The sequence below is a fragment of the Selenomonas sputigena ATCC 35185 genome (assembly GCF_000208405.1).
GTDB lineage: Bacteria > Bacillota > Negativicutes > Selenomonadales > Selenomonadaceae > Selenomonas > Selenomonas sputigena.
The window spans coordinates 1,047,501-1,105,171 of the sequence record NC_015437.1 but is presented as its reverse complement, the minus strand read 5'-3'; the positions used below and the strand labels follow the sequence as shown (position 1 = coordinate 1,105,171).

The 57,671-nt window shown below is 49.5% G+C and carries 48 protein-coding genes, 2 rRNA genes and 5 pseudogenes (2 of these 55 cut by a window edge); 17 read left to right on the top strand and 38 right to left on the bottom strand.

The window, feature by feature from the left end; genetic code table 11:
- The 3 genes and pseudogenes from SELSP_RS04980 to SELSP_RS04970 all read right to left on the bottom strand — a co-directional run.
- On the bottom strand, nucleotides 1-1,490 hold the 5' portion of the coding sequence (locus tag SELSP_RS04980) for a YifB family Mg chelatase-like AAA ATPase (protein ID WP_006190889.1). It extends 40 nt beyond the left edge of the window; 1,490 of the gene's 1,530 nt are visible here — the first part of the coding sequence; the start codon lies at nucleotides 1,488-1,490; the stop codon falls past the left edge of the window.
- A 166-nt stretch (nucleotides 1,491-1,656) separates the two neighbouring features.
- Nucleotides 1,657-1,800 (bottom strand): annotated as a pseudogene (locus SELSP_RS04975) (magnesium chelatase domain-containing protein); the annotation flags it as partial.
- 320 nt (nucleotides 1,801-2,120) lie between these two features.
- The gene (locus tag SELSP_RS04970; protein WP_006190892.1) at nucleotides 2,121-2,675 is read right to left on the bottom strand and encodes an SLATT domain-containing protein; all 555 of its coding nucleotides are present in this window, start codon (nucleotides 2,673-2,675) and stop codon (nucleotides 2,121-2,123) included.
- A 217-nt stretch (nucleotides 2,676-2,892) separates the two neighbouring features.
- Between SELSP_RS04970 and SELSP_RS04965 the strand changes: the two genes are divergently transcribed.
- From SELSP_RS04965 to SELSP_RS04945, 5 genes and pseudogenes are all read left to right on the top strand, one after another.
- The gene (locus SELSP_RS04965) at nucleotides 2,893-3,261 is read left to right on the top strand and encodes a helix-turn-helix domain-containing protein (RefSeq protein WP_006193206.1); all 369 of its coding nucleotides are present in this window, start codon (nucleotides 2,893-2,895) and stop codon (nucleotides 3,259-3,261) included.
- A pseudogene (locus tag SELSP_RS04960) lies at nucleotides 3,243-4,133 on the top strand (IS3 family transposase); the annotation flags it as partial. The gene SELSP_RS04965 and the pseudogene SELSP_RS04960, both read left to right, overlap by 19 nt.
- A 292-nt stretch (nucleotides 4,134-4,425) precedes the next feature.
- The gene (locus tag SELSP_RS04955) at nucleotides 4,426-4,626 is read left to right on the top strand and encodes a hypothetical protein (RefSeq protein ID WP_006190894.1); all 201 of its coding nucleotides are present in this window, start codon (nucleotides 4,426-4,428) and stop codon (nucleotides 4,624-4,626) included.
- A 20-nt stretch (nucleotides 4,627-4,646) separates the two neighbouring features.
- On the top strand, nucleotides 4,647-5,573 hold the full coding sequence (locus SELSP_RS04950; protein ID WP_013740744.1) for a DUF4268 domain-containing protein: 927 nt from the start codon (nucleotides 4,647-4,649) through the stop codon (nucleotides 5,571-5,573).
- A 641-nt stretch (nucleotides 5,574-6,214) separates the two neighbouring features.
- On the top strand, nucleotides 6,215-7,036 hold the full coding sequence (locus SELSP_RS04945; protein ID WP_013740743.1) for a PD-(D/E)XK nuclease family transposase: 822 nt from the start codon (nucleotides 6,215-6,217) through the stop codon (nucleotides 7,034-7,036).
- Nucleotides 7,037-7,172: 136 nt separating this feature from the next.
- Here the strand turns inward: SELSP_RS04945 and SELSP_RS04940 are convergent, their stop codons facing one another.
- Together SELSP_RS04940 and SELSP_RS04935 are read right to left on the bottom strand one after the other, a co-directional pair.
- Entirely contained in the window at nucleotides 7,173-8,081 is a 909-nt protein-coding gene (locus SELSP_RS04940; protein ID WP_006190903.1) for an IS3 family transposase, read from the bottom strand.
- Complete coding sequence (locus SELSP_RS04935) at nucleotides 8,078-8,416, bottom strand: transposase (RefSeq protein ID WP_006190904.1); 339 nt, start codon at nucleotides 8,414-8,416, stop codon at nucleotides 8,078-8,080. The genes SELSP_RS04940 and SELSP_RS04935 overlap by 4 nt, the downstream gene beginning before the upstream one ends.
- A 145-nt stretch (nucleotides 8,417-8,561) precedes the next feature.
- Here SELSP_RS04935 and SELSP_RS12465 point away from each other — a divergent pair, with 145 nt between their 5' ends.
- Together SELSP_RS12465 and SELSP_RS04925 are read left to right on the top strand one after the other, a co-directional pair.
- Nucleotides 8,562-8,795, top strand: a complete 234-nt coding sequence (locus SELSP_RS12465; RefSeq protein WP_267878521.1) for an ATP-binding domain-containing protein — start codon at nucleotides 8,562-8,564, stop codon at nucleotides 8,793-8,795.
- Nucleotides 8,796-8,826: 31 nt separating this feature from the next.
- The gene (locus SELSP_RS04925; RefSeq protein ID WP_013740742.1) at nucleotides 8,827-9,720 is read left to right on the top strand and encodes a hypothetical protein; all 894 of its coding nucleotides are present in this window, start codon (nucleotides 8,827-8,829) and stop codon (nucleotides 9,718-9,720) included.
- Between the two features lie 251 nt (nucleotides 9,721-9,971).
- On the opposite strand, the pseudogene SELSP_RS04920 reads toward SELSP_RS04925, so the two are convergent.
- From SELSP_RS04920 to SELSP_RS04895, 6 genes and pseudogenes are all read right to left on the bottom strand, one after another.
- Nucleotides 9,972-10,862 (bottom strand): annotated as a pseudogene (locus SELSP_RS04920) (IS3 family transposase); the annotation flags it as partial.
- Nucleotides 10,844-11,212, bottom strand: coding sequence for a helix-turn-helix domain-containing protein (locus SELSP_RS04915; protein WP_006193206.1), 369 nt, complete (start codon nucleotides 11,210-11,212; stop codon nucleotides 10,844-10,846). The pseudogene SELSP_RS04920 and the gene SELSP_RS04915, both read right to left, overlap by 19 nt.
- A gap of 107 nt (nucleotides 11,213-11,319) precedes the next feature.
- On the bottom strand, nucleotides 11,320-13,488 hold the full coding sequence (locus SELSP_RS04910; protein WP_006190907.1) for an ADP-ribosylglycohydrolase family protein: 2,169 nt from the start codon (nucleotides 13,486-13,488) through the stop codon (nucleotides 11,320-11,322).
- Between the two features lie 14 nt (nucleotides 13,489-13,502).
- Complete coding sequence (locus SELSP_RS04905) at nucleotides 13,503-14,441, bottom strand: hypothetical protein (RefSeq protein ID WP_006190908.1); 939 nt, start codon at nucleotides 14,439-14,441, stop codon at nucleotides 13,503-13,505.
- On the bottom strand, nucleotides 14,428-15,414 hold the full coding sequence (locus SELSP_RS04900) for a helix-turn-helix transcriptional regulator (protein ID WP_006190909.1): 987 nt from the start codon (nucleotides 15,412-15,414) through the stop codon (nucleotides 14,428-14,430). Before SELSP_RS04900 ends, SELSP_RS04905 begins: the two co-directional genes overlap by 14 nt.
- Before the next feature lie 100 nt (nucleotides 15,415-15,514).
- Nucleotides 15,515-15,766: pseudogene (locus SELSP_RS04895) on the bottom strand (recombinase family protein); the annotation flags it as partial.
- 145 nt (nucleotides 15,767-15,911) lie between these two features.
- Here SELSP_RS04895 and tnpA point away from each other — a divergent pair.
- The 6 genes from tnpA to SELSP_RS04865 all read left to right on the top strand — a co-directional run bounded on the left by tnpA (nucleotide 15,912) and on the right by SELSP_RS04865 (nucleotide 26,536).
- On the top strand, nucleotides 15,912-16,373 hold the full coding sequence (tnpA, locus tag SELSP_RS04890; RefSeq protein ID WP_006193881.1) for an IS200/IS605 family transposase: 462 nt from the start codon (nucleotides 15,912-15,914) through the stop codon (nucleotides 16,371-16,373).
- Nucleotides 16,374-16,507: 134 nt separating this feature from the next.
- Complete coding sequence (locus SELSP_RS12445; RefSeq protein WP_006190916.1) at nucleotides 16,508-22,087, top strand: hemagglutinin repeat-containing protein; 5,580 nt, start codon at nucleotides 16,508-16,510, stop codon at nucleotides 22,085-22,087.
- 265 nt (nucleotides 22,088-22,352) lie between these two features.
- On the top strand, nucleotides 22,353-22,694 hold the full coding sequence (locus tag SELSP_RS12440) for a hypothetical protein (RefSeq protein WP_232362311.1): 342 nt from the start codon (nucleotides 22,353-22,355) through the stop codon (nucleotides 22,692-22,694).
- Between the two features lie 86 nt (nucleotides 22,695-22,780).
- Nucleotides 22,781-23,644 carry a hypothetical protein gene (locus SELSP_RS04875; protein WP_006190918.1) on the top strand — a complete coding sequence of 288 codons (864 nt, stop codon included), beginning with the start codon at nucleotides 22,781-22,783 and terminating at the stop codon, nucleotides 23,642-23,644.
- The gene (locus SELSP_RS04870; protein WP_006190919.1) at nucleotides 23,641-24,756 is read left to right on the top strand and encodes a hypothetical protein; all 1,116 of its coding nucleotides are present in this window, start codon (nucleotides 23,641-23,643) and stop codon (nucleotides 24,754-24,756) included. Before SELSP_RS04875 ends, SELSP_RS04870 begins: the two co-directional genes overlap by 4 nt.
- Before the next feature lie 55 nt (nucleotides 24,757-24,811).
- The gene (locus SELSP_RS04865; RefSeq protein WP_006190920.1) at nucleotides 24,812-26,536 is read left to right on the top strand and encodes a ShlB/FhaC/HecB family hemolysin secretion/activation protein; all 1,725 of its coding nucleotides are present in this window, start codon (nucleotides 24,812-24,814) and stop codon (nucleotides 26,534-26,536) included.
- A gap of 50 nt (nucleotides 26,537-26,586) precedes the next feature.
- Here SELSP_RS04865 and SELSP_RS04860 read toward each other — a convergent pair whose 3' ends face one another.
- The 3 genes and pseudogenes from SELSP_RS04860 to SELSP_RS12175 all read right to left on the bottom strand — a co-directional run.
- Nucleotides 26,587-26,952: a HepT-like ribonuclease domain-containing protein gene (locus tag SELSP_RS04860; RefSeq protein WP_006190921.1), complete on the bottom strand. Its 366-nt coding sequence runs from the start codon at nucleotides 26,950-26,952 to the stop codon at nucleotides 26,587-26,589.
- Entirely contained in the window at nucleotides 26,949-27,254 is a 306-nt protein-coding gene (locus SELSP_RS04855) for a nucleotidyltransferase family protein (RefSeq protein ID WP_006190922.1), read from the bottom strand. The genes SELSP_RS04860 and SELSP_RS04855 overlap by 4 nt, the downstream gene beginning before the upstream one ends.
- Nucleotides 27,255-27,386: 132 nt before the next feature.
- A pseudogene (locus SELSP_RS12175) lies at nucleotides 27,387-27,497 on the bottom strand (ATP-binding protein); the annotation flags it as partial.
- Between the two features lie 25 nt (nucleotides 27,498-27,522).
- Here SELSP_RS12175 and SELSP_RS04850 point away from each other — a divergent pair.
- Nucleotides 27,523-27,954: a transposase gene (locus SELSP_RS04850; RefSeq protein ID WP_081443687.1), complete on the top strand. Its 432-nt coding sequence runs from the start codon at nucleotides 27,523-27,525 to the stop codon at nucleotides 27,952-27,954.
- Nucleotides 27,955-28,143: 189 nt separating this feature from the next.
- On the opposite strand, the gene SELSP_RS04845 is transcribed toward SELSP_RS04850, so the two are convergent.
- Nucleotides 28,144-29,196 carry a restriction endonuclease gene (locus SELSP_RS04845; RefSeq protein WP_006190933.1) on the bottom strand — a complete coding sequence of 351 codons (1,053 nt, stop codon included), beginning with the start codon at nucleotides 29,194-29,196 and terminating at the stop codon, nucleotides 28,144-28,146.
- A gap of 280 nt (nucleotides 29,197-29,476) precedes the next feature.
- On the opposite strand from SELSP_RS04845, the gene lexA reads away from it, so the two are divergent.
- Complete coding sequence (gene lexA / locus SELSP_RS04840; RefSeq protein ID WP_013740739.1) at nucleotides 29,477-30,091, top strand: transcriptional repressor LexA; 615 nt, start codon at nucleotides 29,477-29,479, stop codon at nucleotides 30,089-30,091.
- 77 nt (nucleotides 30,092-30,168) lie between these two features.
- Here lexA and SELSP_RS04835 read toward each other — a convergent pair whose 3' ends face one another.
- From SELSP_RS04835 to SELSP_RS04785, 11 genes are all read right to left on the bottom strand, one after another.
- Nucleotides 30,169-31,416, bottom strand: coding sequence for a methionine gamma-lyase family protein (locus tag SELSP_RS04835; RefSeq protein ID WP_006190942.1), 1,248 nt, complete (start codon nucleotides 31,414-31,416; stop codon nucleotides 30,169-30,171).
- Between the two features lie 24 nt (nucleotides 31,417-31,440).
- Nucleotides 31,441-32,121 (bottom strand): hypothetical protein, encoded by a 681-nt coding sequence (locus tag SELSP_RS04830; RefSeq protein ID WP_013740738.1) that lies wholly within the window; start codon nucleotides 32,119-32,121, stop codon nucleotides 31,441-31,443.
- Between the two features lie 72 nt (nucleotides 32,122-32,193).
- Entirely contained in the window at nucleotides 32,194-32,769 is a 576-nt protein-coding gene (gene pyrE / locus SELSP_RS04825) for an orotate phosphoribosyltransferase (protein ID WP_006190945.1), read from the bottom strand.
- Nucleotides 32,766-33,485 carry an orotidine-5'-phosphate decarboxylase gene (gene pyrF / locus SELSP_RS04820; RefSeq protein ID WP_006190948.1) on the bottom strand — a complete coding sequence of 240 codons (720 nt, stop codon included), beginning with the start codon at nucleotides 33,483-33,485 and terminating at the stop codon, nucleotides 32,766-32,768. Before pyrF ends, pyrE begins: the two co-directional genes overlap by 4 nt.
- 59 nt (nucleotides 33,486-33,544) lie before the next feature.
- A complete protein-coding gene (gene carB, locus SELSP_RS04815; RefSeq protein ID WP_006190950.1) occupies nucleotides 33,545-36,775 on the bottom strand; it encodes a carbamoyl-phosphate synthase large subunit in 3,231 nt (1,076 codons plus the stop codon).
- A gap of 2 nt (nucleotides 36,776-36,777) precedes the next feature.
- Nucleotides 36,778-37,851, bottom strand: a complete 1,074-nt coding sequence (carA, locus tag SELSP_RS04810) for a glutamine-hydrolyzing carbamoyl-phosphate synthase small subunit (protein WP_006190952.1) — start codon at nucleotides 37,849-37,851, stop codon at nucleotides 36,778-36,780.
- Entirely contained in the window at nucleotides 37,848-39,158 is a 1,311-nt protein-coding gene (locus SELSP_RS04805; RefSeq protein WP_006190954.1) for a dihydroorotase, read from the bottom strand. The genes carA and SELSP_RS04805 overlap by 4 nt, the downstream gene beginning before the upstream one ends.
- Nucleotides 39,142-40,101, bottom strand: a complete 960-nt coding sequence (locus tag SELSP_RS04800; RefSeq protein ID WP_013740737.1) for an aspartate carbamoyltransferase catalytic subunit — start codon at nucleotides 40,099-40,101, stop codon at nucleotides 39,142-39,144. The genes SELSP_RS04805 and SELSP_RS04800 overlap by 17 nt, the downstream gene beginning before the upstream one ends.
- A 211-nt stretch (nucleotides 40,102-40,312) precedes the next feature.
- Nucleotides 40,313-41,926: an MBL fold metallo-hydrolase RNA specificity domain-containing protein gene (locus SELSP_RS04795; RefSeq protein WP_013740736.1), complete on the bottom strand. Its 1,614-nt coding sequence runs from the start codon at nucleotides 41,924-41,926 to the stop codon at nucleotides 40,313-40,315.
- Nucleotides 41,927-41,952: 26 nt separating this feature from the next.
- Entirely contained in the window at nucleotides 41,953-42,525 is a 573-nt protein-coding gene (locus tag SELSP_RS04790; RefSeq protein ID WP_013740735.1) for a UbiX family flavin prenyltransferase, read from the bottom strand.
- 76 nt (nucleotides 42,526-42,601) lie between these two features.
- Nucleotides 42,602-43,810, bottom strand: coding sequence for a VanW family protein (locus SELSP_RS04785; RefSeq protein WP_013740734.1), 1,209 nt, complete (start codon nucleotides 43,808-43,810; stop codon nucleotides 42,602-42,604).
- Between the two features lie 198 nt (nucleotides 43,811-44,008).
- Here SELSP_RS04785 and SELSP_RS04780 point away from each other — a divergent pair, with 198 nt between their 5' ends.
- A complete protein-coding gene (locus tag SELSP_RS04780; RefSeq protein ID WP_013740733.1) occupies nucleotides 44,009-45,352 on the top strand; it encodes a hemolysin family protein in 1,344 nt (447 codons plus the stop codon).
- A 59-nt stretch (nucleotides 45,353-45,411) separates the two neighbouring features.
- Here SELSP_RS04780 and SELSP_RS04775 read toward each other — a convergent pair whose 3' ends face one another.
- The 10 genes from SELSP_RS04775 to mnmA all read right to left on the bottom strand — a co-directional run bounded on the left by SELSP_RS04775 (nucleotide 45,412) and on the right by mnmA (nucleotide 53,365).
- Nucleotides 45,412-45,675: a late competence development ComFB family protein gene (locus tag SELSP_RS04775; RefSeq protein WP_006190966.1), complete on the bottom strand. Its 264-nt coding sequence runs from the start codon at nucleotides 45,673-45,675 to the stop codon at nucleotides 45,412-45,414.
- A 143-nt stretch (nucleotides 45,676-45,818) separates the two neighbouring features.
- Complete coding sequence (locus SELSP_RS04770; RefSeq protein WP_006190968.1) at nucleotides 45,819-46,556, bottom strand: ABC transporter permease; 738 nt, start codon at nucleotides 46,554-46,556, stop codon at nucleotides 45,819-45,821.
- Entirely contained in the window at nucleotides 46,553-47,302 is a 750-nt protein-coding gene (locus tag SELSP_RS04765) for an ABC transporter ATP-binding protein (protein ID WP_006190969.1), read from the bottom strand. The genes SELSP_RS04770 and SELSP_RS04765 overlap by 4 nt, the downstream gene beginning before the upstream one ends.
- On the bottom strand, nucleotides 47,299-48,228 hold the full coding sequence (locus tag SELSP_RS04760; protein WP_013740732.1) for an ABC transporter substrate-binding protein: 930 nt from the start codon (nucleotides 48,226-48,228) through the stop codon (nucleotides 47,299-47,301). Before SELSP_RS04760 ends, SELSP_RS04765 begins: the two co-directional genes overlap by 4 nt.
- Nucleotides 48,229-48,260: 32 nt before the next feature.
- Nucleotides 48,261-49,091, bottom strand: a complete 831-nt coding sequence (locus tag SELSP_RS04755) for a hypothetical protein (RefSeq protein WP_006190976.1) — start codon at nucleotides 49,089-49,091, stop codon at nucleotides 48,261-48,263.
- Nucleotides 49,088-49,486, bottom strand: a complete 399-nt coding sequence (locus SELSP_RS04750) for a DUF3783 domain-containing protein (RefSeq protein WP_006190979.1) — start codon at nucleotides 49,484-49,486, stop codon at nucleotides 49,088-49,090. The genes SELSP_RS04755 and SELSP_RS04750 overlap by 4 nt, the downstream gene beginning before the upstream one ends.
- 13 nt (nucleotides 49,487-49,499) lie before the next feature.
- Nucleotides 49,500-50,225 (bottom strand): NYN domain-containing protein, encoded by a 726-nt coding sequence (locus SELSP_RS04745; protein ID WP_006190981.1) that lies wholly within the window; start codon nucleotides 50,223-50,225, stop codon nucleotides 49,500-49,502.
- 161 nt (nucleotides 50,226-50,386) lie between these two features.
- Entirely contained in the window at nucleotides 50,387-50,935 is a 549-nt protein-coding gene (locus SELSP_RS04740; protein ID WP_013740730.1) for a biotin transporter BioY, read from the bottom strand.
- Nucleotides 50,936-51,089: 154 nt separating this feature from the next.
- The gene (locus tag SELSP_RS04735; protein ID WP_006190991.1) at nucleotides 51,090-52,208 is read right to left on the bottom strand and encodes a hypothetical protein; all 1,119 of its coding nucleotides are present in this window, start codon (nucleotides 52,206-52,208) and stop codon (nucleotides 51,090-51,092) included.
- 98 nt (nucleotides 52,209-52,306) lie between these two features.
- The gene (gene mnmA / locus SELSP_RS04730) at nucleotides 52,307-53,365 is read right to left on the bottom strand and encodes a tRNA 2-thiouridine(34) synthase MnmA (protein ID WP_013740729.1); all 1,059 of its coding nucleotides are present in this window, start codon (nucleotides 53,363-53,365) and stop codon (nucleotides 52,307-52,309) included.
- Between the two features lie 78 nt (nucleotides 53,366-53,443).
- Between mnmA and SELSP_RS04725 the strand changes: the two genes are divergently transcribed.
- Entirely contained in the window at nucleotides 53,444-54,703 is a 1,260-nt protein-coding gene (locus SELSP_RS04725) for a nucleotidyltransferase (RefSeq protein ID WP_006190994.1), read from the top strand.
- 18 nt (nucleotides 54,704-54,721) lie between these two features.
- On the opposite strand, the gene rrf is transcribed toward SELSP_RS04725, so the two are convergent.
- Nucleotides 54,722-54,838, bottom strand: a 5S ribosomal RNA gene (gene rrf, locus SELSP_RS04720).
- Between the two features lie 233 nt (nucleotides 54,839-55,071).
- A 23S ribosomal RNA gene (locus tag SELSP_RS04715) occupies nucleotides 55,072-57,671 on the bottom strand (it continues 479 nt past the right edge of the window).

The window sequence follows — 57,671 nt, the reverse complement described above, 5'->3', positions numbered from 1 at the left end:
GCTTCTCCCACATGCTTCGCCTCAATCGTCGCCGCCCCGTCGAGATCGGCAATCGTGCGTGCGACCTTGATGATGCGGTCATACGATCGTGCCGACAGATTCATGACTTGAAACGCCTGTGCCAAGAGATTCTGCGCCTCAGGCTCAAGAAGACACGTCTTTTTCAAAATCGCATGGCTCATCTGTGCGTTGCAGAAAATGCCCCATTCACGCAAGCGCTCCATCTGAATCTCTCGCGCAGCTAGGACGCGCTCCCGAATCACAGCCGAAGATTCCGCCTTCGCCACGGATGTCATATCCTCGTACTTGACGCGCGGCACATGGACATGAATGTCGATGCGGTCGAGCAGCGGCCCCGAAATCTTCCGCGTATAGCGCTTGATCTCATTCGGCGTGCAGTCGCAGCTCTTCTCCTTATCGCCAAAATAGCCGCACGGACAAGGATTCATTGCCACGACCAAAATGATACGAGAGGGAAATGTCAGTGTCGCATTGACCCGTGCGACCGTCACAGCGCCGTCCTCCAACGGCTGGCGCAGAACTTCCAGCGTCGACTTGCCGAACTCCGGCAGCTCGTCGAGAAACAGCACGCCGTGATGCGAGAGCGTCACCTCGCCCGGACGCGGGATGCTACCGCCACCGATCATCGCCACCGTCGACGTCGTATGATGCGGACTGCGAAAAGGACGAGTCTCGACGAGGCCGCTGCCGTCCTTCAAAAGCCCCGCGATGCTGTAGATCTTCGTCACCTCAAGCGCCTCCTGCCGCGTCATCGGCGGCAGAATCGACGGCAGGCGTCGCGCGAGCATCGTCTTGCCCGAGCCTGGAACGCCGACCATCAGAAGATTGTGCCCGCCTGCCGCCGCAATCTCAAGCGCACGCTTGGCGAAGAACTGCCCCTGCACATCGGCAAAGTCATCCGAAGGCACTTCTGTATCACACGCCGCAGCAGGTGTTGCTTCCAACGGAAGCAATTCCGCCTTGCCCAAGAGAAAATCGTACAGCTCGCGCAAGTTTTTCGGCGCATACACGCGGATGCCGTCGACAAGCAACGCTTCACTGCCGTTGCCGGGCGCGACGAAGATTTCACGAAAGCCATGCTCCTTCGCCCCGACCGTCATGGAGAGCACGCCGCGCACACTCCGAAGCTCCCCCTCCAACGAAAGCTCCGCCGCAAACAAGGCACGCTCCATGCGCTCTGGCGGAATCAGTCCATACGCCGCCAACAGCCCGACGGCGATCGGCAGATCGAGTCCCGAGCTGTCCTTTCGTATGTCCGCAGGCGCAAGATTGATCGTCACTCGCGCAGGCTTGAGCTTCACGCCCGTATTCTTGATCGCCGTGCGCACGCGCTCACGCGACTCCTTCACCGCCGTATCAAGAAGCCCGACGATGTCGAACGCAGGAAATCCATAAGAAACATCGACCTCGACATCGATGATCCTCCCATCGACCCCGAACGTCACCGCACCATACGATTTAGCAAACACAAGGCTGCACCTCTTTTTGATTGGAATGGTGTTTCTTTTGTTTACTATTTTTCTCCATTGATAAGATTTAATCCTGCTTGCTGATGGAAAATTGCGGCGAATACCAAAATCCCACTTCTGTATTCTGCACTTCGACCGAGCAACATGGTTAAGCGAGATGGACTGTCACCCGCTCCTTCGACTCCTTCACCGACGTATCGGGAAGCCCCACCAGTTCAAAGCCCGGCAGCCCCGGCGACACATCCACCTCAACGTCGATAATCCGTCCGTCAATCCCGAAGGTCATGGCACCATAAGTCTTTGCAAACAACGGCTTTCCCTCCTACGTTTCAAATATAAGGAAACTATAGCACAGGATAGGGGAAGATGACTAATGATTCTTTGCAAAAGAAAAAGAGATTCCAAACGCTGGGTAGAGCGAATGGAATCTATGTTGTGTTTATCTTTCAATGACAGTTAGGGATGAACTGATAAATTCAATGCCATCATCTTAGCGCATCTTTTTTGCCCGCACAATGCCTGCAAATTCCACACATAGCCTTTTGTTATGGATCTGATTTGCCTCCTCGTTTGGACGAAAAATCTACACCAATCTGACGGACTTCATTTAATTAATCAGAGATTCCTTAATTACCCATCAATACCGTTAGGCAAAATAGAATCAACCTCGTTTTCCTTAAAGGTCTGTTCTTCTTCCTTTTGCAAAGCCCTCTGCGCAGCCCTATAGCTTTCCGCATCGGTTGCTGGGTAGATATTGTTGATTTCAGACACTTTCCCGCAAAGAGCTTCTCTTCTATTCTGTATCTCGCTATCCTCTAATACCTCAAAATCAACCAACAGAGATACATAACCTTCTCTAACGTTCCATAACGCATTTGCAGCACTTCTATGTTGATTTACTTCATTTTGAATCTTATATTCCTTGGCATAAAGATTCAGGCACAATGACAACGTTGCTAAGATTCCACCCGCCCATGTCAATACCACTTCGTTTGTTACAATACTTGCAAAGAATCCACAGGAAGACAGTGCTGTCAATATGATCTGTGTATTTTTTACTAGCTTATTTTCTTTCTCAAGGCGGTCAGCCAATTTATGATGTGCAGTATATGTGTAGATAACTTTTCCACAAGCATCCTTTATTTGATTTTTTAATCGCCCCCTATAGCTTTTATTATTTTCCATTTTTTCACCACCTTATACCATTTTGTTAAGAATCTTGCCAAGGACATCCCACCCCTTTGAAGTATCAATCTGCATTCTGCTTCCGGGGGCAGATTGAAGTGGTAAACTAAAACTGGACACAGAGGGGGTATAAATCAGACACCGTTTGTAGTATTCTGTACACAGGATAACAAGCGGTGGACAATTTAGCTCTCTGATGCGCACAGGAGGTTGCCACATGAAGTACACGAAAGAGCAAAGATTGGACATAGGCCGTCGGATTTACGACGGCGAACTCACAAGGTATGAAGCAGCAGAAGAATATGAGATCAGCGACGAAACGGCGCGAAATTATATGCGGCAGTACCGAAATGCCACCCGACTCCCTCCAAAAAGAGGAACAAAGAGCAACTGCGGTCTTGCCAATATGAAATTCAAGCCGACGCCCGCGGGACTGGAAGACCTCCAATCCATGACGAAAGAAGAGCTGATCGACGCCCTTGTGATGGCTAGGATTACGGAAGCGCGCTTAAAAAAAGCCTATCTGGTGGAAGGAGTTGGTGCGGAAAAGAAGTTCATTCCTATCGGCAAGAAGAGTACCAAGTAATCGTGGAGCTTTCCGGGGAGTTCCCGATCCAGCTGCTCTGCGAAAAGATGGGCATTCCACGCAGCAGTTTCTACAACTGGAAGAAGAGCGTTGAAAATCCATCGGAACAGGAGAAACGGCTTGTACAGAGCATCGAGTTGTTCCAGCAATACCATAGCCGCTTTCCTTCTCACGGGTATCGTTGGTTGAATGCCAAGATCCGGTTGGACAAGGGAATCGTCTTTTCCGATCCCTATGCCCATAAATGCTGCAAGATTGCTGGAATCAAGAGTGTTTCCAAGCATTACAAGTACAAGAAGCCCGGGGATTCGTTCAAAACGTACCCGAATCTGTTGCTCGCAGGAATCAATATTGCCGGTCCGATGGAATGCGTGGTGAGCGACATGACTGCCTTTTATGTGCAGGGCATCTATTATGAACTCACGTTGTATATGGATTTATGGAATGATGAGCTGATTGCACATTCGCTTTCATCCAAGCGCGGCGATCGTATGACCTATCTCAATGGTTTGCGGGATGTCATCGAGTTCAAGAAGCAATATCCGAATCAGGAGCTTGTCCTTCATAGTGACCGAGGCTCTGTATACGCTTCCAAAAGCTACAACGAACTCCTGCCCATGTATAACATCACTAGATCCATGTCCAGAGCCGGCACGCCGACGGACAATGCTGCCATGGAATCCATCAACGGATGGGTAAAGGTCGAGTTGTTTACGGATTTGCACATCACATCTGCAGACGATGTCCCCGGGCAGGTCGCCGAATATATTCGATTCTTCAACGAAGAGCGTCCCGCATACGCCCTTGGATACCTTACTCCAAAGCAGTATCGGGAACGGTTCGCGCCCAAGCGCGGAAGAGCCGACACTTGATAAACGGTCATTGTGAATAGATTCCGTAGACATCCAAACCAGCATAAAAAATCTCGGTCTTCAACGGTTGTCTAACGCTTCGATAAGGTTTGTCTGAGATTCAGGTTTCCATGACTATTTTTGGAATTTTTGTGTCCAGTTTTTGTTGACAAGTGCAATCCTCTCTATATGCCGCTTACGGATGAGTTTCAGGAGTTCGATGTACGTGGGTACTTACGGATAAAAGGTATGTGATGCCGGAGGGCGGAAGCGTTATGTCGGGCAAAGATAAGATAACTGAAAAATAACCCGTATGTTCGGTGAGGAGGGATATTCTGCTTGGTTCGTAAAACATGATAAAGCTCCTATATACAATGAGCAAGAGAAGGATAAAACCATTTATGTCCTCCCCGACACGCCAACCAAGAAAAAGGCACGCGGCTACGGTCGGGTGCTTTTTTCCTTTGGGATTGAAAAAACTCCTCTCCTGTGTCAAAATTGGGAAAGAGAATGACAATGCAGGGGGGTATAGTAATGGCGAATTTGGGCATACTCGAGGAAATCAAAGACTTGCGGACGGTGTGGCCGCACGAGGCGGCGGATTTTACGCCGTGGCTTTCAGAGGACGATAACATCGCGCTTCTTGCTGATGCTGTGGGGATTGATATTACGGTGGATGAAACGGAGTCGTTGGTCGGGGATTTTCATGTGGATCTTTCTGCCTCAGAAACCGGGACGGAGCGGAAAATCATCATCGAGAATCAGCTGGGCGATACGGATCACGATCATCTTGGCAAACTTATCACATATGCATCCGGCAAATCGGCAGATGTCATTATCTGGGTCGTGAAGCGTGCGCGTGAGGAACACAAGGCGGCCATCGAATGGCTGAACTACCATACGGATGAAAAAATCGGATTTTTTCTCTGCGAGATCAAGCTGTACCGAATCGGCGATTCCGCGCCCGCCGTCAAGTTTGAGGTCGTTGAAAAACCGAATGACTGGACGAAAGAGGTCAAGAAGACCGAGATGACCGGCGCGACGCAGCAACAGAGATACGAGTACTGGGTGGCATTTCAGGACTACGCTTTCCAGAATGCACAGTTCGCAAAGAACTTCAAGCGCAGAAAGCCCTCTACAGATCATTGGATGGACTTCAGCATTGGATCGTCTGCCTGCCATTTCGTTGTGTCTCGGATACAGAAAAGAGACGAATTGGACGTGGAACTTTATATTAACGAGGATAAGGATATGTTTCACGCACTGCTGCAGGACAAGGCTACCATCGAGCAGGAATGTGGACTCTCCTTTGATTGGCGAGAACTGCCGGAACGCAAGGCGAGCCGTATCGTTCTTGAGAAAAGCGTGTCCCTCTCAGACCGAAGTCAGTGGTCGGAACAGTTCGACTGGCTGATCGATGTTATGCTCAAAATGAAAGCAGTATTCAAAAAATACATATGACGGGGCGACGAGATGTTCTGGTTCATTGTAAGGTGTGGAAACCTGTACGGTGCGGCCTCAATATGATGACCTGAACGCTCCGAATATAAATCATGAAAAATTCGGGTTCATGAGGCATACGGTACTCATAGATGCTGAAAATACAGAAACTCATATTCCGTAACGATGAACACGGCATCGTTATGAGGGAGGTGCAAATCTGCACACGGTGTGCGTGTGCATCGTTATGTGCGTTTGGGTGCATCGTTAGATTGTATCAAAATTAGTGGTAAGACGGATGTCTAATGCGTGAAAATGATACAAAGGCTATCGTTGCCATATGCCGTGAAACCGCAGTCTGCAAGGGCTTTCAGAGATTTCCCTGTCTGGAAGCTCGTTGATTTTTGACGATGTTCAGAGATTTTTTGCTCGATGGAAATTCGACCAACTGGCAGGGGTGTCAAAGCGTTTGACACCCCTATGGCGCACTCGAAAGGAAAAATGTCAGAGTTTATGAAGCCTTACGGGAACTGGCTTCACGAGCATTTTTACGACTCGGATTTTTGACACCCTTGGATGTTTTGCTGAAATTTTCAGCCTTGACAATCTTTGCCGTAGTGCATACTATGATAGTAGAACAAGGTGAGGAGGATATAGGCGCGGTGAGGATAATCAAGAAGGACATTCCGGCGGAATATGGTATGCTGATTCAAAAGTTCCGCTTGATAGACGATACGTTTTTCAACGTATGTTTTGATAACTATGTCGAGGGAATGCAGCTCCTGCTGCGTATCTTCTTCGGACGCGACGATCTCGTTGTCAAGCATGTCGTCACCCAGCAGAGTGCGGACAATCTCTATGGTCGCGGCGTGCGTTTCGACGTGTTGGCAGAAGACAGCGAGGGGAAGCTCTACGACTGCGAGGTACAGCGTGCCAACGAGGGTGCCGCTCCGCGTCGGGCACGCTACAACAGCAGCATGATGGATTCGCGGGAACTGGCAAAAGGGGCGGAGTTCTCTGAGCTTCCAGAGACATGGGTGATCTTCATTACAGAAAACGACATCTATGGAGCGGGTTGTCCGCTGTACCATGTGGAGCGAATCATCCAAGAGCTTCAGCGACCGTTTGATGATGGGGCGCATATCCTCTACGTCAATGGTGCAAACCGTGATGATACGCCACTCGGACGGTTGATGCAGGATTTCTTCTGTGAGAGTCCGGAGCAGATGAATTATAAGGAGCTGGCTGAAAGAGCTGATTACTTTAAAGCAGAAGCAGAGGGGGTACATGCCATGTGCGAACTGATGGAGAAATTCGGAGAGAAGAAATTGGAAGAGGGGCGTATGGAAGGGCGTGTCGAATCGGCTCGTCGGACGGCGACGGCTTTAATTGCTTTGGGGAAACTCACACTTTCCCAGATTGCTGAAGCAACACAGTTGTCTCAGGAAGAAGTTGAACGATTGGCAGGGTCAACAGGGGCATAAGTAAATGCCCCGTGATGAGGATTGCACTTGTCAACAAAAACTGGATCCTAAAAAATAGCATTGAAAAAGAAGCACTGATGACACAGTTTGATATTGTCAAGATCAGTTGACAAATTCCCCACAAGGAAATGAAATCTTAAGAAGCTACGTCCAAGGAATCATAGAACTGTTGGCGTTTCACCATCGGAGGAAGTCCGCCATTTCTTGAACAAATTCGGCGGTTGTTCCAATAGCTCATGAAATATCGCCAAATTAACACCTTCAATTCTTCCGTCGTCATCTTTTGCGTGTCATAACGACCATAAAGCAGTTCCGACTTCATTCGAGCCCACATGCTCTCACAGCGTGCGTTGTCATGACAGCGACCACCAGCGCTGTTCATGCTTTGCTGAATCCCGTAGTCTTGAACAGCTTTTCGATACAACTGACTCGTATATTGGCTGCCGCGATCGGAATGCAGAATTGCCCCTTTGAATTTCGGATAAGAAAGCATAGCGTTAGCGAGCACCTTGACACACAGGGGGGCTTTTATGTTCGTATCCACGGAAAGACCGAGTACACCAGAGTCAAAGCAATCGAAGAGCGCTGAAATATAGAGTTTTCCATCACACGCCTTGATTTCCGTCACGTCCGTAATGCACTTGGAAAGAGGCGTATCGGCATGAAAATCGCGCCGCAGAAGATCTTCCGACATGTGTGCCGCTCGATCTGCTTTGGTGATACCGTTCAGCTTTCGGTTGGGGCGATGGCTAAGTCCGATTTCTTCCATGACGCGGTAAACCGTTCGCTCGCTCGGGATATGGACGCCTTCCGGCTGCTTGATTTTGAGTGCTTGCCACATGCGGATTCTTCCGTAGGTGTCATTGCATTCATCCTCCGCATGAATCTGCATCATGGCATCGGCTAGCGCCTGATATTTCCACGGACGATCTTTGTTTGACAAGTACTGATAGAATCCCTGCCTCGTGACATCGAGAATCTTGCAATAGAAGCTGATGTTTCCTTTGATTGCGCCATCTGAAGTCTTGAGCGCGATGAATTTCATGCGTTCGTTTTTGTTGACTTCAGACGGCTGGCGGCGAAAAAAGTGCTTGCTTCTTCCAGAAAGTCGTTCTCTTTCTTTAGTCGCCGAATCTCTTTATCCTGCGCTTTGAGTTGTGCACGGAGCTGGGTGATTTCTTCATGCAGGGACATGGCGCTCGTGGGTGTTTGTGTACCGTGCCCAAGATCAAGATATCCCATACGGTGGGCACGGCTCCACGTGTACATGGTGTTTTTTGAAATCCCCAATTCACTAGCAGCCTTCGCCTGACCGATTTCTTGGGCGAGTTTTACTGCTTGAACTTTGAACTCGTGATCATATTGCTTGTTTGTTGCCATTTTGACCGCTCCTTCTCATCGTTCATTATACATCTATTCCTTGCGAAGAAGTTGTCAACTTTATTTATACAACATCAAACGAGAATTGACTGTTGACTTTGACGGCAGAGGCATTATCTACGATGTTACGGAACTCGATGAGTTGGTGTTGGCGTATGCCACGACAATTCATAAGGCACAAGGTTCAGAATACCCGATCGTTGTCATGCCATTCACGATGAGTCATTACGTGATGTTGCAGAGAAATCTGTTATACACTGGGGTGACGAGAGCGAAGAAAATACTGGTGCTGGTTGGAGAGAAGAAAGCTGTCGGTATGGCTATAAAGAATGAAAGGACAAGCGTTCGGAATACGAAGTTGAGTGAACGGTTGGGATGATTAATTTTTGAGTGTCTTTGGAGGAGAAACTATGAATGGGCGCAGAATGATTGTAGGGATTATTGATGGAGATGGAAAATTATGTAAGTCACAAGAATATAGTGAGTTTCATAATAGAGGGAAAAGAAATATAGAAATTTTAAACCTATATACGGGTAAGAAATTGTTCGACATCTTAATGGATGACCTCGGTAAAATTTCCTATAAAGATAATAAGCTAACTTTAAGCATCATTTATAGTCTTAATCCACATGATACAACAATGCAGTTGTTGGGGAAAATAGCTGAGGCCGTTATTGTGCGAAGATGTGAAGAAGATGAGGAACTAAATAGAGAGTGGTTGTCCCTTGCGAGCAGGAAAAAAAAGATAAAAAGAAAGATCGCCGAGAAGTTTAAAGCAATAGGAACAGGACTTGAACGGACAAAACGAGAGTGGTTCAGACAATATAATTTTTCAGATCCGCAGAGAGATGTTATTTGGGTTAATAGGGAAACTGAAGAGATTGCAAACATGAAGAGTGGAAGCGTAATAGCTAGCAAACATGCTGGTTTACAAGTGAAGACAAGTTGCGATGGGAAAACGTATTTTTTGAATGATTTATGGAATTACAGATATGAAGTCCCTGTGGTGTATTTTGATATTAACAACGACTTTGACAAAGTTGCGCAGGAATTGTGGATTCGTAAGTCAGTAAGCAGCGGATATGACTTCGTTATTGGTGAGGATTTTATATCTGCAAGGGCCGTAGATTATGAAGGATTTGATGAGGTGAAATTCTATTTTGACCTTGTATTGGCACTTGTAGAAAATAGGTTAACATTAGAAGACTTACTTAATGAAGGTGAGAGAAATAAAACACTAGGAAATGCTGTCATTGCCACAGGTCTTGAAGCTGTAGGATTTGATACTGAGATAATTAAATGAGTTAAGGGGACGCATCGTTAAACCGTATCACTCATTACGCTCTAATGAACGACGTAACGTCAATAACGATACAATGTAATAGGATCAGATAATAGTGCACTTGTCAACAAAAACTGGACACAAAAATTCCAAAAATAGTCATGGAAACCTGAATCTCAGACAAACCTTATCGAAGCGTTAGACAACCGTTGAAGACCGAGATTTTTATGCTGGTTTGGATGTCTACGGAATCTATTCACAATGACCGTTTATCAAGTGTCGGCTCTTCCGCGCTTGGGCGCGAACCGTTCCCGATACTGCTTTGGAGTAAGGTATCCAAGGGCGTATGCGGGACGCTCTTCGTTGAAGAATCGAATATATTCGGCGACCTGCCCGGGGACATCGTCTGCAGATGTGATGTGCAAATCCGTAAACAACTCGACCTTTACCCATCCGTTGATGGATTCCATGGCAGCATTGTCCGTCGGCGTGCCGGCTCTGGACATGGATCTAGTGATGTTATACATGGGCAGGAGTTCGTTGTAGCTTTTGGAAGCGTATACAGAGCCTCGGTCACTATGAAGGACAAGCTCCTGATTCGGATATTGCTTCTTGAACTCGATGACATCCCGCAAACCATTGAGATAGGTCATACGATCGCCGCGCTTGGATGAAAGCGAATGTGCAATCAGCTCATCATTCCATAAATCCATATACAACGTGAGTTCATAATAGATGCCCTGCACATAAAAGGCAGTCATGTCGCTCACCACGCATTCCATCGGACCGGCAATATTGATTCCTGCGAGCAACAGATTCGGGTACGTTTTGAACGAATCCCCGGGCTTCTTGTACTTGTAATGCTTGGAAACACTCTTGATTTCAGCAATCTTGCAGCATTTATGGGCATAGGGATCGGAAAAGACGATTCCCTTGTCCAACCGGATCTTGGCATTCAACCAACGATACCCGTGAGAAGGAAAGCGGCTATGGTATTGCTGGAACAACTCGATGCTCTGTACAAGCCGTTTCTCCTGTTCCGATGGATTTTCAACGCTCTTCTTCCAGTTGTAGAAACTGCTGCGTGGAATGCCCATCTTTTCGCAGAGCAGCTGGATCGGGAACTCCCCGGAAAGCTCCACGATTACTTGGTACTCTTCTTGCCGATAGGAATGAACTTCTTTTCCGCACCAACTCCTTCCACCAGATAGGCTTTTTTTAAGCGCGCTTCCGTAATCCTAGCCATCACAAGGGCGTCGATCAGCTCTTCTTTCGTCATGGATTGGAGGTCTTCCAGTCCCGCGGGCGTCGGCTTGAATTTCATATTGGCAAGACCGCAGTTGCTCTTTGTTCCTCTTTTTGGAGGGAGTCGGGTGGCATTTCGGTACTGCCGCATATAATTTCGCGCCGTTTCGTCGCTGATCTCATATTCTTCTGCTGCTTCATACCTTGTGAGTTCGCCGTCGTAAATCCGACGGCCTATGTCCAATCTTTGCTCTTTCGTGTACTTCATGTGGCAACCTCCTGTGCGCATCAGAGAGCTAAATTGTCCACCGCTTGTTATCCTGTGTACAGAATACTACAAACGGTGTCTGATTTATACCCCCTCTGTGTCCAGTTTTAGTTTACCACTTCAGATGGTGGGGATTTCCCCCCCTTGGTCAGGTTACCGTAGTTGTACCACTTGACGCAGTCTCCGAGGACTTCATAAACTGCAAATAGCGCACCATACAAAAACCCCTTACCGGTCATATCAATCATATTTCCCCAAGCGCACCATACGGCGTGTGTATGAAACTCTCTCATCACGGCTTTTACAACCATCGGGTTATTTTCGCTCCATATGGGATTATCCTCCATCTCTTCGGGATGGGGTGTTCTCTGCGGGTGAAGATTCATCATAATCCAACCATCATAGCCCTTATTCTCTGCAATCCTGCGTACACTTCTGATCGTAGGGTCGTCGTCGCCCGGCTTGGCTGTGCTGGGGTTTACACCCAAAACGAGGATGTTGCGTTCTCCTGGCTGCCCAAGCACATACCGTTCATAATCGTTGCCCAGGTAAATCCACCCGGAGGGAATTCCTTCACGGTCATGTTGATAATCGCTCATGGTACGGATCGCATCGGCATGAATCGACATAGGTGTAAACACCATATCTTCTTCCTTCAACAATTCCTGTATCGTCATATAGGCATCATCCGGACTCCATGTCAAACAGTCGGTATGTCCCGTACGCATTTTATACGCTTTTTTCACTTCGGCGTGCGCAAAGACCCATGCCCCCAATTCGTAGTAATTCCACTCCCATTCTTCCAGTTTACCGTTTTGACCGCCACTCTCATTAAATTTCTTGAGTGCAGGGAATACCTGACAGATTTTTTTAACATTCTTGTGATCACCGGAAATATCATAACGGTAAATTTTGCCGTTCCGATGATAAAGTTCGCAGTAGTTATTGTAGACATCGTAGGTGCACATGAAGCAAAATCGAACACCGGAGATGAATTTGGGGCTTAGGTCTTTCGGCGAAATGGATATTGTATCCGGCATAGGGAGATATAGCCCCCGCGGATGAGCAACGTTCTCTTCCCCTTTTGCTAAAATTGATTTTGCCATGTCGCGATTCAGATAAAAATTCTTAGCGTAGTTGATGTCAATCCCTGCCTCTGCATCGGTTGCCTTGGCAATAAAGGACAGCAAATCGTAAATTTTTACCTCCGTAATATAATTGGCATTTTCGTCTTCTTCGTCCAGTCCCATGAAAAATTCGCCATCCGAAGTATAGGCTTCGATGCTTATTACACTGTCGTAATCTCCACGTTCGACACACGCATCAAATCGCTGCACTTCACTTGGCGGGAGCAGAAAAGAACCGCCATCTTTCATGCGCATATAAAATGCGTCCAATACAGCCGCCATGTTTTCCTTGGACTCGTCCTTGAGATAACGACGAAGCACCGCTTCGATAATAGGTTCGCCTTGTATTTCCTGCCCTCTCACACGGTCAAAGTGGCGCAGAACGGATTTCATTTTTTCAGGGATGCGCTCAAAGCACTCTTTTTCCAATGTCGGCGTAAGTCCATAGTAAGCCTCGGCAATGCTTCCGGCAATACAAGCCGTGGTATCCGTATCGCCGCCGATGGAGATGGCGTTCCTCACGGCATCTTCAAAATCCGTAGATTCCAAGAAAGCGATCATTGCCTCCGGCACGGAGCCTTGACAAGTCACGTCCATGTTGTAGGCAGGACGAATTTCCTTCAATGTGCGGGAGAGATTATAGCCGAACGCCTCCTCAACATACTGTTTGATAGTCACTTTGGATTCTCCCGTCCGCGCGAGGTAGATGGCGCTTGCCACAGACTCTGCGCCTTTGATACCTTCGGGGTGATTATGTGTAACCTCTGCCGTCCAACGGGCAATCTCTCTCGTGCGCTCGATAGAGTCGTAAATCCAGCCTACAGGAGATACCCTCATCGCCGAACCGTTGCCAAAACTGCCATAAGGTTTCGGCTCTTTTTCCTTGAGCCACTCACGGAATTTGCCGCCGTATCCTGCATTGGGATATTTCCTGCCCCAATGCTGCATGGAGGAAACAACCGCCGTGCAGATTTTCTCCTCCTCGGCATCTTTACCCGCATAGAGCAAGGCATCCGCTACGGCTACGGTCATAACGGTGTCATCGGTAAAACGGGATGTTTCGATGAACAAGGGAAACGCCTTGATTTTTTCGCCCCTGTCAAATTCGTAAGGCGAACCGATCATGTCACCTAAAATCGCTCCATACATTGTTGGTGCTCCTTTCAATCCTCCAATTGGCTGAATGTGGACAATTCAATCCATTTTTGAGTTATCGTGGGTAACAAGGCGCGATTCTTTCTGATAAAATTTTCAATATCCTGTTTTTTTACATAGTGAATATTAGGGCATCCATTTTCTTTGTATTTTTCTGATGTGGTAAATAAATACACTTGATTGGTTTCGTTATCATTTATTGCCGCCATGTAATCTCTTGCATCTAGCGTATCCTCTTTTTTTACTTGAGGGAAAACTCGTATTCCGCTTTTGTTTACCAATGTGCATTCATACAGCGGAGTTGAATTTTTCACCGTAGATGTGAAAACATAGCAGCCTTTTTCCATTTGCAACCACAACAAAACTATTTCTTCCACTTCTTCCGATGAAAGCAATGACCATAACTCAAATGATTTATCTACTTTATAAAATTGTTCTTTGCTATATTCATTCCACAAATACTTAGAAATATTTTCCATGCCTCGAATCGCCTGCGCAGACGATGTGGGACGAAAACAGCTGATGACCTTTCCCGGCACCTTGCCTTCGGTTCCAATCCTGAGCCATATTACATTCACATAATTCGATATATCCAAATCACTATGTTTCTGCTTAGGCTTGCGTTTCGTCCACTCAGAAGTTATCCGACACAGATAATATACTCCGTCCCATCTTGTCCAAATAAGGTCGTTAACCTTCATTTTTCGCATGGTATTGACGGCTTTAAATCCTGCCATATCATACTCGCCATTATCGGTAACAGACTGCTCTTTAATGGATGCTTCGGAATCTTTTTTCGTGGTTATATTCTGCCAACCTACACCAATCAAATTCTCATCCTTGCAGAAATTTATTAAATCAGCTCTCGTATATTTGGCAGAAATATCATTTCTCAGATGGATGCGCCAAACACCAATGTTATCTTGCCACACTTCATTCGCCTCCATATTTCTTCGCCATATCTAGGACAGTCGCTTTGACAGTCTCACGCAAGCTTTGCGGCTCCTTGATTTCAATATGTCCTCCGTATTGCAACGCCCAATATTTCATAGCCCGTTCATTACATCTGAGCGTCACAAGCATTTTATTTTCAGATTCTTTCTTGATGTGAAAATCCCTTCCAAACCAATCAATCAGTTCGTCCATCAAATCCGTATCAGCGATGAATTTCACCGTCACGCTGTCGCCACTGTACATATAGATGTGTTCTGCCATGTGCTTGGGGAGGCTCCAACCTCCGGCAAACTCCCTGACATCCTTTTTCGGCTTGACCTGCTCCGAGAGTATGGTGACAGAAGTTATGCGGTCAATGCGGTAGTGGGACAGATCATCGTATTTGTCGTAATTGCCGATCAGGTAGTAACGCCCGTTGTTGGCTACCATGTGGTAAGGATTCACGATGTACGGCTCGTCGCGTCTTGGATGGAGTTTGAAGTCCGTGCCGTAGCAGTTATAGATGAAGCTGACCTTCTTCTTTTCCTCTATGGCATCGTTTAGCGTATCTAAGGCTACCATGACTTGTTTGTTATCGGAATGGAACAGTTCAGGCAAATTCGACACATGGGCAACCTTGGCGTGAAAGTAACGATTGCCGAAGCCTTTGAGTTTCTCGATGAGTCGTTTGGCCTGCACTCCCGACAAATTCTTGGAGAACAGCACGCTGTCAATCAGCATGCGCAGCTCGGCATTATCGAAGTCCCGTTCCACAAGCCAACATCCGCCATGCGTTGCGATGTCGTAGCCCATGTCCTGCAGGGATTGGATGTTGCTGCGCACCGAGCGACGATCACAGATAATCCCGTACTGTAACTGCAGTAGACGTATAATCTCGCCCTGCATCAGCCGATGCTCTGCATCCGAGTGCTCCTGCAGTACCTTCAGAATCAGCAGGTTCAGCATTTTCTTATTTGCACCATACATCGTTATGTCTCCCTTTCATCTTGCTTACACAGAAAGTATAGCACAGATGATGTACATTTTTTTGCACATTTCTCCAAGTGTTCATAAATAAATGGAGAAATTATCCCTCAAGCGCAATCTCAATCCCGCCCTTGAAAACAACAACCACCTGCCCGTCCTCCTTGACCACAATGTGATCGAGCAGCCCGCCCCATAGCTCCTCATCAAACACAACCAGCTCTCCGTTGATACCATATACCACTTGAATCATGCTCTCCAAGGTATTTCTCTTGCTCTCCCTCTCGGCAATTTGCTCGTCCAGCTTCTCCAAACTCCTCAGCTTTTCCAGATAGCGTGCGCGAATCTCATTATGGGTCGTGACCCAGTGTCGCATGCAAAGCATGCGACACAGTAAACCACCCGCTATGCGGGTGGAAGACAAATGGTTATACCAAAAACACCTTTCCGGGTAGTATACTAAGGTTGTTCAAGCCAGTATACAGAAAGGAAAGGTGCTTATGGCACAGAAAGCTAATAGTTTATCGCATACAAAGTGGCTGTGCAAGTATCACATCGTGTTTACGCCTAAATACCGTAGGAAAATCATCTACAATCAGTATAAAGCGAGCATCCGTGACATTTTAAGGCAACTTTGTGCATATAAAGGTGTAGAGATTTTGGAAGGACACTTGATGCCCGATCATGTGCATATGTTGGTAAGCATTCCGCCGAAACTTAGTGTATCACAATTTATGGGATATCTCAAAGGGAAAAGTGCGTTAATGATATTTGACAAACACGCCAATTTGAAATACAAATTTGGCAATCGGCACTTTTGGGCAGAAGGATACTATGTGAGTACGGTTGGCTTAAATGAAGCAACCATTCGCAAGTATATCCAAGAGCAAGAAAGGCATGATGTTGCGATGGATAAGTTGAGTGTGAAGGAATACGAAGACCCTTTTAAGGGTAGCAAGTAGTACAAACGCCCTTTTAAGGGCGGTGACGAGTCAAGAGCAATCTGGCTTGAACGTAGTGAAAGCCAGCGTCTTTAGACGCTGGCTGGTAACTGCCCCTTATAGGGGCGAGCAAACCACCCGTTTGACGGGTGGTCATGATTCTCCTGTTTCAGATACGCCGTCTGATTCTGTGCCACCCGTGCATTCTCGCGAATCAGTTTTTCAAGCCATGCTGCCAAAACAACAAGCTCCTGCTCTATGCTATCATCCAAGCCGCCGAATCCGCCTACGACACACAGCAAAAGGTTGTAGATGCCGTCAAAGCCGAGCTTGCCGCCCTTCCCTCAGGTGTCATTGCCGCGCATGAAGCTCTCGCTCTTCAAGCAAACTCCATCCAAAACAGCGGGAATGCTCTGCTCTACTCGGGCGGCGATCTGTCGCTTGCGGCAAAAGAAGAAGTCGCCAATCGCGGCGCACGCATCGAGGCGCAGGGAAACATCTCCATCACTGCGCCTTTGACGAAGAACGAAAACGCCGCCTTCTCCGCCAAGCGCGTCATCACAGAGACGAAAGACAATCCCGTGAAGCTTCGCATTGATGAGGGCGGCCATATCGAACAAGGGCAGGCGTTTCCCGCAGAAGAATTTCGCGAGATCAACAGCGGCTACGGCGCATACCACAGTTATGTCGCGCCAAAGGCGATTCTTGAACCTGCGGAGTACAAGCCCATCGAACAAATCTCAGAGGAAGAACGTGCTGCAGGTGAAAAGCCCATTCCGGACGAACTGATCGGCACCCTTGCGCCGACATACGCTTACGACGATCCGATCTTCAAACAATTCGGCATCGCCTCCATGAGCACGGACCGCCCCGCTGCAGACGATCTTGCACGTTCTGCATGGGATGAAGCATACAAAGCGATTCTTGCAAAACTCAACGAAAAGATTACGGCGTATAATGCAGAGGCAAAAGCGTACAATCAAAAGATCGGCACAGCGGCAGGGCAGAAGATCATCCACTTCACCGTGATTCGCAGTCATTCGATCCTCTCGAAGGAACATGTTACCTCCTCTCTCCCCGGCAGTATCCGTGCAGGCGCGAACATCCTTTTGAACAGCGCCGTTGAAAACGAGGACAGCAACATCGTTGCAGGAGGAACGCTCCATGCAACGGGGGCGGTCAAAGAAGACGCCCAAAAACAGCAGGAACTTGCCGTCACCTTCGGAACGACACAGGGCAGCTATACCGAAAGAAGGAACTGGCTTCATAGAGGAAAAGTACGGAAATATCATGACGTCGTCTTTATGACGCCCGAAATCACCAAGAGCAATCCCTCCCCCATCGGCGTGCAGACCTATGAGGGCGGCAATGCTGCGTCCGTCGAAAAGGCGGACATCCAAGATGCACAGAGACAGCGCGTGCAAAACGCGCTTTCCCCTTTCGGACTCTCCCACACGAATGCATCCAAATCCGACGACCGTACGAAGATGGAATCCCTCTTCGTCAGTTCTCTCTACCACGTCCATCCGGAAGCCACGGCAAAGTATCTCGTAGAAACGGATCCCGCCTTTACCAACAAGCGGAAATTCCTCTCCTCGGACTACATGTACCGCCAAATGAAATGGGATCAAGACAAGATTCCCAAGCGCATCGGCGACGGCTTCTACGAGCAACAGCTTCTTGCCGATCAGATTCTAAGGCAGACGGGAAAACGCCATCTGGAAGGCTATACGGACGATGAAACTGCATTCAAAGCATTGATGGATGCGGGCATTTCCTATGCCAAAGAGATGAACCTCGCCCCAGGCGTCGCCCTATCCAAGGAGCAGATCGCATCCCTCACCTCGGATATGATCTGGCTCGAAGAGCGCGAGGTTGAAGTCAACGGACAAAAGGAGCGCGCTATCTATCCCGTCCTTTATACGAAAAACACCGATGGACTCCGACTCACCGAAGGCGGCAGTCTCATCTCGGCGAAGAACATCGTCGTCGAGACCAAGGAAGCCCTCAAGAATGCAGGCACGCTCTACGGGGAGAACATCATTGCCAAAACGGGAGATCTGGAAAGCTCGGGGCTTGTCCTCGGCAAGAACATCGCGTTACAGTCGGAAAAAGACATCCGCATCCAAGGCTCGGTTCTCGGCGAGAAGTCTGTCGTGTTGGAGGCCAAGGGCAATATAGCGGCAAAGAGCACGAGCGAGCATCTGGCGAACCAAGACGTACTGAACACGACGGCAGGCATCGCCGTCAAGGGCGCGGATGGCGTCCTCGTCGCCAGCGCAGGAAAGAACATCGAGCTTGTCGGCGCAACGCTCTCCGCGCTTGGCAAGAATGGCAGCGTCCTCCTCTCAGCGGGAGAAAACATCACGCTTGACACAAAGAAGCTCCAAAGCCAAAAAGACATGACGGAGAATGCAGAGAACTATCTGCGCACCAAGCGCGGCACGGAACTCGGCACGGAGATTCGCGCCGATGGAAACATCTCCATAGCTGCCGGAAACGATCTGAAAGCAAGAGCCGCTACCATCGCCAGCACGGAAGGCACGACTTCCCTCGCCGCCGGAAAGGACATCACCCTCACCGCAGGACGCGAAACTGCCGAAGATCACTACGGTCATCGCCATACGGCAAGCGGCTTCCTGTCGAGCACCCGGACAACCATCCGCATCGACAATGCGACGGACGAGGCGCGCGGCACGCTCGTCACAGGCAGGAACATCAACCTCGCCGCCAAACAAGACGTGACGCTGCAGGCGGCAAACATCCTCGCGGACAATAACACGAATATCGCTGCAGGAAGAACCTTCACTGCGGCATCGGAAGAGAACTACGCCCATACGGACAGCTTCAAGGAAGAAAAGACCTCTGGCATCTTCTCCTCCGGCGGTCTCGGCTTCACCATCGGCACGCAGCAGGTCAAGAGCGAGCGCGACAGCTCCGCGCTTACACAGGCGGGAACGAACATCGCAGGCTTTGCAGGCGATGTTAAGATCACAGCGGGAGATACCGCACATCTGACCTCTGCCAGCGTCCTTGCCGGAGGAAATGCAACCATCACGGCGAAGGAAACGCACATCGACGGCAGGGAAAATATCTACCGCGATGTCTTGACGCAGGAGAGTCGAACGACGGGACTGACCGTCAGCCTCGGGCATGGGCTCTTGAGCCTCGGACAGGAGATCGCCGCACCTTTGCAGCGCATGGGCGAAGTGCAGGACGACCGCTTGAAAGCCGTCTACGCTTGGAAGGCCGGCCGCTTGATAAACGAAAACTTTGGCAAAGGACAAAACCCGCTGCAGGATGCCTCGGGTTTCTCCTTAAATCTCAGCCTCGGCACAAGCAAGTCTTACAGCCGCACGGAGAGCGTCACCAAGGAATATGCGGGCAGCAAAATAGCCGCTGGAGAGAAAGCAACGCTCTCTGCCATCGAACGCGATCTTACCATCCAAGGCTCTAAAGTCGAAGGAAAGGACGTCGCCCTTGCAGCAAAGCAGAACATAGAACTGCTTGCAGGAGAAAACAGCAGCCGCACGACGAGCGAGAACGAAGCAAGCTCCGCCGGCATCGGCGTCTCCTTCAGCCCGCAAGGCCTCTCAGGCCTCAGTCTGCACGCAAGCAAAGCACAGGGAAACAGCAAGGAAAATGCCTCGACCTACACCCCGACGGAGATCGCTGCCAAAGACGCCCTGCAGATCGAAAGCGGCAAGGATACGAACATCCTCGGCAGCACAGTGCAAGGCAACAAGGTCACGGCCAAGATCGGCGGCAATCTCAATATCGAGACCTTGCAGGAAAAGGAAACCTACGAGGAGAAGAACACATCGGCAGGCTTCGATCTCTCGTGGGATATTCGCGCGGGAAAATTCTCCAAGCCCACATTCGGCCTTTCGGCGGGCAGAGGAACGATCGACTCCCACTATAGAAGCGCCAGAGGCCAGTCCGGCATCTTCGCTGGAAAAGGCGGCTTCGACATCTACGTCGAAAAGAACACCGACCTCAAGGGCGCGGTCATTGCAAGCGAAGCGGATGCGGGAAAGAACCGCCTCAGTACGGGAACGTTCTCTTTCAGCGATTTGGAGAACGGTGCGGACTACAGCTCGAAAAGCATAGGCGCCGAGTATCACCACTACGGCAGCTATGACAAGATGAGCCACCAAGAGAAGAACAAGGTCTATAACACCATAGGCCTCTCCCCCAGCCTCTCCATGCCTGCCAAGGGCGATGCGAACAGCACGACCAGTTCTGCCGTAGCACGGGGAACGATTGAGATTCGTGAGAATCCCACGCAGGACATCTCTGCCCTCAGCCGTGATACGGAGCACGCGCTGAACGAGCTTGGCAGGATCTTCGACAAGGAGAAAATCGAGGAGCAGCAAGAACTCGCCCGTGTCTTCGGGGAAGAAGCCTTCCGTCTCGCGCATAACCTCCCCGACGACGGTAGCGGCAGGAAAATCGCCGTCCATGCCATCATCGGCGGCATCATGAGCCAGATCACGGGTGCCGGCTTTGCTTCTGGTGCTGTCGGTGCAGGTCTCAACGAGGCACTGATCAAGAACCTAAAGGGGATAGATCCTGGTACGGCGCAGATTATCAGCACCATCGTCGGAGCTGCTGCGGCGAAAGCCATTGGCGGGAACACCCTAGCGGGAGGATCTGCATCAGCAAACGGGACAAAATGGAACTGGTTAGGAAAAGAACAGTATACATTTGTTGATGAACTGCTTTCATTGGGTGAAGAGGATGAGGACAAGCGTATTGATATTATTGCGAGATATGCAGCATTAAGCAATTTCAATGCTCAACACGGTTTAACAGGAGATGGCGACGATGAGCGAATTACAGCCTCACTATATCCAATATTGAGAGATTTGATTCCCGAAAGGTATCGGGATGAATGGTTAAGCAAGGGATTAAACTATGCACTAAATGCAATTGTTTGTATGGATGAACGAACGTATAAAAAAGCGAATGAATATCGTACGCGTATAGAGACTGGCAAACTTAAGATTGAAGACTACCACTCTTCTTCAAAAGCTCAATATATATTGGATGGTGTAATGGCCAAACAAAAAGCAGACACCGTATTCAATACCAATTCTTCTAATGGTATAAGTGAAATACCCGGCAGACTGTCTGACATTTTTTCTGATGATATAGGTGAAATACCAGGTGAGCTGTCTGACCTTGCCTCCGAGATGCCAGGCAGGTTTTCTAACCTTGCTTCCAATACTGCAGCCAGGATATTAGGCGGGTTTTATGCCCTTGCTTCTAATTCATCCGTAGCACAAGAAGTCACCCCTCTTTCACGGGAACTATACAGGCACGCATACGAAGGAGAGGGAGAACCTCTACACTTTGACGCTGATTCTGAAATGAGTTCATTGATAATAAACGGAAAATCCTTTCAGGAACAAGTAACAGAAATAGGAGGTGCAATTCCGGTAGGGGAAACACAATTCCGTGCGATAAGTATAGGTCCAATGGAGGGCGATCCATATGATTTTCATATGGGCCCCGGTAAAGGTTCTCTAAATCTAAAAATAACCAGAACTAGTGAAAATTCAGTGCATGTAGAAGGACTGTTCCAAGACTACTACAATTTTGACCATTGGGGTGAACTGAATCCTAAAGCTTTAATAAATGATGGTGCTCATGAATTGCAAAAGGCGGGGATATTGACCCCATATGAATGGTATTCTGACATTAACACGGATATAGATTTAAACGGTGAATAAGATGAAAAAATATAATTTTTTTATTTCCTTATGCATCTCTCTATTGTTCGTATGTGGCGCTCTATTTTCCATGTTTTTACGGATTACTCTTGTACTCCTTATGCTCATTATTTATGATCTATTCATCATAGATCAACTTCCTCGGGATTTCGAAATATCGTATTGGAAACAGTTAAGAGATTACAGAGTAAGATCCGTCCATTCAGACTACCACGAGATAGACGACCGGGTTTATTCTTACGAAAAGAACAAGAAGAAATTGTATGTGAGGGGTGCACAGGGCTTTTGGATCATTGATTATGTACATGGCAACATTACTTTATTTGACGAAGATTTAACAAAAGAGGATGTGGATGTTATCAATAGCTATGTTGACACACACAGCGATACAGAACCCATAGATGATAAACGACCATTTCTAGGACTCCGTAACATAGCAGCTAACAAAAAAGTATATAAGGACCAGATGAAAATACTTACCCAACATTCCGATTTAACTTATGAAGAACAGGAAATATGTCAACGATTAAAATCTCGAGATTTTAAAAACACGTCTCCTAGGGTCTATGGATCTTTATTCCAGCCATTTGAGTATCTATTTAGATAATCCATTCGTTATGCACATTCGCCCATAACCTCCCCGACGACGGCAGCGGCAGAAAAGTCGCCGTCCACGCCATCATCGGCGGCATCATGAGCCAGATCACAGGCGCGGGGTTTGCTTCTGGTGCCATCGGCGCAGGCGTCAATGAGGCAATCATCGGCGAGATCAAGAAGATCAAGGATCCCGGCACCGCACAGATCGTCAGCGCAATTGTCGGTGCTGCAGCGGCTAAGGCGACTGGTGGGAATGCAGGTGCTGGTGCAAGTGCTGCACAAAGCGGGACGAAGTGGAACTATCTAGCCGAAGACCATATCCCAGTTCAGATTGGAATCAGCATTAAAGTTGGCTTTTTAGGTCATGTTGGAATTGTTGTAAAAACGGATACAGGATCATATGATTCTGCCGATTACGGACGATATGGCAAAGATATTGAAACGAGCAGCGGTCTTGCCGCTCCTACCGGTCCCGGGACATTCATTACCCGCTGGTTTTATGATCCAAAGGAACGGTACACTTTTATGATTAACTCCGAATATATAGATCCCGTAAAAGCTGTCGCTGCATATAACGATCAGATAAAAAATAACGGCTATACACAAATCCCTTCTGAAGAAACTCATAAGTTTTTTAGCGAAGTATGCCCTGACGTTAATGATGATGATTCAACCATTGATGCAAAAAGAATTATTAACGCAAACACTCAGTATTATAGAAACGGCACTTCTGATTACCATCTCACTGAGCATAACTGCGTAACCACTACAATAATTCCCATCCTCCAAAGCATTTCCTATGATAATCTAAGTTGGGAAGCAAAAATTACGGTGAGGCAACTAAGGGAGAATCTACTTAACCCAACAGCCATCTATACCATCCTTTCAGACGACATTTATTTCTTTCAAGGAAAAGGGCTTCTTACAAATGGGGCCTATGGAAGGGTGCCAAACGAATGAACACAATCTGGATAAAGCATGAGAAATTATGCAAAATACTTATTATCTTGACCTTTATATGCCTGTTTATCGGGATAGGAAGAGTGTTATTTCCATATTACGCGCAACAAACAAGATTTTCCGGCAGTATTATTGGATGGTATGTTAATGTAGAATTGACTCCTTGTTTCGTTATCAAAGATCCGAATCATTTGGAGCATGAAACCATCCTCGACATTTCTGCTGTAGTCCCTGAGAATTATAACATATACGTCTCTGCATTCACAGAGGAAGGTCTGTATTTTTATCTGTGGCAGAAGGATGACTCTCTTCCACGGACTCCTAGAATCATGCGCTTGACCGAAGATGATTTGCTGGAAATTCCCGTTGTATGGCCAGATTCTGTATCCCATTTACGGTCCGGCAAACTATATGTATATCCCGATAAGTTCTATCTTACCTTTTCCCCAGGTTATGGGCTGCCACATAAAGTGTATTCTATCCCTAAAGAAGGCGGAGAACCAAAAGAAATCTATGATGATCTGAGCATGCGTTCTTTCGGAGATGACATTAGTCAAAAGGATGGCGCCCCCCTGCAATACAAGGATGGCCTCATTTGTATCCGACAGGATGATTCTGTCTTGGTATTCGTAAACGATGAAGGCGAAGAGCCTCTATTTCCTTTGCTGGTCGGAACAGCGAATCTCCTGAAAGGCTGGTATGAAGAAGGCAAAAGTATCTTGCTTTGGAGCCGTGACCCGAATTACGCTGTTGTTGTCAATTTGCAGGGAGAAGTCTTGTTTGAACTGTATCGATCGTGGTTCTTGAGTTCAAGCTGTTGGGATGTGCACGGCAATGCGAACAACGGAATCCTGTTCACTGAAGCATCTTTGGTGGATTATGCATATTTTCCTGGATTCTACGCGCTGGATTTTTTCCGTAAAGAGCGGGTTCGGCATTTTGACTCTGGCATCTACGATACACGCACAGGCAATATGATTCCGCTTTATTGGAAAAACCAGATTGGGCCCGTCTGTTGGTCCAAGGTAGATTATAATCCAGATTTCTTTGAACGACTGCTTGCATCGGCAAAAAGAAATCGTGCTGCCTCTAATGTAGTTGATAAGCAATAGAATTGACGCCTCTTGATCATGATCACTTAGTTTTAAAAGAATGTGGTGAATCCATTTGATAACACTCAAACTCCCATCCGCTCTTCTACTCGCAGCAGCCATCCTCCCCTTATCCGTCTCTCCCGCCCAAGCTGCTCCGCTCTCGCAGCAGGAGCAGCTCGACCAGTCGCGGGCGCAGGAGGCTGCACGACAGGAGCGGCTGCATCAAGAACGCACGGAGGTTGATACGCCCGCTCCCCCTTCCTCAACGCTTCCTGCCGATGAAACGGTTCGTTTCCCCATAGCCAAGGTCGTGCTTGAAAATGACTCTGGGAAGTTCTATTTCCTGCGTCATATCGCCCGTGACTACGAAGGACGCGAGCTTGCTCTCAAGGAGATCAATGAAGCCGTCGGCAAGATGAACCACGAGCTTATGCAGCGCGGTTTTTCAACAAGCCGCGTCGTCATCCCCGAGCAGAATCTCTCAGAAGGAACGCTCCGCCTTGTCTTGCAGATCGGACGCATTCATGCCGTACGCTTTACGGAAGGCAGTGATACGCTCTATACATACAACCTCTTCCCGTTTCGCGAAGGCGATGTCTTGAACGTGCGCGATATTGAGCAGGGGCTTGAGCAGGCGAAGCGCCTGCCTTCGCAGGATATTACCGTGAAGCTCTTACCTGCACAGGAGCCGCAAATGACGGATGTCCTGCTCACGGTGATGCGCAGCAAGAATGTCTACGGCACGATCTCCCTCGATGATTCCGGTCTCAAGGATACGGGAAAGCTGCAGCTTTATGGCAATGTCGGCGTCGACCAGATATTTCAGCGGAACGATATACTGCGCGTCGGCATGAATCTCGACGGCGCACAGGACGGCTATGCGAAGGGCACGCGCGGGCATAATGTCAGCTACACGATTCCCTACGGGGCGCATACGTTTACGTTCTCTTACCAGCGCTCGAAATATCATCAGACGGTGGAGAGCCGCCCCTACGATTTCATCAGCGCGGGCGATACGAATATCTCGACATTTTCCTGGGATTATGTATTGCATCGTTCGTCGAGCATGAAAACGAGCATGGATATTCGTCTGAAGAAGCGCAATTCCCATAGCTTCATCAACGATGTGGAGCTTCCCATCCAGGCGATGCACCAGACATCGTTGGAGGTCGGCTATGCGGAGCGGCTTTACATCGACCGGGACACGCTCTATTTCCGCATCGCGCACCGCTTCGGACTCGGTTGGCTGGGCGCACAGGAGGAGAAAACGTATCCTGATGCGCCAAAGACGCGCTATCGCCTGTGGCTTGTCGATGTGGATTATGTCCATCCGTTTACTTTCGATCATCGGCCTGCAACATTCACGAGTTCCTTACACGGACAGTGGACGATGAACGAGCAAAGACTCTATGGCGTGGATATGATCAGCATGGGCGGACGCTACACGGTGCGCGGCTTCGATGGCGAGACCACGCTGATGGGAACGAACGGCTGGTATCTTAGAAATGAATTTGCGACGAAGTTCCCGAAGCAAAAGGCGGAACTCTATCTCGGACTTGATGTCGGCGCCGTCTACGGCTACGGCGCTGATCTCTACAACGGGCATGTGCTTGCAGGCGCAACTCTCGGCATTCGCGGAACAATCCACGATATTTCTTACGATGTTTTCGTTGCTGCGCCCATAGAAAAACCCAAGGGATTCCACACGCCGGACGCGACCTGTGGTTTCTCCCTCGGGTGGAAGGTTTTAAGGGCTGTATTACAGAAAGCAGCAAATCAAGCCACTGAAGTTGCCTAAAGCATTTCTCATCAATCAGGCAGAACTTTCGCGGCAGAAACGGTAGTTTGTCATCTCACATCCTCCGTATTCTCGTTTTCCGTCAAACACGCCCTGAGCTGCTCTATCAAGATTGGCAGTTCTTCAAAAACAACCTCTGAGATAATGTTCCAATTTGTTCCATCATAATCATGTACCAGGCGATGCCGCAAGCCTGCAATCATCGCCCATGGAATTTCCCCATGTTTGACTTTATACTCTGCGGACAGATTATGACAATGCTCACCCATATTATATAGCGGTGTTGTGACAAGCCACTGCAGTGGCAACTGTGTCAACAACACCTCTTTTTCAATGCGGTTTTCTAAAATATACTCCTGTAAGCGAACGGCATAGTCATATATCTTCTGAACCCTTTGTCGGTCTGAATATTTCATGCTACCAAAACCTTTTCTTTCATGATTGTTTTATAAAAGTCACTGTCTGGGTTGACTTCGCCGATTTCAAAAACGTCCACCTTTTTCTTCAGCGTTTCTCGCAAATCCTCTGCCAAAGCAAAAATCATCGTTCTCTTAAACATCTCTCCACCAAAAACCAAAAAATCCAAATCGCTGTTTTCGTCCGCTTCCCCTCTCGCATACGAGCCGAATAAATAAATTTCTTTCACACGATATTTATCAGCGAGCGGTTTTACCATCGCGGCAATATGTTCCATTGTAAATACCGGCTTCTGCATCATAATCCCCCCCCTATTCACTCATTGCAATTATATCATATATTCTATGATTTGAATGCTATCTTCTACCGTCACTCTTATTTCCAACCTAATACCGAGCTATACTCCCCTATGCTGCCAATACCGTAAAATCCTTCGTCGCGCGAGCATCGTCTTGCCCGAGCCAGGCACACCGACCATCAACAGGTTATGCCCTCCCGCCGCCGCGATCTCCAAAGCACGCTTGGCGAAGAACTGCCCCTGCACAATGGAAGCCAAGGAGAACGTCTTGTTGAAGAACTCCAAGTATCTGTGGTTGAAGAATGATGCCAATCTGACGGAAAAACAGCGAGAGAAAAAGGAAACGCTCCAGAAGAAGCATTTAAAGACAGCGCGTGCCTGTGCTATGCGCATCGAATTGCAGGAAATCTACGAGCAGTCCGTCCATCAAGACGAGGCGGAACAGCGTTTGAAAAAGCTCTGCAGCCGGATGATGCACGCAAGGCTGAAACCCATGAAGAAGTTTTGCGCCACGATCCGCAATCATTGGAACGAGATCCTGCACTACTTCAAGCACCCCTATACGAACGCCATTCTGGAAGGGATGAACAGCATCATACAAAACATCAAGCGTCGCGCCCGAGGGTTCAGGAATGATGAATATTTCAAGACCATGATCTATCTAGGATACGGCAAGCTGAATCTCAACATCCAGATCCCATAATTTGTCCATTGGTAGAAGACTGTATGGACATAAAGAACATTCGTTTCTTTCGCCTACCCATATCAAACAGCGAGGAGCCGAATCTCTTTGGGGAGAATTTTTTAGGAGTCATATTTGTTACGCCATATCACTTTCCTTGAATGATCGCTTCCTGCTTACGTCATACTAATTCTCCCCTTGAACGATTCCTCACACCTCATCGCCATTATTTGAGATTCCCACACCGTTCTCCAATCCATGACGAACGAGCATAGATGCAAAATCCACCCCATTCAACAGGACAACATGCTCTTGATCTGCAAGTGCCTGTGCCTCTGCGCTGAACTTATCCGTAAGATTGATAAGGATTAACACTTTCGCTTTTTCATCCTTCTTTGCCATCTGAATGAGCTGCCTAACCCCTGCAACATCATTACTGTCGTGCCCACGCTTTTTCTTTGCCTGTATGTAGATCTCAGGCATTATATCATCTTCATATTTTGTGTAAATATCATACATTAGCGATCGTTCACTAAATGCCTTAAACACAAGATCGACATCACCGCCCTCACCGTCATAGCAGTTGTTGCTAACCTTAATGTAGCCGCTTTGCACAAACAAGCTTTCGATCACCTTCTCAAACATAGCATTTTGCCACGACTGCATCTTTTCGAGCAGCTCTTTAAGATAGAGATCGCGAGCTTGACAAGTTTCGGCCGACAGAAGCCCAAGGCGTGTAGGAGATGACTGTGTTGCGGATCTTCTCATCATTATCAATACATCAATCGCATCCATAACACCTTCATCTAGAATACGATTTACAGCACGTCGATATTTACCGAAAGAGCTGCTCAGCACCTGTGCAGCCCCACTCGAATCATAGCTGCAACTGACAAGCGGCTCCACCTCGATATAGTGCCCGAAATCATTCTTCCCATCTGATAGGGTAAACTCATACGGCTTTCTGCATTTTACAATTGTGAAATAACGCCCTGTCGCCATCTGCTGCATACTGACCTTCGGGATAACAATGAGGTCGCCTTCCTGGATTTTAAGCATTATACGCAGCATATTATAGCGACGTTTCATATTTTCACTAAATGGAGACCACTTCTTCCATGCCGCTGTGAACTCATCAAACGAATTTCGCACATCCATATTGGGGCCACCCCAGCCCTGTCGCAGTCGCCCCTGTTTCAACTCTTCGTAGGTGAAAGGAAAGTACTCGTCATAATCTACACGAAAAACGAAATAATTTGCCATAATACTTCATGCTCCTTTACTCATCAAAAAAACAGATAAACAACATCATTCTTGGAACTTCACATTTACATCGCTTTTCAACGTGGAGGATGGTTTCCTTGTCCGCAAGAACCCTGTGGAAAAAGTTTTCCCGCTTATAGGAATGACGCGACTTCAAGAAGCGCACAATTACGGTATAACGCCAGCTGCGGTACACAAAATCCGTGGTATAAACGTAACACATCTGTTATAATAGACACAGCGAACTACTTTTCTGTATTTACGTTTACAGGTGATTGAAATGAAACGACGTCATACTTCTGCTGAATGGCAGCAAACAATTTTTTCTTATATCAAAGATTTTCTGGCGAAAAAAGGTTATCCGCCATCTGTGCGCGAAATCGGCGATGCTGTAGGATTGAAATCCAGCTCCACGGTTCATGGTTATCTCGCAAAAATGGAAGAATCGGGGTTAATAAAGCGAGATCCCGCAAAGCCCAGGGCCATCGACATTCTTGAGGATAAGCCATGGGAGCGAAATGTCTCCATTCCCCTCGTCGGCGTTGTGACTGCCGGCATCCCGATTTTGGCCGAGGAAAACATAGAGGATGTATTCTCGTTTCCTCAGGGACTCATCGGCACGCACAGCAAAGTCTTTGTTTTGCGCGTGAAAGGACGCAGCATGATCAATGCGGGGATTCATGACGGCGATTTTGTTTTTGTCAAGCAGCAGGAAACAGCAGACAACAATGACATCGTCGTCGCCTTGGTTGATGATGGCAGCGCTACCGTCAAGCGTTTTTTCAAGGAGAAGGACTGCATACGCCTCCAGCCGGAGAATGACGAAATGGAACCATTCTACGAAAAAAATGTCAGGATTCTCGGAAAAGTGATCGGTACATATCGCCGTTTCTAGGGAAACATTGACGATTCAACACGGCTGTATCGTCTCCAAACGCCAGCTAGGGAAAATATTCCTAGCCGGCGTTTTCGTTATTCTGCAGAAAGCTGCCTGATTTCTTCGGCGGCTCCTAGAATGCCGAACATGACTTGCTCAAAGGTCAAACCGCCTTGCAGATAGACATTGTACGGCGATCTCAGAGGTCCATCGGCGCTGAATTCGATAGACGCACCTTGCACGAAGGTTCCTGCCGCCATGATGATTTGATCCGTATATCCCGGCATATCCCATGGCTCGGGTTTTACGAAGGAATCAACCGGCGAGTACTTTTGGACGCCGCCGCAGAACGCCACAAGTTTTTCCGCTGTGCCAAGTTCGATTGCTTGGATGATGTCTCCCCTCTCGTCGCTTATTCTCGGATATGTCGTATAACCAAGTTTTTCAAAAATGCCTGCAGCAAATAGCGCACCCTTGAGTGCCTGAGATACCACATGAGGAGCAAGAAACAGACCTTGGAAGAACAGACGGTTGTTGACGAGAGAAGCCCCCAATTCTGCTCCCATACCTGGAGCCGTCAGGCGATAGGAAGCAAGCTCTACGAGATCCTCGCGGCCAACGATATAACCGCCTGTGGGCGCAAGTCCTCCACCCGGATTCTTGATTAGGGAGCCGGCCATGATGTCGGCGCCTGCTTGCGTCGGCTCAAGGGATTCCACGAACTCGCCGTAGCAGTTGTCAACGAAGCAAATACAGTCGGGTCTGAGACGATGAACTTGATTGCAAATTTCTCGAATATCTTCGATGAGCAATGTAGGGCGTCTGCTGTAGCCGCGTGAGCGCTGAATCAAGACCATCTTGGCTCGTTCATCGAGCACATCGGCAATTCTTTCCACATCCACGCGCCCTTCGTTCAAGGGGAGTTCATCGTAAAGGATGCCGTACTCTTTCAAAGAGCCTGAACTGGATGCCGTATAGCCGATGACCGTCTGCATGGTATCGTAAGGCGTCCCTGTCAGTGATACAAGTTTATCGCCAGGACGCAAAATGCTGAAGAGAACGGTAGCCAGCGCATGCGTACCGGAAACAAACTGCGTGCGCACCAAAGCGCTTTCTGCGGCAAAGACCTTTGCATAAAGTTCTTCAAGTTTGCTCCTGCCAATATCATCATAGGCATATCCCGATGATGTGTTAAAGTGTATATCGGACACCTTGCATTCGCGCATTGCAGTAAGAACTTTCAAAGTGTTTCCTTCGCTGATTTGCTCGATTCTTCGAAAGGATGGCGCAAGTTCGTCCAAGACGCGTTTTTTCAATGTAAGAAGTTCTTTTGAAAACGACATGAAAGGGAATTCCTCCTATCCTTGTTATTCCGTTGCCTTTTGTCGAATATCTTGCAGACGTGCAGCAAGATGATGTTCCAGCTTTGTGGCGAGTCCTGCAAGATCGTGTGAATCAAAAAGGTAATTGATTTCAGGAATGCCATGCACCCTTCCCTCGCCGAAAAATTCATCGCGAAAAATATTGTAATAAATGACGAAGTTGCTCGCGATGGAAAAGTCAGAATAATCTAAGATGATATACGAGCCATTTGTGATTTTCAACGGCTTTTCCGGCGCAACGAACAGCTCGAAGCCCTCCAATTCAGTGGGAAGGCTTTTTCCGTATTCCCATTCCATAATTTTTTTCTTGCATACAATGCTGCTGATGGTCTTCGGGTCGAATGTAATCAGTTCCACAAGCAGCTTCCTCAAATGCTCATCAAGACGTTTTTCAAAAGCAGCAATATTCGGAGCGATAAACTCGATGCGGCAAAAGTTCGTCAGACCAATCTGCACGCTCAGCTTATATTCCTTCGTTTCTTCATGATAATATGCCGAAGCGGCACGATGCATGGTGTCGTTCTCATAGGAAAACAACGCATATATGTCCTCCTCGACATGCATATCCCTTCGATAAGAAAAACCTTCAAGCATTGGAGGAAGTCGTTTCAGATATGCCCAATCACAAACATCCGTTTCAACTTGTTGAATAGTTTCTTCTTTCAAAACAGTCTCCTAGATCAAAACACGTGAAGAAGACAGGAGGCGCCGCCGCGCTCCTGTCTTCTTCCATCACAGTTATTTTCCAGTCCTGCCGCGCTTCGTCAAAGGCGTCCCCTCTTTGCAGAGCGGGCATTCCTCAGGCGTGTACGCTTCGACATCCATGTGCAGAAGCGCCGTACACGGCACTCCGTCGAATTGCACCTTGCCGTTGCTGCGATCCACAAGCATGGCTACAGCCACGGGAATCCCCTCAAATTCGCGCACCACATCGATGACTTCTTTGATGGAGCCGCCCGTCGTGACGATGTCTTCTACAATCAGGACACGCTCCCCTTTTTTCAGCGAGAAACCACGGCGAAACGTCATTTTTCCATTCTCACGTTCCGTGAAAATGGCTCTCGTGCCAAGCGCTTTTCCTGTTTCGTGCGCCAGGAGAATACCACCCGTCACAGGACCTACAACCGTATCAATATCCTGATCCTTAAATTTCTCCGCCATCGCTCTGCACAGAAGTTCCGTATATTCTGGATGCTGCAGTACATTGAACTTTTCCACATAATGCGGACTGTGCAATCCCGAGGTTAGGAGAAAATGCCCGTGCATGATGGCATTGGTCTTTGTCAGCAAGTCCTTGACTTCAGCTTCCGTCATGACTTCACGCTCCCCATTTCCTTCAGGATGTTTTCCGCAGCATGTTTGGGATTGAGCGCCGAACGAATCGGACGTCCGACAACGAGGTGCGTGGCGCCGCTGCTCAGGGCAATTGCCGGCGTCGTGATGCGGCTTTGGTCGTTGATGGCTGTGCCTGCGGGACGCACTCCAGGCGTGACAATCAAAAAGTCCTCGCCGCATGCCTGTCGAATGGTTTCCGCTTCCATCGGCGAGGAGACGACGCCATCAAGACCTGCTTCCTGCACGAGTTTTGCCATATGAACCGCCTGATCGTCGAGATCCATATCCGGCCACATCCTGCTCCAATCCTTCAGGCTGATGCTGCTCAAAATCGTCACGGCGACAAGCTTGGGTCTTTCGATGCCGAGCTTTTCTGCCTCATCCTTGATCGCTTCGAGCGCCTTCTCCATCATGACCATTCCGCCCGTAGCGTGGACGTTGATCATATCGACGCCCAGATGCGTCAAGACGCGCAGAGCATTGGCAACCGTATTGGGAATATCATGGAGCTTGAGATCGAGGAACACCTTCTTGCCCTTGTCCTTAAGGTATTTGATCACCTCGTCTCCCATGCTGTAAAAAAGCTCCATGCCAACCTTGTAGAATCCCACACTGTCGCCCAGAGTTTCGACAAGGTTATGAACCTCATCCATGGAATGAACATCCAAAGCTACAATCAATCGTTCATCTGTCATTTCCTATCCCTCCCACTTTCTCCCATTGTACTATAAAACTTTGCTGCCGACAAGACGACTCACGCGAGGTCGTCGCCGCCGCCGACATAATCCTGCAATGCCAAAGCATAGACAAGACGACGTTGCTGCATGAAGGAGAGCACGCGAAGCACTTCCCACGCCGTATCCAACGAGGTCAGGCAGACGATGCCGTGTTCCACTGTCGCGCGGCGAATCTTGAAGCCGTCACGCGCAGAACCCTTGCCTTGCGTAAGCGTGTTGACAACCATTTGAATCTGACCAGTCTTGATCATCTGGATGATGTCCGTACTGCGCTCATGCACCTTCCCCACAACGTCTGAGTCTATTCCGACAGATTGTATGGCACGCGCCGTTCCTTCCGTCGCAGCAATCTGGAAGCCCAGCTCACAGAAAGCCTTTGCCAGCTGCTTCAATTCCTCTTTGTCCTTATCTGCAACAGTGAAGAGGATGCGGCCATTCTTCGGCATGTTCATGCCTGCACCCGTAATCGCCTTGTAGAGTGCTCGTGCGTAGTGATAGTCAATTCCCATGACCTCGCCTGTAGATTTCATCTCAGGTCCGAGGGAAATATCGACATCCTGCATTTTGGCAAAGGAAAATACGGGAGCTTTGACGGCAACATACGGTTTGGGAGGCACAAGACCGGAGAAGTATCCCATCTCCTCCAAAGAGTGTCCCATGGCTGCACGCGTCGCCAAATTGACCATCTTCACATCCGTGACCTTGCTCAAAAAAGGAACGGTGCGGCTCGAACGCGGATTGACCTCGATGACATAGACCTCATCGTTGACCACGACGTATTGAATGTTGAGCAGCCCCTTGACATGGAGGTTCAATGCCAGTCTCTTCGTATAGTCGATGATGGTGTAAAGCACACGTGCGGGAAGCGTCTGCGGCGGATAGACGGCGATACTGTCACCCGAATGGACACCGGCGCGCTCGATATGCTCCATGATGCCAGGAATGACAACCGTCACGCCGTCGCATATACCGTCAACTTCGACTTCCGTGCCCTGCATATAGCGATCGACGAGCACGGGATGATCGGGCGTGACCTTGACCGCGCGGTTCAAGTAGTCGCGCAGCTCCTCTTCCTTGTAGACGATCTCCATCGCCCTGCCGCCGAGGACATAGGATGGACGCACCATGACGGGATAGCCGATGGCAGCGGCGCCTTCGACAGCAGATTCCACATCGGTGACGCTGATTCCCTTGGGGCAAGGAATGTTCGTCTGGCGCAGCACTTCTTCGAAGCGCTCTCGATCCTCCGCACGATCGATGTCGTCCACGGAAGTTCCAAAGATATGCACGCCCGCCTTTTGGAGCGATGCAGCGAGATTGATGGCCGTCTGCCCGCCGAACTGCACGATGACGCCTTCCGGTTGCTCCTTGTCGACGATGTTCAAGACGTCTTCTGTCGTCAACGGTTCAAAGTACAGGCGATCGGAGATGTCAAAGTCCGTGCTGACCGTCTCCGGATTGTTGTTGATGATGATGGCTTCATAGCCCATCTCGCGCAGCGCCCATACAGAATGCACAGAGCAGTAGTCGAATTCGACGCCTTGGCCGATGCGGATGGGGCCCGAGCCGAGGACGATGATCTTCCTCTTCGGCGTTTCCGTCTGCACTTCATCTTCCTGCGCATTGAATGTCGAGTAATAATACGGCGTCATTGCTTCGAACTCTGCCGCACATGTATCGACTATCTTATAGCAAGGCAGAAGTTTCATTGCCTTGCGCATCGTGCGGATTTCATTCATCGTCTTGCCTGAAAGTTCCGCAATGGATGCGTCGGAAAGTCCGATTTTTTTTGCTTCTATGAGATGTTTTGGGGTAATCTCCTCTTGCATGAGCCGTATCTCGACATCAGCGATGCGCTTGATCTTGCGCAGAAACCAACGGTCGATCTTCGTGATATCATAGATTTCGTCTACATCAGCTATGCCTCTGCGGAATGCTTCGGCGATTGCGAAAATGCGTTCATCATTGATTTTTGACAACGATTTCCTGAGCTTCTCGTCGCTCCAATCGTCCATCTCAGGCAGGTGCAGACGCTTTACGCCAATTTCCAGTGAGCGTGCCGCTTTCAGGATAGCGCCCTCAAAATTGCGGTCGATGGACATGACTTCGCCCGTCGCCTTCATCTGCGTGCCGAGGGTGTGATCGGCGAAAATGAATTTGTCGAACGGCCAGCGCGGAAATTTCACTACACAATAATCAATGGACGGCTCAAAGCACGCCTTTGTCTTCTGCGTCACGGCGTTCGTGATTTCATCGAGCGAATAGCCGATGGCAATCTTGGCGGAAACCTTCGCAATGGGGTATCCCGTCGCTTTCGATGCCAACGCCGAGGAACGGCTGACGCGCGGATTGACCTCGATGACATAGTAGCGATCGCTGTTCGGATCGAGTGCATACTGCGCGTTGCAGCCGCCTTCGATATTCAGCTCACGGATGATGCGGAGCGACGCACTGCGCAGCATTTGATAGTCATGATCGGAAAGCGTCTGCGTCGGCGCAACGACGATGCTGTCTCCCGTATGAACACCGACGGGATCGAAGTTCTCCATGTTGCAGACCGTGATGCAGTTGTCATTGCCGTCACGCATGACTTCATACTCAATTTCTTTCCAACCGGCAACGCTGCGCTCGATGAGCACCTGGCCGATCATGCTGTACTTAAGTCCCTTGATGACCGTTTCGACAAGTTCTTCTTCGTTTTCGGCAATGCCGCCGCCCGTGCCGCCCATCGTGTAGGCGGGACGTACGATCAGCGGATAGCCGATCTCGTTGGCAAACCCGACGGCAGATTCCACATCCTCGACGATCGTGCTCTCCGGAATCGGCTCTTTGAGTTTCTGCATCGTTTCCTTGAAAAGCTCGCGGTCTTCCGCCTTCTTGATCGCCTCAAGGCTTGTTCCCAAGAGTTCGACATGATATTTTTCCAACACGCCTTTTTCGGAGAGTTTGACGGCAAGGTTCAGACCGGCTTGCCCGCCAAGGGTAGCAAGGAGTCCGTCGGGCAATTCTTTGGCGATGATTTCCTCAAGGAACTCCACCGTCAAAGGCTCGATATAAACGCGGTCGGCAATATGCGTATCCGTCATGATCGTTGCCGGGTTGCTGTTGACGAGAACGACTTCAAGGCCTTCTTCTTTCAAGGAGCGGCATGCCTGTGAGCCGGCATAATCAAACTCCGCCGCCTGTCCTATGATGATCGGACCGGACCCTATGACCATGACCTTTTTCAAATAATCTTTTTTTGGCATGGTTACTTTTCCTCCTTGAGAAGTGCGCGAAACTGCTCAAATAAGTAGCGGTTGTCCGTCGGCCCTGGCGACGCCTCGGGATGATACTGCACCGTGAATACGGGAAGCTCTGTATGGCGCAGTCCCTCCACCGTCCCATCGTTTACGGCGCGATGCGTGACCTCCAGCGGCAGTCCCTGCAGAGACGATTCATCGACGGCAAAGCCATGATTCTGCGATGAGATGTGCACGCGGTTCATCGCCAAGTTTTTGACGGGTTGATTCGAGCCGCGATGACCGAATTTCAATTTATATGTATCGGCTCCCATGGCGAGCGCAAAGAGCTGATGCCCGAGGCAAATGCCGAAGATGGGTTTCTTGCCGATGAGCTTTTTGACTTCTGCGATGATGTCCGGTACATCCTTGGGATCGCCGGGACCGTTGGACAGAAATACGCCATCGGGATTCATGGCAAGTATTTCTTCCGCCGACGTTTGTGCCGGCACAACGGTGAGATGGAAGCCAAATTCATGCAGGGAGCGCAGGATGTTCTGCTTTATGCCGAAATCCATGACGACGACCCGCGGCGCATCCGCACTGTCCGCAGCCATGACATACGTTTCTTTCGTCGTCACCGTTGCCACAACGTCCTTTTGAATTTCTCGGGAAAGCATTCTGTCGATTTCCTCTTGCGTTGTGTTTCCTGGCACGATGACGCCCTTCATCGCACCGACAGAGCGAATGTGGCGCGTCACAGCGCGCGTATCGACGCCATGCAGGCAGGGTACGCCCTGTTCGCGCAGGAAATCCGCCAGCGCTCCTTCCGACTGCCAGTTGCTTCCAACATCACAAAGCTCCGCTATAATGAAACCGTTGACAAAGGATTTGCGCGATTCCATGAAGCTTTTCGCCACGCCATAATTGCCGATCAGCGGATACGTCAAGGTCACGATCTGGCTGCAATACGACGGGTCGGTCAGAACCTCTTGATAGCCCGTCATGCCCGTATTGAATACGACTTCGCCGAATTCCTTCGCTTCATCCAGCAATTCACCGGAAAAGGCGCTGCCGTCCTCTAAAATCAAGTTCCCTTTCATCCGACATTCTCCTTTTTTGAGGCGAGGACATTTCCATCGCGCATCACAATGCGGCCATCGACCACCGTCATCACAGCTCTGCCTTTCAGACGGCGCCCGACATAAGGCGAGTGCGTGCCGCGCGTATAGAACTTGTCGGCATCCACCACCCACTCTTTTTCGAGATCGATGACCGTGATGTCCGCCGGCATTCCTGCTTCCAAACTTCCTGCCTTCAGGTGAAACAATGCAGCAGGCGCTGAAGTCATCTTGGCAATGAGCGTGGATAAATCCATTTTCCCCTTGTGGTAAAACGCTGTCAGCAAAAGCCCCAACGTCGTTTCAAGACCTGGAAAACCACTCGGCGCATACATGTATTCCCGATCTTTTTCCTCCTCGGCATGCGGCGAGTGATCGGAAACGATGATGTCGATCGTACCGTCCTGAAGCGCCTCAAGCATGGCGTCGACATCCTTCTGCCCACGCAGCGGCGGATTGACCTTGGTGGAAGAATCCAGCGGATTGACACAGGCATCCGTCAGGATGAGGTGATGCGGCGTAACTTCCGCCGTGACCTTGACGCCGCGCCGCTTCCCTTCGCGTACAAGCTCGGCAGAACGTGCCGAACTGATGTGCGCAACATGGACGGGCGAATCGACATATTCTGCAAGCAGGATATCGCGCGCCACAGCGATATCTTCCGCCACAGTCGGACGCCCCTTCATGCCGAGCATCGCGCTTCGATGTCCTTCGTTCATGACGCCTTCTTCGATGAGCGAGAGTTCTTCATCATGATCGATGATGATCTTATCAAACTTTTTCAGATAATCCATGCCATTCATCATGACCTTGGCAGATTTCACATAGTGTCCGTCATCGGAAAACGCCACAGCTCCAGCGAGACTCATATCGCCCACTTCTGCAAGCTCTTCGCCCTTCTGTCCCTTTGTCAGTGCACCGATGATTTCGATGTGAACGAGTCCGACCTCTTTCGCCCGTGTCTGCAGGCTGCGCACCAGGGCGGCGGTGTCTACGACAGGGCTTGTATTTGGCATGGTGGCGACCGTCGTGAAGCCGCCTGCAGCCGCCGCCTTCGAGCCGGACAGGAAATCCTCTTTCGCTTCCTGCCCCGGCTCACGCAGATGCGTGTGCATATCAATGAGGCCGGGAACGAGAACCTTGCCGCTGACATCGACGATTTTGGCCTCTTCATCTACCACATTCTTGTCAACCTTTTGAACAATGCCGTCCTCGACGAGAATATCCAGTTTTTCATCTACGCCATTCTTCGGATCTACGACGCGACCACCCTTAAAGATCTGCTTCATTCTGCTTTCCTCCCATCAATGCCAGAGCCAAGAGCGCCATGCGAACTGCCACGCCGTTCTGCACCTGCTCCTGTATGGCGGAATGGCTGCTGTAAGCTACACGCGGTGATATTTCCAGTCCCTTGTTCATCGGACCCGGATGCAGTACAAGCACATCCTCCTTAGCAAGCTTCAGCCTTTCCTCATTCAAACCGAAGATGCGTGCGTACTCACGCATGGAAGGGAAAAGACCTGCTTTCTGCCTTTCAAGCTGAATGCGCAGCACATTGATGACATCCGCATCGCGGATGGCATCTTCTATACACTCATGCACGAAGATTCCCGGTTCTTCTTTAAGAAAGCGCGGCAGCAGTGTCTTCGGTCCGGCCAGATGAACCTCCATCCCCATTTTGCGCATGCCCCATAGATCGGAGCGCGCCACGCGGCTGTGCGAAATGTCGCCGATGATGGCGACCTTCAGGCCTTGCAAGGTATTCTTGTACTGCAAGATGATGAACAAATCCAACAAGCCCTGTGACGGATGTGCATGCGCTCCATCGCCCGCATTGATGATCACGGGCGACACAACCTGTGTCGCATAGGCCGCCGCACCTTCAGCCTTGTGGCGCATGACGATGGCATCAACTCCCATGGCTTCAACCGTCAGCAGCGTATCGCGCAGACTCTCCCCCTTGACGATGCTGCTCGTCCCCGCTGTGATATTGACGACATCAGCGCCGAGATACTTGCCCGCCAACTCGAAAGAGGAGCGCGTCCTCGTGCTCGGCTCATAGAACAATGTGACGATTGACTTTCCTCGCAATGTGGGAAGTTTCTTGATATCCCTGTGGATCACATTCTTCATGCCTTTGGCAGAATCAAGGACAAGCTGGATTTCCTCCGGTGAGAAATCTTCCAGTCCTAAAATGTTTTTGCCGCGTAATGAAACAGGATTCTTGCTCAAGCGAATCACTCCCTAAGTGCTTGTAAGACAAAAAGCTTTCTTATGCAAGGCATAAGAAAGCTTTCTTTGCATGGCAACGATGCGGTTCATGCCGCCGCACCCTTATGGCTTCCTTTATCAGCCTCACAGGACCAATTTCAAAGGACATCTCTATACACTTTATTCGTCTTGAATCTTATCACATGTCCTCTGCGCTGTCAACGAAAACCCATCAGAGATTGAACGTCGCAAAAAGCTTCTTCATATAGTTCCAGCCCTTCTGCACCGTGCGGACGACAACCTCCATCTGCTGCGGATTGCGCACAACGTACTGCAGCAGGCGACGTCTTTGCTGGCGGTAGGTGGAATCAACCGTGCGCAGGAAGTCCTCCATTTCCTTTTCGACGGAAACTTCCGGCAGATGAGACTCGTGAATCTCATGTTCGCGCCCCGTCATGACGATGGAATCACCAAAGAACGGAATATATGTCTTGAGTTTGAAGCGTTTTTCGATTTGTTCGGCAAGCGATTCCGAGGCCGACGGCTCACCATGGACGACGAATACGCGCGCGGGATTCGGCTCCTGTATGGGCGCGAGCCAATCAAGGATCTGGTTCATATCTGCATGGGCGGAGAACCCTTCCAGCATTTGAATATTGGCTTTGACTGCGATTTCCTCGCCCATGACCTTGACGCGTTTCACGCCGTCGATGAGGCGTCTGCCCAAACTGCCTTCCGCTTGATAGCCGACAAAGAGAATCGTCGACTCCGGTCGCCAAAGGTTGTGCTTGAGATGATGGAGAATGCGCCCGGCATCTGCCATGCCGCTCGCCGAAATGATGACGGCGGAGCTCGCCTGCGAATTCAAAGCCCGCGATTCTTCCGCAGTCTCGCAGATGCGCAGATGCGGCATTTGCGGCAAGCCGCCGCCGTGCTTCGCCAACAGCTCGACCGTCGTCTCGTCAAACTCCTGCATGTTCTCCATGAACACGCGCGTAGCAGCAATCGCCATGGGGCTGTCCAAAATGATGGGAACATCCTCCATGCGCCCTTCCTTCCAAAGCTTATAAAAATAATAGAGCAAGGTCTGCGTGCGTCCGACAGCAAAAGCCGGGATGATGAGATTGCCGCCGCGCTCCATCGTGTCCTGCACGGCTTCCAGTAGGGCTGTTTCCTTATCGTAGAATTGATGCAGGCGATCGCCGTATGTCGACTCAAGCAGCAGATAATCCGCCCCTTCGATGATCGTAGGGTCTTTGATGATGGGCTGATCGGGCTGACCTAAATCGCCGGAAAACACGAGCTTCGTCTTCTTCCCGTTCTCTTCCACGTACATTTCCACGATGGCAGAGCCAATGATATGCCCGGCGTCACGAAAACGCACTTCGATGTTGTTTTCTACGCGAAACAATTCGTTGTAAGACTTCGGCACAAAATGTTTCAATGACGCTTCTGCATCTTCCATCGCATAGAGCGGCCGAATCAGCGTATCGCCGCTGCGCTGAATCTTGCGGTTCAGAACTTCCGAATCGTGTTCCTGTATATGGGCAGAATCCGGCAGCATGATATGCGCCAACTCGCAGGTCACTTTCGTCGCATATACAGCCCCCTTGAAACCCTCTTTATAGAGTTTCGGCACAAGACCGCAATGGTCGATATGTGCATGTGTCAGAATCACGCAGTCGAGTTCAGCAGGATTGAAGCAAAACTCCTTGTAATTCAACTCGCGTATGCGGCGACCGCCTTGAAACATGCCGCAGTCCACCAAAACTTTCCTCTCCTCGCTCTCCAGCAAATAGCAAGAGCCGGTAACTGTATGAGCAGCCCCTAGAAATGTCAATTTCACTTCGCTTCACTCCTCTGCATCATCTCTCAAAGTCCCTGCCACGGATGATATGCCTTTGCCATAAGCCCAAACGGCGCAAGCAGTCTTGCCGCTGCTTGCTGCACCATTTCTTCTATAGTTTTAGGTTGATTGTAAAACACCATCATGGGCGGCACGATATGAACCGTCGGCAAAAGCGACAACTCATGCATATTGCGCAAATGAATCGGACTCAACGGCGACTCGCGAACCGCGAGGACAAGCGTCCTCTTTTCCTTGAGCATTACATCCGCCGCTCGCAGAAGGAGATTGTCGGCGTATCCGCCATGTATGCCGGCGAGCGTTTTCATTGAACAAGGCACGATGAGCATACCTGCCGTAAGGTAAGAACCGCTGGCAGGCCCCGCACCGATTTCGTCAATCTCAAAAGTTTCATCCGCAAGTTCAGCAACATCGGACGCTTTCATTTTCGTTTCATGCTGAAGCGTAAGCTCTGCCCCACGAGTCATCAGCAAGACAGAAGAAAAACCCTCCTCCTTGCGAATGAATTTTAGGCATTCAATCAGGAGCGGCAAGCCGCTCGCTCCAGTGGCTCCGACAATGATTTTTTTCTTTTCCATAGGCATATTTCCTCATTGCGATAGTGAAAGAAGTATTCTGCTGGTCTCACTGTCATCGGTATTCCCGTGCAGCAATCTACGAATAAGAATCCGTATGCAGGTATTCCCTCTCGACGACCTGCCCGTTGGCGCTGTAAACGCGATATACCGAAGGTCGCCTGCTTGAGCCGACCGTTTCAATAGAGATGTGCTTTCCTTGAAGATCTGCCTGCGTACCAAGCACTTGCACCGTGATTTTTCTGCCATCTGCACTTGCTAAAATATAAACATTATGCGGCAGAGGATTCATGAATTGAAAATCAATCAAATTATCCGCCACCGTCGCATCAAGCCCTGGAGGACAATACGAAGACGGAATGAAATGCGAAAACCTCTCTGTCGGATTGAGACCTGCCAAGAGAATCGCATTGTAAAGCGTCGAACTGACCTGGCAGACGCCGCCGCCAATGCCCGGAACAGACTTTCCGTTTACCAGAACCGCAGCATTTTTATAGCCGGCATTTGCGGTACGCGTTCCCACGATGTTGTTGAAAGAGAAGTTTGCTCCGCTGCGAATCAGGACGCCGTTGAGCTGCTGCGTCGCTATGGCAATATTGTCTCCACGCGCACCGTGCCGATAATACGTCGTATAAGTTCCAAGCACGGCATTGACGTTGGCGACATCCTCCGTACGGACAAACGGGGGATTTTCTTCCAAAGGCAGCTCAAGGTTTGCCGCCTGCATTTCTTTCAGCGGTTTATCCAACGCCTTCAATGAGGCAGCTATGTCGAGCTTCTTCCCCGATTTTCCCGGAATGTGGTGAATCGCTCCGTTGACGCTGATTTCACATGCCGCATTGACCGGTTGAACGAGGAGTTTTTCCGCTATCCCTTCCAATTTCGCCTGCAGAAGCGATTCGTCATAACTTGCCGTAAAAGGAATATTGCATCCGTAAATAGCATTCTTGATCTGCGTCACCGCCTGTAATACAAACGTCCCCTCACGCCCGGAATTATAGGCCTCCTCTGCAGCAGCAGCCGCAGCAGGCTGCAGATTCACTTCCTGCGGTTGTATTTTCCACACAGCGCCGTTGCTTCTTAAAGAAACAGTCTGACTGGCAAGTTTCTTCTTCCCCAACTGCGTAAAATACTGCTCCGCCTCCTTCTGCGTCAAGCCAAACAAGGAGCGCCCCTCACTCTGCACTCCGTAGAGGATGCGTCCGCGGCAGGAAGTATGATACGCGAAAATGCCACTCGCCAGCAACGTAAGTACAACAAGCAGGGATACTGCAAGGATGAAATTCAATCGGGAAAATCTCATCGTTCGTTTTCGCCCCTTCAAATAATAATATAAAATCCATTTTATCTATTTCGGTGTTCATTCGATTATTCCTGCTCGCAAGATTGTCAAGCCTTAACCTTTACGGAAGCATGGATAAGATTTGCCGCAATATGGTATAATAGGCGTGTCACTTTTATATTTAACAAAGGATGGTGTCCCCTCTTGGATAGTCCAGATTTGCCATTGCTTATCCTTCTGAGCGTTTTTCTCGTATCGGCAAGCAGTTTTTTTGCCTTGGCGGAAACCGCCATCACAGAAAGCCACAAGAGTCGTCTGGAAAAGCTCGCCGATGACGGTGATAAAAATGCGGCTGCCGCTTTGACGATTTTGGAAATGCCTGAGAACGTCCTCTCTGTCGTGCAAATCGGCATCACGCTCACAAGCATACTGCTCGGCATTGTCATCGGCAGTGCGATTGCCCCCCTCTTGGAGGAAATTCTCCATTTTCTTCCCTACGCGCATACAATCGCATTCGTCTTGAGCACGATTGCCATATCTTATTTCGCACTTCTCATGGGAGAGTTTCTTCCCAAGAAAATCGCTTGGCAAAATCCAGAAAAGTATTTGCGGCGTTTTCATCGCTGGCTGCATGTCCTTGAGTACATCACGCGCCCTGCAGTATTGTCCCTTTCCAATTCAGCAAATTTCCTGCTTCTCTTAGTTGGTATCAATCCTCATGTAACCGACACAGTTACGGAGGATGAAGTCAAAGATCTGATCGAACAAGGTACCGAAGAGGGAACGTTTGAAAAAGCAGAGCAGACAATGGTTGACAATATCTTCCACATGAGTGATCAAACAGCCTACGCCTTGATGACACCGCGCACGCAGATGTTCTGGATCGATCTCGAAGATTCCATAGAGCACAATTTGCGGCTCATCAAAGAAAATCCCGAAACCATCATTCCGGTGGGACGTGACAGCCTTGACGATTTCTGTGGCATACTTCATGCCAAGGATCTTCTCGACGCCTGTTTGGAAAAGCGGCCGCTTGAATTATCCGCTTTCATCTGCCAACCGCTCTTCGTTCCGCGTTCCATGGAAACATTCCGCGTGCTGGAAAAATTCCGTGAAACGGGTGTGCATGCGGCCGTCGTGCTGGATGAATACGGCGGCGTTATCGGTTTTCTTACCTTGACGGACATCATGAACGAAATCATCGGAACATCCTTCGACGCCGACGAAATCGACGCACCGCAGATGATTCCACGCGGCAAGGATGCTTGGTATATGGATGGACTGTTCTCAATCGACGACTTCAAAGAGAAATTTGATATTGACGTGCCTCTGCCCGATGAGGATAAAGCGCATTTCCAAACGATGGGAGGTTTCCTGACCTCTTACTTTGGCTACATTCCCAAAGAAACAGAAGTTTGTCAGTGGAATGATTTTACGTTTGAAATTGTCGACATGGATCGCGCGCGCATTGACAAAATTCTAGTCACGCATCGAAGACGACCCAAAACGAACGAGACAGAAGAAAACGCTGTGACAAGAGAACGTTGAAAAAAAGCGATGCCGTTTCAAACGACATCGCTTTCTTTGTGCCATAAATTCATACGCATTCAGTGACGCGGCATCTTGTGTACAATCTGTATCGCCTTGGCAATCTCTTGAATGATAAACGCCTTGTCCACCGGATCCATCGTCGCGATTCTTGCAAACAAATCCCCTTTATGCGTAGATACGTACTTGGGCGGAAGATGATTGAGGGCAAGCGCCATGATGTCTTCCTTGCATTTTTCGCAGGAGCAGCAATCGGGATACATGCGCAAAACAGCATCGATATTCTGCTGAACGAATTCTTCCATGGTATTTTTGATCGGCATATCTCACCCATCCTCAAGATGCTAAACTTTCATAAGTAAATTCTTTCTAATCAAATTATACAACAAGCAGCGCATCTTGTCACTCTTTATGGATAATTTTTCAAATTTCAGGACTGTCGCCCTCTGCAATAAGACTGAAAGACTTATTTATATTGCCATCGGCAAACTCTCATCTCGATAAAATCAAGCATGGAGAAGAGCAGCAGTCCGAGCAAACTGAGCACAACGATTCCTGCATACATCTCCAAATAATTGACACGAAGCCATGCGTCCATGATGAAATATCCCAACCCATATTGCGAACCGAATGTCTCCGTAAAAAACAATACGGAAATCGCCGTCGCCATGGCAACGCGCACAGCTGTAATGAATTTGGGCAAAGACGCCGGCCAAAGAACATGGCGAAAAATGGAAAAAAACGACGCCCCCAAGGAAAGAAGGGGCATGTACGTCTCTTGCGGAATCGCACGCACGGCATCGCGCACGGCGATGATGACTTGGAATACGATGATAAGAAAGAGCATCAAGACCTTGGAGATCTCCCCCACGCCGGCAAGCAGCATGAGAATCGGCAGCAAGGCGATTTTCGGAACGGGATACATCAGATAGACAAAAGGAGAAAAAATACGATCAGCCCTCGCTGCATATCCCATAAAAATCCCTATGGGGTAGCCAATTCCTACAGCAAGGACAAGACCCAGTGCAATTCTTCCCAAACTGTAAATTGCATGAATGGCAATTGAGGATAAAAAGATGCTCTGCAAACAGGAAACAACACTCCATGGATTTGGCACAATCGGCAATGCAAGAAAAAAAGAAAGAACCCACCAGACAAAAAACAGTATGGCGGCAGCGCCAATGTAAACAACAGTACGCTTCATGCCCGACGCCACCTCTTCTTGATTTGCTCACGCAAATAACAGCTCATACGAAAAAATTCTACTTTATTTCGCTGATCGATACAGCCAAAAAGAGGATTATCCAACACCTCGGCAATGCGCCCAGGAGCGTCGGCAAGAATCACGATTCTCTGTCCAAGGTACAGCGCTTCCTCCACATAATGCGTAACGAGAACCGTGGTCACATGCTGCTCGTGCCAAAGGGATAGGAAAACCTCCTGCATCTCTTCGCGCGTGATGGCGTCCAGTGCCGAAAACGGTTCATCCATCAAAAGCACATCGGGACGAAGCAAAAAGGCGCGTGCCAAGCCCACGCGCTGTTGCTGCCCACCAGACAGTTCTTTTGGATACCGTTCACTGAATGCATCGATGCCCAGTCGCTGCATCATGGAAACGGTCTCGTTCTCCCGCACCCTTTCATAACGTATCCTCCCGCCAAGTTCGACATTTTCACGCACGGTTTTCCAAGGCAGGAGTCCGTAATTTTGAGGCATGAATCCGACGCGCTGCCGTTTCGGGTCAACAGGGACTCCATCGATCATCGCAGTCCCATCATAATCGTGCAAAAGACCGGCAATGATTTTTAGAAGCGTCGACTTCCCACACCCGGAAGGACCTATGACAGAGCAAATCTCCCCTTTTTCTACATGCATATTGATATCGTGCAACACTTGCATGCATTTTTTATCGACACGATAACCGTAGGACAGGTGCTGCAAATCGATCATGGCTGCAATAAATCGAGCACGAGATCAGCGTACCCGTAGGAATTCTTAATCAGTTCCTTGCCCTTGAGCCAGGCAATGCAGTCCGTAACGTCATTCTCCTTGGGCAGTGCTGCCGTGTGATAAACGGGCAAAACGAGAGCTTCTTTCGCCGCTGGCGGAAATCCGCTCTTTTCTACTACGAGGTCGATATACTCGGCACGCTCCGTGCTGTTGAGATAAGCTACAGCCTTGTTGTAAGCGCGGTACATCGCTTGGATTTCTGCCCGCTTTTCCTTCGTGCTTTTTTCCGTAAACAATATGACGCCAGGGTTGATACCGAGTTCATCCGATCCAGTGATGAATCGGCATCCGTTGTGAACAGCAACGCTTGCCATTGGCTCCGGCAGAGTGGCCGCTGCCAGCTTACTGCTTTGCAAAAGCTCCAAGCGCGTCGGAATCTGCGGAATAACGACCTTCGCTATATCATCACCGGACATAGAGTTGCTTTCAAGAATATGATCTGTCACATATTCGATGATCGTATTGCGAGAAACAGCGACCTCCTTGCCGGCGAGTTCCTTGACGGAGAGCTTTTCCGTCCCAGGCGCTGCAACAAGTTTGTAACTGCCGTCCGTCATGGAAGTAACCTTGACGTCGAAGCCGCCATCCTTGGCAAACGCAACGGCGAGCAGATCGGAAACAGCTCCATCAAGATTGCCGCTCTGCAAAGCAGAATCCCTGTCCATAGCACTCTTGAACGAGTGCAGTTCCACATTCAGTCCCTCTTCTGCAAAATATCCTTTTTCCTGTGCAATGATGAATGGAACGGAATCCGTATCAGGCATGAGACCGATTTTCAACGTACCAAGCTCTTGTTTGCTTCCGCCGCCGCAGCCAGCCGTAAGGAACAGAAGCGGCAAGAAGAGAAAGGCAATGATTTTCTTCACGTTCATCCTCCTTTTGTATCTTGAAAAGCACGTCATTGAAGAATCTGACGCAGCATATCAGCGCCCTCGTTCACATAATGAAAGATCTGACTGATCGTCCCTTGATTTTTCTCATACGTATCTTGTGCAACCGTTTTCAAGCGATCTGCCTGATCTTTCATTTCATTGACATTGTCAAGCTGTTTGTCCACTTCATCAAGAACAGCTTGAGCATCCTTGATGGATTGTTGTACCGAAGCGATATCCAAGTTTGCCTGCTGAATTTCAGCGGCATTCTTCTCATTCGCCTCCTTGCGCTCCTTTTCCTTTCCCGTGACCTTGTCCACCCAGCCGCCGACAACCGTTCCCTTGTCCTTTTCCTGCTCGATGCGTTCCGTGCGCCCGGCAGCGCGCTGCGCCTTTCGTTCAAGTTCCAACTCTTTTTCTTCCAGCGCTCTTTTCTGCTCCGCTATGCTCGCCCTTTGCTTCTTTAGAGAGTCTTCGCGTGCAGCAAGTTCCTGCTGACGCATTTCAACCTGCTGCGCCTCCTTGCGGCCGTCCTCAAGAGCTTGTTCATGATTGCGAAACATATCGGACAAAAGAAACCCACAAAAAAGAGCCACCGCAAAACAAGCGGCAAAAATCAGCCCCTTGCGGAATCTGCTTTGCCGCCTATTTCCAGACTCTGCAGCATCCACCCTCTGATGCTCCATTTTTGATGTGAGCGGCGGAAGCTCCCGCACCGTCCCCTGCCTCGAAAAAATAGGAGAAGCATCTTGGGACAAAGGCGGCAGCTCCTGCGTATCGTCTAGCTTCCTGCCATCTGACGTATTTTTCTCCTTGCGCACAAGAACGCTCGTCCGATCGAGATCATCGTACCTCATTCCGAATTCTTATCCCTTTCCATCATATAAGCATGTTCTTTATGCATGGTTCGGCACAGTCGTGCAAGCGTCCAATGCAGATTGAACGGCGTCGTCACCGCCTTGAACTTTATATGTGCAATGCCCGCATCTTTCAAAGCTTGAAGAACCTGATCGAGCCGCTTGCCTTTGATGTTATGAAAAACTACCGCCTCATACGGAAAATCAAAGGCTTCTTCCTCCGAAGTCCCCGGCTTGAAGCCCTTCAAGGCAAATAAGAAGCCAATGCGTTGATGCCATGCTCCTGGTTCTAGAACGCTCGCCTGGATTCTCAACTTGCGCAAAACCTCTTGAATAGCCAACGCAGCCTCATCGGAAAATTGGTAGAGCAGAACACTCTCTTCTTGCTTCTTCACGCTCCACCTCGCCTCAGTCGTTCAAACCGCGCATCAAAAGATATGTCACAAGCTGTTCCATATCAACATCTTCATGACGCTTTTTCTTCTGCAGCTTGTCAAAAAGAGATTTGGGCAAGCGCACTTGCAAAATATTCTTCCCTGCGAGAGAAAGCTGCTTGTCAGACTCCTTCGCCGCATCTTCTTGATTTTTCTTCGCTTGCTTCTTCTGCTGTTTTTTGTCCGCCTTTCCTCCTGCTTTCTGCTTATCCTTTTCTTCCGGCGCGTCTTGCTCCTGCGCCTTCGCTTTCTTCTTCTTGACAGGCGGATAGCAATAAAACTCATCATAAGCATCACGCAGAGACTGACTCGCCTGCTCTGTTCCCACGCCGATGATGTGACACGGCGTGTCGCTTTCGCGCAGCATCTGAGCAATCGCTACGAAATCGGAATCCGTCGTCACGATAAGAAAGCGGCGCACGCCCTCATCACGCAGGATTTTCGCCATGTCGAACAATGCGTAATCCAGTGAATTCTTGCCATCGACCTTTCGATCAATCTGGCGGAAAGTAAGCCCCTTGCGAGACATCAAGCGATTCCACCGCTTCTGCTCAGGGTGCTTTTCCCAGTCGGAAACAACGATCATACGGCAAGGAAAAAACTTCCGTGCCTTCCCCAAGGTAAAATCCAGCATCTCAAAAGGCGCATTCTCAATATCGTAAAGAACGGCCACCGTCTCTGTACTTGAATCAAATGTCATCAAAAATAAAACCTCGCAATTTCATAATATAAACTCTCTTAAAGAAGCGCGGAATCTATCCGTCCTTCCTCAACGGTACAAATATACTTTTCTCAATTTATTTATTCTATCATACTTGTGAATGGATTTCCATGAAATATTGGTTGAACCTCTCCATTATATCATTCGTACTGCCGAAAAACTCTGTTGAGTTTTACACCCAGAAATGCAGCCAAGGCAGCCTTCAAGACATCTCCTGGAATGAATGGAAAAACTGCCATGACGAGAGCCTGCCAAAGGCTGACATCCATCAAGAGCATCATGGAAGTCAATCCCCCGACATACGTGAGGGGAATACCGACAAAAACGGCTGCCAAAAGGAAACGCTTAAACGAATTTCCTGTCCCCTTGAGCCAACTGACGATTGGGTAGGCAATGACAAAAGCGATGATGAATCCCCCCGTAGGGCCGAAAAGTTTGCCCACACCCGACGTGCCGCCGACGAAGACGGGCAGACCAATGCACCCAAGCAAAGTATAGACGCAAAGCACCGCAAACGTCTCTCGCGGTTTCAAGATAAAAGCGGTAAGATTCATCGCGAGCGTCAATGCCGTGATCATCGCCGTAGTGAACGGCAACGGGACGGAAATATACGCGGCGACACAGCAAAGCGCCACACAAAGCGCCATCTTCGTCATCTTTTGCACAGACATCGTATCTTCTTGTTTCATACTTTTCAAACCTCGCTTCTTTTCCATGTTCCTGGTAATCGAAAATGCAACCTCATTATAGATAAAGCCTCCTCTTTCGTCAACCTTTCGTAAGAATCAGTTGACAAAGGCGCATGCAAAAAGCCGCCGATTACGGCGGCTCTTCCGTGGATTCCTATTGCAGTTCCGTCATGCTTTCCAATGCTTCATTCCCTATTGGCTTTTGCTGCGGTTGTGGAACAGCATTCGATTGTCCCGACATGTGGCGTGCAAGCGCAGCTGCTTCGTTTTCCAGAGTCTTCGCCTGTTTCAGTTTCGCCTGCGCCTCGCGGATGGTCGCCGCCTTCTTGTCGTCCAGCCATGCCGCATACCCAAGGATGTAAGCAATGCGCATATCACAGCTGCGCAAACGGAGATGATGCAGCGTATCCGCCATGGGCGGCACTGTGAGGTCAGACAGCTCAGCTTTGCGCTGCGTCCAGTCTGCTGCGGCTTTCTCCAGCATGATGGTCTTCAATGCCTGACGCGTTTCATCATTGCCAAGAGAGCCTTTCTGCAAAGTGCTGCTGAATTCCTGCTCGATCTCCTGCACTGATTTTCCGTGAGCGTCTATGATGGCTTGAGATTTAGCGAGATAATCTGCCAGTATCGCATCGTGCGCCTTGGCAATCATCGCAACGAAATCATGAAGGTTCTGTATTTCCGTTACGCGCCAGACGCCATCCCCGCCCTGCACAAGCTTCACTTCAAAAATGAATTCCTCACCAATATCCGCCTGATAAACGCGTACGCCTGCGCGTGCCGTTCCCGTCTCCCGATCCGTTGCGACGTAATCAATGTTGCGGAACTGTATCGTCTTGAGTCCGATCCTCGTGAGCACCATATCAAGGCTCATCGGATCTTGCGTCTCCGATGCTGCCCCACTGTTTTTCCATTCGCCATGTTCAATGTAATACTGTACTTCCGTACGCAGCGTCAATGCCAAGGGTGCCTTGAACATCTGCACGAAACCATTCATAGCCGCCTTGGCATCTCCGGACATCGGACGATCCGTATCAATCATGGCCTGAATCAATGTTTCCGTAGAGTTGCCCAGCAAAGCATCTAAATCAACGTATTTCTCGAATGTTTGCCAATCATGCTTTTCAAAAGACATTCTGATTTTTTCCAGCCCATACTCCGGCGTTTTCGTATAATAGAAAAAATACCATGCCCCGCAGCCGCATGTTGCCAAAAGCAGCAGGAATATCGCAAGAAAGAAACGCATCTTCTGCGACTTGGAAAACATCGCCATAGATTCACCCTCCCAAGATTACAAAGCGATAAGGCCTTTTCCTTATTATGCAACAAGAATAGCGTTTTCGCAAGAAAAACCCTTGAAATATGCCGCGTTCATGTCCGCGACTCAATCGTTGCCCCTCCTACAAGGCGCTCTCCGGAATAAAAAACAACGGATTGCCCCGGCGTAACAGCTCGCTGTGGTTCAAGAAAGGATACCTTGACCGCTCCATCCTCCAAAGGCAAAACATTCGCCTGCACCTCACGACTGCCGTAACGAATCTTGGCATGTACCGAAATCTCTTGTGTCGGTTCTTCCATCAGCCAATTCACATCGCTTGCAAAAAGCGACGAAGCATAAAGCTCCTCATTTTTCCCGACAATCACGCGATTATTTGCCTCATCCAAAGCGATGACATAGAGAGGATGTGCCGCCGCTATGCCGAGCCCCTTTCGTTGCCCAATCGTATAAAAAGGAAGACCTCGGTGCTGCCCGAGAATTTGTCCCTGCATATCGACAATATCTCCTGTGTGAAAACGGTTTGGCCTGTGCTGCGACAAATACGCTTTATAGTCATCTTCCGGCACAAAGCAAATCTCCTGACTCTCTGCCTTATTGGCTACCGGCAGGGAAAGTTTTTGGGCAAGGGCTCGCGTTTCTTCCTTTCTATAGCTTCCGAGAGGAAAGAGAATATGCGATAATATTTCCCGAGGCAAACGATAAAGGACATACGATTGATCTTTTTTTTCATCCCTGCCTTTCTTCAAGGAAAAGGATCCATCCTCTTCTTTCTCCACACGGACATAATGTCCCGTAGCAAGAAAATCTGCGCCTTTTTCTTTCGCAAACGAAAGAAGCTCCCCAAATTTCAAGAAGCGATTGCAAATCACACAAGGATTCGGCGTGCGTGCCGTCAAATATTCCGTCAAAAAATAATCAACGACCTTATCGGAAAAAAGCGTACGAAAATCTGCCACCACATGCTCTATGCCAAGAAAATCCGCCACTCGCCTTGCGTCTGTCGCTGCGCTGGAAACACCGTTCATCTCGCGACTATCATCAGAAAGTTGCATGGTTATGCCGAGCACCTCATATCCTTGCTCCTGCAAAAGAGCTGCACAAAGCGAACTGTCCACGCCTCCGCTCATCGCTACCGCTACTTTTTTTTTCATCCAATGCCTCCTGAAAACATCTGCAACATGCAATTCTATGGTACACTAAAAGAACCATCCATACAAGGAGTTGATTCCATGAATGTCATCGGCATCATCGCAGAATACAATCCTTTTCATAACGGGCACATTTACCAGATTGAAACCATACGTGCGAAATATCCCAAAGCCCGCATCATCGCATTGATGAGCGGCAGTTTCACACAGCGCGGCTGCCCGGCGATTCTCGATAAATGGCAGCGTGCCAGCCACGCCGTTTTGAGCGGCATCGACCTCGTGCTCGAACTGCCGGCGGCCTTTGCCGTGCGCAGCGCACAGAATTTCGCACACGGAGGCGTATCGCTGCTCTCGCGCTTGGGTGTCGTTGACGGTCTCTCCTTCGGCGCAGAAAGCCCTCTCGCCTTTCTTCAATGCGCAGCGGATTCATCGAAGAGAAGCGATGTGCAGGAACTGCTCCATGCATACGTACAAAAAGGTCATTCCTATGCCGCTGCATTAAGTCATGCCATTGCCCAAAGCAGCGGTATAAACGAAGCTTTCCTCAAGCAGCCGAACAACATCCTTGCCTTGGAATACCTGCGCGCCTTGAATTGCTGCGCCACTTCGATCGAACCTTTTGCAGTGGCAAGAATCGGCGCCGCTTATCATGATGAAGAACTCCATGACACGTATGCCAGTGCAAGTTCCATTCGCCGAGAAATCCAAACCGCCGCACCGCGAAGAAACCTCCTGGCGAAAGTTCTTCCTGCAAACAGCATGGAAGCCTTATTCGAAGCGCATACGGAAGAAGCTATACCAGAAATCAATCTGCTTTTTCGTCCGCTTCTTGCTCAGCTTGAACATCATACTCTGGAAAATTTACAAGAAATCTATGGTATAAATGAAGGGTTTGAAAACAGACTGCTGCACGCCGCTTCTCATTGCCTCACCATGAAAGAACTTCTCGATGAATGCCGCAGTCGTCGTCATCCGCAAAGTCGAATCCAACGGCTCATATTCCACATCATGCTGCACCTTCGTCGACAGGATATTCATGAATTTGATGAGAATGGCCCTCTCTATGCTCGTATACTCGCATTCAATCGTGCAGGAAAAAGCTTGCTGCATGAAATCAAACAGAAAAGTTCGCTTCCTCTCATAAGCAAGACCAGTCATTTTTTGAAAGACGCCGCGTTGAAATATTCTCCAGAAAAGCGAACGACTTTGGAAAACATGCTCGCACTTGACATTCATGCCACAGAAGTGCGACGTCTTTGCCTTCCGCAAATCGCAAAACGCGGCGAGGACTTCCAACGCTCTCCGCTCTTCATTTCAGATAAGAGAAAAACGCCTGCATGAGCAGGCGTTTTTGAATTGAACCAGCAGCTTTCTATCCTCCCAGGTCGTCTCCAACCAAGTACTTTCGACGTATGAGTGCTTAACGACTGTGTTCGGGATGGGAACAGGTGGAACCACTCAGCTATCGCCACTGGATTTCTTTGTTGAGGTGTGCCCTCAAAACTATACAGAAGACTCAATGGAACATTTTAGGGTGATGACGAAACTTCGCATGCTCTCCACTTTTGTCTGCCTTGCAGCAGTCAGCAGCGGTCAACGTCAGCCAATCACCTGCGCGCTTCGCGCTTGGTTCTTGGGACGTTTTCGCACGCTAGCCCCTTTGCCAATCGGCTGCACCCCTGTGGGGTTTGCCTCTTGGATGGGCTATGCGAGTCAAGCCCTCGGCGTATTAGTACGGGTCGGCTGCACGCCTTGCGGCGCTTCCACTCCCCGCCTATCAACCTCATCGTCTTTGAGGCGCCTTACCGGATTACTCCGTGAGAAACTTCATCTTAGGGCTGGTTTCACGCTTAGATGCTTTCAGCGTTTATCCTTTCCGGACGCAGCTACCCAGCTGCACGGCTGGCGCCATGACTGGTACACCGTTGGTCCGTCCACTCCGGTCCTCTCGTACTAGGAGCAGCCCCCTTCAGGTTTCTTTCGCCCGCGATGGATATGGACCGAACTGTCTCACGACGTTCTGAACCCAGCTCACGTACCACTTTAATGGGCGAACAGCCCAACCCTTGGGACCTGCTTCAGCCCCAGGATGTGATGAGCCGACATCGAGGTGCCAAACCTCCCCGTCGATATGGACTCTTGGGAGAGATTAGCCTGTTATCCCCAGGGTAGCTTTTATCCGTTGAGCGATGGCAATTCCACTCTCATTCCACCGGATCACTAAGCCCTACTTTCGTACCTGCTCGACTTGTCGGTCTCGCAGTCAAGCTCCCTTCTGCCTTTATGCTCTTCGCGCGATTTCTGTCCGCGCTGAGGGAACCTTTGGACGCCTCCGTTGCTCTTTCGGAGGCGACCGCCCCAGTCAAACTGCCCACCTGGCACTGTCCCGAGTGTCGTAACTACTCCGGTTAGATGACCAGCGAATGAAGGGTGGTATCCCAACAGCGGCTCCGGGCGTCCTTGCGGCCGCCTTTCTTAGCCTCCCACCTATCCTGTACATCATTCGCCGGGCATCAATGCCAAGCTGCAGTAAAGCTCCATGGGGTCTTTCTGTCCAGTCGCGGGTAACCTGCATCTTCACAGGTATTTCAATTTCACCGGGCCCCTCGTCGAGACAGTGCCCAAATCGTTACGCCTTTCGTGCGGGTCGGAACTTACCCGACAAGGAATTTCGCTACCTTAGGACCGTTATAGTTACGGCCGCCGTTTACTGGGGCTTCAGCTCAAGGCTTCGGATTGCTCCTGACCTCTCCCCTTAACCTTCCAGCACCGGGCAGGCGTCAGCACCTATACGTCAGATTTCTCTTTTGCAGGCACCTGTGTTTGTGGTAAACAGTCGCTTGGGCTTCTCTTCTGTCGCCGGCCCCAGCTCCAACCGCATGGGTCTTCACCAGTTCCGGCCATCCTTTTCCCGAAGTTACGGATGCAATTTGCAGAGTTCCTTAACGAGGGTTTTCCCGCGCACCTTAGGATCCTCTCCCTGCCTGCCTGTGTCGGTTTCGGTACGGGCGCAGTTCGTCTCGCTAGAAGCTTTTCTCGGCAGTGTGGTCCGCTTGGCTTCGGCTCACCCATAGGTTTGCCTCCCTGTCACGTCTCGGCTTTTACAAGGGGGATTTGCCTCCCTTGCAGCCTACCGGCTTCGACGCGCTCTTCCATTCGCGCGCCCAAGCTCCCTCCTGCGTCACTCCATCACTCAAACGACTCCCTGCGGTACTGGAATATTCACCAGTTGTCCATCGCCTATGCTTGCTGCCTCGGCTTAGGTCCCGACTGACCCTGGGACGACGAGCGTTGCCCAGGAAACCTCAGGCTTTCGGTGGGCCAGATTCTTGCTGGCCTTTTCGCTACTCATACCGGCATTCTCACTGCCATGCGCTCCACCGCTCCTTCCGGTACGGCTTCGCCGCGCATGGTACGCTCCCCTACCCCGCATACTTTCGTATGCAGCCGCAGCTTCGGTTCTGTACTTGAGCCCCGGATATTTTCGGCGCAGGGACTCTCGACCAGTGAGCTATTACGCACTCTTTAAATGGTGGCTGCTTCTGAGCCAACATCCTGGTTGTTTTCGAATTCCTACATCCTTTTCCACTTAGTACAGCATTGGGGACCTTAGCTGGCGGTCTGGGCTGTTTCCCTCTTGCGTACGGGTCTTATCACTCGCACGCTGACTCCCGAGCTTGACATGCAGCCATTCGCAGTTTGACTGGGGTCGGTAGGCTTTACGCCCCCTTGCCCGATCAGTGCTCTACCGTCTGCATGCATCACTCGAGGCTAGCCCTAAAGCTATTTCGGGGAGAACCAGCTATCTCCACGTTCGATTGGCATTTCACCCCTATGCACAGCTCATCCCAAAGTTTTTCAACACTCACGGGTTCGGCCCTCCGCTCAATTTTACCTGAGTTTCAGCCTGGCCATGCATAGATCACTGTGGTTTCGGGTCTACCCCGTCGAACTCTTCGCCCTTTTAAGACTCGCTTTCGCTTCGGCTCCGCGTTTTCCGCTTAACCTCGCTCGACAGGATAACTCGCCGGTTCATTCTTCAATAGGCACGCCGTCGCGCATATAAAGCGCTTCGACTGCTTGTGGACATACGGTTTCAGGTTCTATTTCACTCCGCTCCCGCGGTTCTTTTCGCCTTTCCCTCACGGTACTTTCCTCTATCGGTCGTCAGGTAGTATTTTGCCTTGGATGGTGGTCCACCCGGCTTCCCACAGGGTTCCTCGTGTCCCGTGGTACTCTGGATTCCAGCCCGTTCTTCAGCCTTTCGTGTACGAGGGTCTCACTCTCTTCGCCCGACCTTCCCATGCCG

Coding starts and splice junctions, on each gene's coding strand:
- pyrF (WP_006190948.1), bottom strand. CDS start 33,485: ATGACAGATGAACGATTGATTGTAGCTTTGGATGTTCATTCCATGGAT.
- SELSP_RS04910 (WP_006190907.1), bottom strand. CDS start 13,488: ATGTATGGAGCGATTTTAGGTGACATGATCGGTTCGCCTTACGAATTT.
- SELSP_RS04925 (WP_013740742.1), top strand. CDS start 8,827: ATGAATGGGCGCAGAATGATTGTAGGGATTATTGATGGAGATGGAAAA.
- SELSP_RS04835 (WP_006190942.1), bottom strand. CDS start 31,416: ATGTCGTTTTCAAAAGAACTTCTTACATTGAAAAAACGCGTCTTGGAC.
- SELSP_RS04935 (WP_006190904.1), bottom strand. CDS start 8,416: ATGGCAACAAACAAGCAATATGATCACGAGTTCAAAGTTCAAGCAGTA.
- SELSP_RS04900 (WP_006190909.1), bottom strand. CDS start 15,414: ATGTATGGTGCAAATAAGAAAATGCTGAACCTGCTGATTCTGAAGGTA.
- SELSP_RS12445 (WP_006190916.1), top strand. CDS start 16,508: ATGATTCTCCTGTTTCAGATACGCCGTCTGATTCTGTGCCACCCGTGC.
- SELSP_RS04875 (WP_006190918.1), top strand. CDS start 22,781: ATGAGCCAGATCACAGGCGCGGGGTTTGCTTCTGGTGCCATCGGCGCA.
- SELSP_RS04845 (WP_006190933.1), bottom strand. CDS start 29,196: ATGGCAAATTATTTCGTTTTTCGTGTAGATTATGACGAGTACTTTCCT.
- SELSP_RS04755 (WP_006190976.1), bottom strand. CDS start 49,091: ATGAGGTACGATGATCTCGATCGGACGAGCGTTCTTGTGCGCAAGGAG.
- SELSP_RS04955 (WP_006190894.1), top strand. CDS start 4,426: ATGTTCGGTGAGGAGGGATATTCTGCTTGGTTCGTAAAACATGATAAA.
- SELSP_RS04735 (WP_006190991.1), bottom strand. CDS start 52,208: ATGGCGATGTTTTCCAAGTCGCAGAAGATGCGTTTCTTTCTTGCGATA.
- SELSP_RS04940 (WP_006190903.1), bottom strand. CDS start 8,081: ATGAAATTCATCGCGCTCAAGACTTCAGATGGCGCAATCAAAGGAAAC.
- SELSP_RS04965 (WP_006193206.1), top strand. CDS start 2,893: ATGAAGTACACGAAAGAGCAAAGATTGGACATAGGCCGTCGGATTTAC.
- SELSP_RS04870 (WP_006190919.1), top strand. CDS start 23,641: ATGAACACAATCTGGATAAAGCATGAGAAATTATGCAAAATACTTATT.
- SELSP_RS04775 (WP_006190966.1), bottom strand. CDS start 45,675: ATGCCGATCAAAAATACCATGGAAGAATTCGTTCAGCAGAATATCGAT.
- SELSP_RS04765 (WP_006190969.1), bottom strand. CDS start 47,302: ATGATCGATTTGCAGCACCTGTCCTACGGTTATCGTGTCGATAAAAAA.
- SELSP_RS04905 (WP_006190908.1), bottom strand. CDS start 14,441: ATGGAGGCGAATGAAGTGTGGCAAGATAACATTGGTGTTTGGCGCATC.
- SELSP_RS04855 (WP_006190922.1), bottom strand. CDS start 27,254: ATGATGCAGAAGCCGGTATTTACAATGGAACATATTGCCGCGATGGTA.
- carA (WP_006190952.1), bottom strand. CDS start 37,851: ATGAAAGGGAACTTGATTTTAGAGGACGGCAGCGCCTTTTCCGGTGAA.
- mnmA (WP_013740729.1), bottom strand. CDS start 53,365: ATGAAAAAAAAAGTAGCGGTAGCGATGAGCGGAGGCGTGGACAGTTCG.
- pyrE (WP_006190945.1), bottom strand. CDS start 32,769: ATGACGGAAGCTGAAGTCAAGGACTTGCTGACAAAGACCAATGCCATC.
- SELSP_RS04970 (WP_006190892.1), bottom strand. CDS start 2,675: ATGGAAAATAATAAAAGCTATAGGGGGCGATTAAAAAATCAAATAAAG.
- SELSP_RS04915 (WP_006193206.1), bottom strand. CDS start 11,212: ATGAAGTACACGAAAGAGCAAAGATTGGACATAGGCCGTCGGATTTAC.
- SELSP_RS04740 (WP_013740730.1), bottom strand. CDS start 50,935: ATGAAACAAGAAGATACGATGTCTGTGCAAAAGATGACGAAGATGGCG.
- lexA (WP_013740739.1), top strand. CDS start 29,477: ATGAAACGACGTCATACTTCTGCTGAATGGCAGCAAACAATTTTTTCT.
- tnpA (WP_006193881.1), top strand. CDS start 15,912: ATGGCACAGAAAGCTAATAGTTTATCGCATACAAAGTGGCTGTGCAAG.
- carB (WP_006190950.1), bottom strand. CDS start 36,775: ATGCCAAAAAAAGATTATTTGAAAAAGGTCATGGTCATAGGGTCCGGT.
- SELSP_RS04770 (WP_006190968.1), bottom strand. CDS start 46,556: ATGAAGCGTACTGTTGTTTACATTGGCGCTGCCGCCATACTGTTTTTT.
- SELSP_RS04745 (WP_006190981.1), bottom strand. CDS start 50,225: ATGACATTTGATTCAAGTACAGAGACGGTGGCCGTTCTTTACGATATT.
- SELSP_RS04725 (WP_006190994.1), top strand. CDS start 53,444: ATGAATGTCATCGGCATCATCGCAGAATACAATCCTTTTCATAACGGG.
- SELSP_RS04805 (WP_006190954.1), bottom strand. CDS start 39,158: ATGAAGCAGATCTTTAAGGGTGGTCGCGTCGTAGATCCGAAGAATGGC.
- SELSP_RS04950 (WP_013740744.1), top strand. CDS start 4,647: ATGGCGAATTTGGGCATACTCGAGGAAATCAAAGACTTGCGGACGGTG.
- SELSP_RS04860 (WP_006190921.1), bottom strand. CDS start 26,952: ATGAAATATTCAGACCGACAAAGGGTTCAGAAGATATATGACTATGCC.
- SELSP_RS04790 (WP_013740735.1), bottom strand. CDS start 42,525: ATGGAAAAGAAAAAAATCATTGTCGGAGCCACTGGAGCGAGCGGCTTG.